The organism is Aquimarina litoralis (genome assembly GCF_039523995.1).
GTDB lineage: Bacteria > Bacteroidota > Bacteroidia > Flavobacteriales > Flavobacteriaceae > Aquimarina > Aquimarina litoralis.
Map to the genome: position 1 here is coordinate 2,002,109 of NZ_BAAAGE010000001.1, position 57,671 is coordinate 2,059,779.

Annotated in this window: 57 protein-coding genes (2 of these 57 running past the window's edge); 13 read left to right on the plus strand and 44 right to left on the minus strand. The window is 32.6% G+C overall.

The genetic code is table 11. From position 1 onward, the window contains the following. From ABD077_RS08110 to ABD077_RS08230, 25 genes are all read right to left on the minus strand, one after another. Positions 1 to 217, minus strand: the beginning of a protein-coding gene (locus ABD077_RS08110) for a DUF6678 family protein (RefSeq protein WP_343911819.1). The gene continues 290 nt to the left of window position 1, outside the view; only the first 217 of its 507 coding nucleotides appear in the window; its start codon is at positions 215 to 217; its stop codon lies off the left edge, out of view. An 11-nt stretch (positions 218 to 228) separates the two neighbouring features. After that, positions 229 to 888: a DUF2947 family protein gene (locus tag ABD077_RS08115; RefSeq protein WP_343911820.1), complete on the minus strand. Its 660-nt coding sequence runs from the start codon at positions 886 to 888 to the stop codon at positions 229 to 231. 15 nt (positions 889 to 903) lie between these two features. Continuing rightward, complete coding sequence (locus ABD077_RS08120; RefSeq protein WP_343911821.1) at positions 904 to 1,173, minus strand: hypothetical protein; 270 nt, start codon at positions 1,171 to 1,173, stop codon at positions 904 to 906. A 33-nt stretch (positions 1,174 to 1,206) separates the two neighbouring features. Then, positions 1,207 to 1,509 (minus strand): hypothetical protein, encoded by a 303-nt coding sequence (locus ABD077_RS08125; RefSeq protein ID WP_343911822.1) that lies wholly within the window; start codon positions 1,507 to 1,509, stop codon positions 1,207 to 1,209. Between the two features lie 2 nt (positions 1,510 to 1,511). Beyond that, entirely contained in the window at positions 1,512 to 1,823 is a 312-nt protein-coding gene (locus ABD077_RS08130; protein WP_343911823.1) for a hypothetical protein, read from the minus strand. After that, positions 1,820 to 2,050 carry a hypothetical protein gene (locus ABD077_RS08135; protein ID WP_343911824.1) on the minus strand — a complete coding sequence of 77 codons (231 nt, stop codon included), beginning with the start codon at positions 2,048 to 2,050 and terminating at the stop codon, positions 1,820 to 1,822. Before ABD077_RS08135 ends, ABD077_RS08130 begins: the two co-directional genes overlap by 4 nt. Further along, entirely contained in the window at positions 2,043 to 3,077 is a 1,035-nt protein-coding gene (locus ABD077_RS08140) for an RHS repeat domain-containing protein (RefSeq protein ID WP_343911825.1), read from the minus strand. Before ABD077_RS08140 ends, ABD077_RS08135 begins: the two co-directional genes overlap by 8 nt. 7 nt (positions 3,078 to 3,084) lie before the next feature. Next, positions 3,085 to 3,465: a hypothetical protein gene (locus ABD077_RS08145; RefSeq protein ID WP_343911826.1), complete on the minus strand. Its 381-nt coding sequence runs from the start codon at positions 3,463 to 3,465 to the stop codon at positions 3,085 to 3,087. Between the two features lie 67 nt (positions 3,466 to 3,532). Then, positions 3,533 to 3,874 carry a hypothetical protein gene (locus ABD077_RS08150; RefSeq protein WP_343911827.1) on the minus strand — a complete coding sequence of 114 codons (342 nt, stop codon included), beginning with the start codon at positions 3,872 to 3,874 and terminating at the stop codon, positions 3,533 to 3,535. 2 nt (positions 3,875 to 3,876) lie between these two features. Then, positions 3,877 to 4,440 (minus strand): hypothetical protein, encoded by a 564-nt coding sequence (locus ABD077_RS08155; protein ID WP_343911828.1) that lies wholly within the window; start codon positions 4,438 to 4,440, stop codon positions 3,877 to 3,879. A gap of 69 nt (positions 4,441 to 4,509) precedes the next feature. After that, on the minus strand, positions 4,510 to 4,938 hold the full coding sequence (locus ABD077_RS08160; protein WP_343911829.1) for a leucine-rich repeat domain-containing protein: 429 nt from the start codon (positions 4,936 to 4,938) through the stop codon (positions 4,510 to 4,512). 19 nt (positions 4,939 to 4,957) lie between these two features. Next, positions 4,958 to 6,574 carry a hypothetical protein gene (locus tag ABD077_RS08165; RefSeq protein WP_343911830.1) on the minus strand — a complete coding sequence of 539 codons (1,617 nt, stop codon included), beginning with the start codon at positions 6,572 to 6,574 and terminating at the stop codon, positions 4,958 to 4,960. A gap of 32 nt (positions 6,575 to 6,606) precedes the next feature. Continuing rightward, positions 6,607 to 7,191: a hypothetical protein gene (locus tag ABD077_RS08170; protein ID WP_343911831.1), complete on the minus strand. Its 585-nt coding sequence runs from the start codon at positions 7,189 to 7,191 to the stop codon at positions 6,607 to 6,609. Positions 7,192 to 7,216: 25 nt separating this feature from the next. Then, complete coding sequence (locus ABD077_RS08175) at positions 7,217 to 7,477, minus strand: hypothetical protein (protein WP_343911832.1); 261 nt, start codon at positions 7,475 to 7,477, stop codon at positions 7,217 to 7,219. 23 nt (positions 7,478 to 7,500) lie between these two features. After that, a complete protein-coding gene (locus ABD077_RS08180) occupies positions 7,501 to 8,568 on the minus strand; it encodes a hypothetical protein (RefSeq protein ID WP_343911833.1) in 1,068 nt (355 codons plus the stop codon). After that, positions 8,565 to 9,845 carry a hypothetical protein gene (locus tag ABD077_RS08185; protein WP_343911834.1) on the minus strand — a complete coding sequence of 427 codons (1,281 nt, stop codon included), beginning with the start codon at positions 9,843 to 9,845 and terminating at the stop codon, positions 8,565 to 8,567. Before ABD077_RS08185 ends, ABD077_RS08180 begins: the two co-directional genes overlap by 4 nt. 6 nt (positions 9,846 to 9,851) lie before the next feature. Further along, the gene (locus tag ABD077_RS08190; protein WP_343911835.1) at positions 9,852 to 10,235 is read right to left on the minus strand and encodes a DUF6678 family protein; all 384 of its coding nucleotides are present in this window, start codon (positions 10,233 to 10,235) and stop codon (positions 9,852 to 9,854) included. 34 nt (positions 10,236 to 10,269) lie between these two features. Then, on the minus strand, positions 10,270 to 11,262 hold the full coding sequence (locus ABD077_RS08195) for an SH3 domain-containing protein (RefSeq protein ID WP_343911836.1): 993 nt from the start codon (positions 11,260 to 11,262) through the stop codon (positions 10,270 to 10,272). Position 11,263: 1 nt separating this feature from the next. Further along, on the minus strand, positions 11,264 to 11,695 hold the full coding sequence (locus ABD077_RS08200) for a hypothetical protein (protein ID WP_343911837.1): 432 nt from the start codon (positions 11,693 to 11,695) through the stop codon (positions 11,264 to 11,266). Positions 11,696 to 11,721: 26 nt separating this feature from the next. After that, positions 11,722 to 12,096, minus strand: a complete 375-nt coding sequence (locus ABD077_RS08205; protein ID WP_343911838.1) for a hypothetical protein — start codon at positions 12,094 to 12,096, stop codon at positions 11,722 to 11,724. Continuing rightward, on the minus strand, positions 12,083 to 12,457 hold the full coding sequence (locus tag ABD077_RS08210; protein ID WP_343911839.1) for a hypothetical protein: 375 nt from the start codon (positions 12,455 to 12,457) through the stop codon (positions 12,083 to 12,085). The genes ABD077_RS08205 and ABD077_RS08210 overlap by 14 nt, the downstream gene beginning before the upstream one ends. Next, positions 12,454 to 12,819 (minus strand): hypothetical protein, encoded by a 366-nt coding sequence (locus tag ABD077_RS08215; protein WP_343911840.1) that lies wholly within the window; start codon positions 12,817 to 12,819, stop codon positions 12,454 to 12,456. The genes ABD077_RS08210 and ABD077_RS08215 overlap by 4 nt, the downstream gene beginning before the upstream one ends. Positions 12,820 to 12,928: 109 nt before the next feature. Further along, complete coding sequence (locus ABD077_RS08220) at positions 12,929 to 13,222, minus strand: DUF7677 family protein (protein WP_343911841.1); 294 nt, start codon at positions 13,220 to 13,222, stop codon at positions 12,929 to 12,931. Further along, positions 13,219 to 14,538, minus strand: coding sequence for a PA3715 family protein (locus ABD077_RS08225; protein WP_343911842.1), 1,320 nt, complete (start codon positions 14,536 to 14,538; stop codon positions 13,219 to 13,221). Before ABD077_RS08225 ends, ABD077_RS08220 begins: the two co-directional genes overlap by 4 nt. Before the next feature lie 61 nt (positions 14,539 to 14,599). After that, positions 14,600 to 15,010 carry a hypothetical protein gene (locus ABD077_RS08230; protein ID WP_343911843.1) on the minus strand — a complete coding sequence of 137 codons (411 nt, stop codon included), beginning with the start codon at positions 15,008 to 15,010 and terminating at the stop codon, positions 14,600 to 14,602. 40 nt (positions 15,011 to 15,050) lie between these two features. On the opposite strand from ABD077_RS08230, the gene ABD077_RS08235 reads away from it, so the two are divergent. Next, complete coding sequence (locus tag ABD077_RS08235; RefSeq protein ID WP_343911844.1) at positions 15,051 to 15,185, plus strand: hypothetical protein; 135 nt, start codon at positions 15,051 to 15,053, stop codon at positions 15,183 to 15,185. Between the two features lie 15 nt (positions 15,186 to 15,200). Here the strand turns inward: ABD077_RS08235 and ABD077_RS08240 are convergent, their stop codons facing one another. The 8 genes from ABD077_RS08240 to ABD077_RS08275 all read right to left on the minus strand — a co-directional run bounded on the left by ABD077_RS08240 (position 15,201) and on the right by ABD077_RS08275 (position 21,390). Then, on the minus strand, positions 15,201 to 15,563 hold the full coding sequence (locus tag ABD077_RS08240; RefSeq protein WP_343911845.1) for a hypothetical protein: 363 nt from the start codon (positions 15,561 to 15,563) through the stop codon (positions 15,201 to 15,203). A gap of 11 nt (positions 15,564 to 15,574) precedes the next feature. After that, the gene (locus ABD077_RS08245; protein WP_343911846.1) at positions 15,575 to 15,835 is read right to left on the minus strand and encodes a hypothetical protein; all 261 of its coding nucleotides are present in this window, start codon (positions 15,833 to 15,835) and stop codon (positions 15,575 to 15,577) included. Further along, positions 15,825 to 16,166, minus strand: coding sequence for a hypothetical protein (locus ABD077_RS08250; protein WP_343911847.1), 342 nt, complete (start codon positions 16,164 to 16,166; stop codon positions 15,825 to 15,827). Before ABD077_RS08250 ends, ABD077_RS08245 begins: the two co-directional genes overlap by 11 nt. Positions 16,167 to 16,238: 72 nt before the next feature. Continuing rightward, complete coding sequence (locus ABD077_RS08255) at positions 16,239 to 16,625, minus strand: hypothetical protein (protein WP_343911848.1); 387 nt, start codon at positions 16,623 to 16,625, stop codon at positions 16,239 to 16,241. Between the two features lie 12 nt (positions 16,626 to 16,637). Further along, the gene (locus tag ABD077_RS08260; RefSeq protein ID WP_343911849.1) at positions 16,638 to 17,204 is read right to left on the minus strand and encodes a hypothetical protein; all 567 of its coding nucleotides are present in this window, start codon (positions 17,202 to 17,204) and stop codon (positions 16,638 to 16,640) included. A gap of 130 nt (positions 17,205 to 17,334) precedes the next feature. Then, positions 17,335 to 18,072: a LytR/AlgR family response regulator transcription factor gene (locus tag ABD077_RS08265; protein ID WP_343911850.1), complete on the minus strand. Its 738-nt coding sequence runs from the start codon at positions 18,070 to 18,072 to the stop codon at positions 17,335 to 17,337. Beyond that, entirely contained in the window at positions 18,069 to 20,261 is a 2,193-nt protein-coding gene (locus ABD077_RS08270) for a tetratricopeptide repeat-containing sensor histidine kinase (protein WP_343911851.1), read from the minus strand. Before ABD077_RS08270 ends, ABD077_RS08265 begins: the two co-directional genes overlap by 4 nt. Positions 20,262 to 20,358: 97 nt before the next feature. Continuing rightward, positions 20,359 to 21,390, minus strand: a complete 1,032-nt coding sequence (locus tag ABD077_RS08275) for a LacI family DNA-binding transcriptional regulator (protein ID WP_343911852.1) — start codon at positions 21,388 to 21,390, stop codon at positions 20,359 to 20,361. Positions 21,391 to 21,521: 131 nt separating this feature from the next. On the opposite strand from ABD077_RS08275, the gene ABD077_RS08280 reads away from it, so the two are divergent. The 5 genes from ABD077_RS08280 (at position 21,522) to ABD077_RS08300 (ending at position 28,947) form a co-directional block, all read left to right on the plus strand. Next, positions 21,522 to 24,185, plus strand: a complete 2,664-nt coding sequence (locus tag ABD077_RS08280; RefSeq protein WP_343911853.1) for a TonB-dependent receptor — start codon at positions 21,522 to 21,524, stop codon at positions 24,183 to 24,185. A gap of 84 nt (positions 24,186 to 24,269) precedes the next feature. Further along, positions 24,270 to 25,574: an MGH1-like glycoside hydrolase domain-containing protein gene (locus tag ABD077_RS08285; RefSeq protein WP_343911854.1), complete on the plus strand. Its 1,305-nt coding sequence runs from the start codon at positions 24,270 to 24,272 to the stop codon at positions 25,572 to 25,574. A gap of 26 nt (positions 25,575 to 25,600) precedes the next feature. Beyond that, complete coding sequence (locus tag ABD077_RS08290) at positions 25,601 to 26,203, plus strand: GNAT family N-acetyltransferase (RefSeq protein WP_343911855.1); 603 nt, start codon at positions 25,601 to 25,603, stop codon at positions 26,201 to 26,203. Positions 26,204 to 26,207: 4 nt separating this feature from the next. Beyond that, complete coding sequence (locus tag ABD077_RS08295; protein ID WP_343911856.1) at positions 26,208 to 27,815, plus strand: sodium:solute symporter family protein; 1,608 nt, start codon at positions 26,208 to 26,210, stop codon at positions 27,813 to 27,815. A 10-nt stretch (positions 27,816 to 27,825) separates the two neighbouring features. Next, entirely contained in the window at positions 27,826 to 28,947 is a 1,122-nt protein-coding gene (locus ABD077_RS08300) for a glycerate kinase (RefSeq protein ID WP_343911857.1), read from the plus strand. A gap of 80 nt (positions 28,948 to 29,027) precedes the next feature. Here ABD077_RS08300 and ABD077_RS08305 read toward each other — a convergent pair whose 3' ends face one another. Next, complete coding sequence (locus ABD077_RS08305; protein WP_343911858.1) at positions 29,028 to 29,369, minus strand: Fur family transcriptional regulator; 342 nt, start codon at positions 29,367 to 29,369, stop codon at positions 29,028 to 29,030. Positions 29,370 to 29,550: 181 nt separating this feature from the next. On the opposite strand from ABD077_RS08305, the gene ABD077_RS08310 reads away from it, so the two are divergent. Beyond that, positions 29,551 to 29,967: a MerC domain-containing protein gene (locus tag ABD077_RS08310; RefSeq protein WP_343911859.1), complete on the plus strand. Its 417-nt coding sequence runs from the start codon at positions 29,551 to 29,553 to the stop codon at positions 29,965 to 29,967. Between the two features lie 182 nt (positions 29,968 to 30,149). On the opposite strand, the gene ABD077_RS08315 is transcribed toward ABD077_RS08310, so the two are convergent. The 5 genes from ABD077_RS08315 to ABD077_RS08335 all read right to left on the minus strand — a co-directional run bounded on the left by ABD077_RS08315 (position 30,150) and on the right by ABD077_RS08335 (position 39,738). After that, positions 30,150 to 32,048: a CBM96 family carbohydrate-binding protein gene (locus tag ABD077_RS08315; protein ID WP_343911860.1), complete on the minus strand. Its 1,899-nt coding sequence runs from the start codon at positions 32,046 to 32,048 to the stop codon at positions 30,150 to 30,152. A 727-nt stretch (positions 32,049 to 32,775) separates the two neighbouring features. Beyond that, positions 32,776 to 33,279 carry a hypothetical protein gene (locus tag ABD077_RS08320; protein WP_343911861.1) on the minus strand — a complete coding sequence of 168 codons (504 nt, stop codon included), beginning with the start codon at positions 33,277 to 33,279 and terminating at the stop codon, positions 32,776 to 32,778. Between the two features lie 316 nt (positions 33,280 to 33,595). After that, entirely contained in the window at positions 33,596 to 34,990 is a 1,395-nt protein-coding gene (locus tag ABD077_RS08325; protein ID WP_343911862.1) for a sulfatase-like hydrolase/transferase, read from the minus strand. Between the two features lie 247 nt (positions 34,991 to 35,237). Then, on the minus strand, positions 35,238 to 38,516 hold the full coding sequence (locus tag ABD077_RS08330) for an Ig-like domain-containing protein (RefSeq protein WP_343911863.1): 3,279 nt from the start codon (positions 38,514 to 38,516) through the stop codon (positions 35,238 to 35,240). A 175-nt stretch (positions 38,517 to 38,691) separates the two neighbouring features. Then, entirely contained in the window at positions 38,692 to 39,738 is a 1,047-nt protein-coding gene (locus ABD077_RS08335) for an aldose epimerase family protein (RefSeq protein WP_343911864.1), read from the minus strand. Between the two features lie 156 nt (positions 39,739 to 39,894). On the opposite strand from ABD077_RS08335, the gene ABD077_RS08340 reads away from it, so the two are divergent. From ABD077_RS08340 to ABD077_RS08350, 3 genes are all read left to right on the plus strand, one after another. Then, positions 39,895 to 41,679 (plus strand): sulfatase, encoded by a 1,785-nt coding sequence (locus ABD077_RS08340; protein ID WP_343911865.1) that lies wholly within the window; start codon positions 39,895 to 39,897, stop codon positions 41,677 to 41,679. Between the two features lie 207 nt (positions 41,680 to 41,886). Continuing rightward, the gene (locus ABD077_RS08345; protein WP_343911866.1) at positions 41,887 to 43,029 is read left to right on the plus strand and encodes a formylglycine-generating enzyme family protein; all 1,143 of its coding nucleotides are present in this window, start codon (positions 41,887 to 41,889) and stop codon (positions 43,027 to 43,029) included. 434 nt (positions 43,030 to 43,463) lie between these two features. After that, the gene (locus ABD077_RS08350) at positions 43,464 to 44,978 is read left to right on the plus strand and encodes a hypothetical protein (protein ID WP_343911867.1); all 1,515 of its coding nucleotides are present in this window, start codon (positions 43,464 to 43,466) and stop codon (positions 44,976 to 44,978) included. Between the two features lie 123 nt (positions 44,979 to 45,101). Here the strand turns inward: ABD077_RS08350 and ABD077_RS08355 are convergent, their stop codons facing one another. The 5 genes from ABD077_RS08355 to ABD077_RS08375 all read right to left on the minus strand — a co-directional run bounded on the left by ABD077_RS08355 (position 45,102) and on the right by ABD077_RS08375 (position 54,927). Beyond that, the gene (locus tag ABD077_RS08355; protein WP_343911868.1) at positions 45,102 to 46,679 is read right to left on the minus strand and encodes an MFS transporter; all 1,578 of its coding nucleotides are present in this window, start codon (positions 46,677 to 46,679) and stop codon (positions 45,102 to 45,104) included. 25 nt (positions 46,680 to 46,704) lie between these two features. Next, positions 46,705 to 47,673, minus strand: coding sequence for a family 16 glycosylhydrolase (locus ABD077_RS08360; protein WP_343911869.1), 969 nt, complete (start codon positions 47,671 to 47,673; stop codon positions 46,705 to 46,707). A 5-nt stretch (positions 47,674 to 47,678) separates the two neighbouring features. Further along, on the minus strand, positions 47,679 to 50,093 hold the full coding sequence (locus tag ABD077_RS08365) for a hypothetical protein (RefSeq protein WP_343911870.1): 2,415 nt from the start codon (positions 50,091 to 50,093) through the stop codon (positions 47,679 to 47,681). Between the two features lie 171 nt (positions 50,094 to 50,264). Next, the gene (locus ABD077_RS08370; RefSeq protein WP_343911871.1) at positions 50,265 to 51,869 is read right to left on the minus strand and encodes a RagB/SusD family nutrient uptake outer membrane protein; all 1,605 of its coding nucleotides are present in this window, start codon (positions 51,867 to 51,869) and stop codon (positions 50,265 to 50,267) included. 16 nt (positions 51,870 to 51,885) lie between these two features. Beyond that, positions 51,886 to 54,927 carry a SusC/RagA family TonB-linked outer membrane protein gene (locus tag ABD077_RS08375; RefSeq protein ID WP_343911872.1) on the minus strand — a complete coding sequence of 1,014 codons (3,042 nt, stop codon included), beginning with the start codon at positions 54,925 to 54,927 and terminating at the stop codon, positions 51,886 to 51,888. 405 nt (positions 54,928 to 55,332) lie between these two features. Here ABD077_RS08375 and ABD077_RS08380 point away from each other — a divergent pair, with 405 nt between their 5' ends. The 3 genes from ABD077_RS08380 to ABD077_RS08390 form a co-directional block, all read left to right on the plus strand. Then, positions 55,333 to 56,205 carry an AraC family transcriptional regulator gene (locus tag ABD077_RS08380; RefSeq protein WP_343911873.1) on the plus strand — a complete coding sequence of 291 codons (873 nt, stop codon included), beginning with the start codon at positions 55,333 to 55,335 and terminating at the stop codon, positions 56,203 to 56,205. A gap of 282 nt (positions 56,206 to 56,487) precedes the next feature. Beyond that, a complete protein-coding gene (locus tag ABD077_RS08385) occupies positions 56,488 to 57,642 on the plus strand; it encodes a mandelate racemase/muconate lactonizing enzyme family protein (protein WP_343911874.1) in 1,155 nt (384 codons plus the stop codon). Continuing rightward, positions 57,626 to 57,671: the start of an aldehyde dehydrogenase family protein gene (locus tag ABD077_RS08390; RefSeq protein WP_343911875.1), read on the plus strand. 1,394 nt of this gene lie beyond the right edge of the window; 46 of the gene's 1,440 nt are visible here — the first part of the coding sequence; it begins with the start codon at positions 57,626 to 57,628; its stop codon lies beyond the right edge, outside the window. The genes ABD077_RS08385 and ABD077_RS08390 overlap by 17 nt, the downstream gene beginning before the upstream one ends.

Below are 57,671 nucleotides of genomic sequence, written 5' to 3' on the forward strand. Positions count from 1 at the left end.
GTGGAAAAGGTAATGTTGATATACCTTCTTGCAGTTCTAACCATTTGGTGTCATTCATTACTGAAGATAGATTTTTACTAGCTACAATTCTTGCTACTTGTTCCTTTAGTTTTATAATATTGGTATCGTTTTCTGTGAGATATTTATACTTTTCAAATAATGTCAAATTTAGATTCTCAACTGATTTATAGAGATTATGTGTTTTTTCTTTTTTCATGTACTGCATTTTCATTTCTTGAAAGATTCTATTCTCTCACCAATACCTATACTACCACTAACACCAATTATTAATACCATGCTACTTTTAGGGTTTATTACAATATTCATTTCATCTTCGTACATAAATGGAATCCAGTATTTATATAAAGTTTCCCAACTTATCTCTGCTGCAGTATATCTTCCCCAAAAAAAGTAAATGATATCATGATCTTCCCAATCAAGTCTATCTTTTACATGTTTTTCAAAAGCTGAATACTCATTTTGGTTCCAACTAGTTCCCCAATTCCATTCTTGCGCAAAAGATTTTACATTTGTAATGTTCCAATCTTCATCAGATTTTACCATCATTAAATGACGATGTTTTTCGGAAACATATGTATTCCAAAGTTGTCTAGCATAGTTTTCAGATAGCGGTTTTATTTTATTTGGAATGGTATCATCTGTATTAAAGAACTGCTGTGAGCATTCTACAAAAAATTCTTTGATATAAAACCAATCATTGAAATTGATATACTTTTTGTTTTTTTCCAGTTCTATTAATTGAGCTTGCTTATCCTTCCACTTTTCTATCGCAGATTCCACAGTTCCATGAGCTATGAGTAATTGTTTTGCCTCGACTAAACCAATATGAAGCACATCTCGAATATGTTTTATCTTTTCTATACTCATACAACCTTTAATTGACTATTCTTGATAATCTAGTATTTCATAACTCACATTTTCAGATTCCATATATGTCTTTACATTTTCCAGGTTTTTCCAGACAAAACCTCCTTCATGCCTACAAATGTAAATTCCATCACTTTCAAAAGCTACACTAATATTAGGCATCTTTCCCTTGTTGCCAGGCTTTCTGAAATCCCAAAATAGTTTATTGTCAAATTCATATTTTTTATCAAATATGTGGTTCTGTTCTAATAGTTGTTGAACTTCAGAAATTTGTTTCTGATGCAACTTTGTTATTATTTTATATTCGAATCCCATGAATTAATCTCCTAAAGCTTTTAGTGTTATTCCTTTATCTGAAAAATGAGCAATCTTTCTTCTAAAGTCCTGAATGACTTTGGTTTTTTCTTTATCCATATTTGATTCAGTAGTAAGGTTAGTAGCTATCATCTGAATAATCTTCTTTAGATGCGTTACTTTTAATTGAGTATCTCCATAAGGATCTATAAAAATTCCTGTTTGCTGGGTAAACTCTATGAATATAGATTCCAAATGTGCATATTCAGTATCATTTATTCCAAATAGATATTCATTCGTATCTAATCTATGAAAATCTAGTGCCATATTTATCGAGTAAAGACATTTCGAATTCCATCAAAAATTTTCCAACAAGTATCTTTGTCCAGACCCTTTGGATGTTCCACTTTCCAATGCCCCATACTTGCTCTTAAGGTATTATACATACTGAATAATTGATATACCAATTCTTTTGAAATGGTTTTTTTATCCGAATAATAGTGTTCTATAGCTTGTAGGGCTTCTATGAATTTTTCAATTCGTTTTTCCTCGACATCAGCACTCATTCTGAATAAGGTGTCTAATCCGTTTTGCGAATTATATTCTTTATGGATTAATTTTTTAGCTTCTTCTGGTGTCATTTTTTGATCAATTTATATACTAGTATGCTCGTTATTAGTAACCCAATAATAGATAGCAACCCGTAAACTTCTTTTGCTTGCTCATGATATACGATACCTTCTTCTGAAAAGTAGGTGCCGTTTACATCGTATGGAAGTTTGGCTTGTTCGATATACATCCATATACAGAACCCTGTAATACTTCCTAGAATGAATGTGAATATGTAACCTATAGTTTTTTTATTCATATTTTACAGCTATCTTATTTTCTCCCCATCTTTTGTTTCGTTCAATAGAAATTAGCTTTCCCTTGCTGTCATACCGATAGCTTTCTAAGATTTTTTCATTCAATGTTTCTTGTATCAAATTACCATGATCATCATAAATAAAACCTAGATCTTGATCAGAGTAACTAGATCGATGATTAATTTCAATCTTTTTAATTCTATTATAGGTATCATAATCATAAGTTAGGTAGGTGTGTTTACGCTCTTTATCACTCCATTTTTTTACTTCACTTACTTTATGGATTTGATTATGTTCGTTGTATTCTAAAATGATTTTACTCCGCTTACTTTGTATGATTTCTGATAGTAATCCTTTGTCGTTGTACTGATATTCTAATACTTTGGTTTTATTATAGACTTGATTGGAATTGATCTTTTGTATAGAGCATCTTACCAACTTATGTTCATCATATTCATATGTAGAAATGCGATACACTTTTTTAGTGCCAAAATTTCGATTCTTTTTTTCAATCAACTGTCCGTTATTATTGTATGTATATAGCGTATCATCGGTTTCTATTAAGAACCCATGTTTGTTGTATTTATAGAGGTCTTTGTCTCCAAAATGATACTCATCTCCATCGGCAATATCATTAGGGCACACTTCTTTATATCCTGTTTTCAATCCTAATTCGTTGTAGTAAACGTTCAACGAACAAAGTACGATTCCGGCATCTACATATCTCTGCGTATATAGGTAAGTGGGGAAGGTCTCTGCTGAAATTTCAATTCTTCCAATAACCTCACCACTATAAATAATTTCTTCTACTTCTTTGGGCAATCCATAAGGTGTAGACTTTTTATTTTGTAGGCTAATGATTTTTCGTAGTTCTCCCTGATGATTGTAAAAGTAAATAGAGTCGTTTTGCTTTTTTATAGCAATGCTATCGTTTTCAAAACTTATGATATCATTTTGCGCTGCACTGTTTGTAATAGAGAACAACAGCACAAAAATCAAGCTTATTTTATATAATATATTTCTTGTCATAATGATATCAGGGTTTATACATCTGTACCGTTTTGAATTCTTTTTGATCATCAAGGATTAATTCTAGGCCCATAAAATCCCATATTCCCGTAGAATTTACTTTGTGATCCTTTGGAAACAAGACGTGATAATATTCTTTGCTAAAATCATTGTATCCGAGTTTATCATCGATCTTAAACTCCAGTTGTAGTTCTTTTTTTAATTGATCAACTGAAATAGTACCGCTTCTTCCCATAGCATTGATTACCTTTTGATAATTAGTAATGGTTAACTCTCTATCTTTAATTTTCTTTTTAAGAAAATTGGAATCCAAATAATTTACATAGACTATCCCCGTTAGTAGTATTGTTGAAATGACAAATAAGATTGTTAGTAATTTAAACTTCATTTTTTTCTTTTTTGCTAGTTAACCAATCTGTTATTTTTTGAAATTCTACGAAGGAAAGTTGCGTACCTTACACTTCTCTTATGGTTTCTCCAGCTTGCACTTTTTGATACTGAATAGCAAATCGATGATCTGTTGAATTATAATTTATATATACCATTGGCAAACGGCATCTTTCGTCATAATTTTTACCTAATGAAAGCCCTAAAGAATTATGCGATTGACTTGGGTAATACATATTCCAAAATTCTATGGTTTTAAACGTATATATTAGATCTAATAAGGGTTGAAATTTTTTATTTTCAACTTCAATCCATAGTGAACACCATTTTACCATGGTTTCCCATTGTACGAGTCGATCTTCGGACTTCATTCCGTTGATGATTTCCGTATAGCGTTCCCTGATATTCATAATTACTTTTGTTTTAGCTTTTTCCAGCGATATGGATTTTCTGTTACCAAGCTAAATGATGTCAAATGAAAATCATTGGTATCTAAGTCTTCTACATCATCTACATTATCAAAAGTTAATTCTATACCACTATTCAATCGCAATAGCACTCCCAGTTCATCTGTTTTCTTTTTAAAGTCAATATGGTGTCGGTTTAGTTCAGTCATCATATACATAAGGTTTAATTTATCGATATCTTCAAAAACCCATTTGTTAAGTTGTATTTGATGACTGCTTTCTAATTTACCTTCATACCAATGATCAGAAAATATGAGATATAATTCTTTATTTTTAAAATGTAGTTCGATACCTCCATAGGTCCAAATGTTTACTTTTTCCGTTAGGAAATCAGCATCATAATCATCTGGATCTGGAAAATTATGGATAATCCATTCTTTGGTTTGTCCTAATTGTAAACAATCGAATTTTCCAGTTTTAAAAAACTCTAACAGATCTATATCTATGGGTGTTGGTAATTGCATGTCACTTAAAACATCAGTATTATTCTTTTGTACTAAGGTACGCATAGCACGTATATAGATGAAATAGTCAATCAATATTCGTTGAGTATGAATTGATATCTGCGGATTGAAATCCTATTCTAATTTATGATGTCGATCTCCCCAAATGTAAAATGGTGATCTGGGAACTCCCATAAAAACAGCTATTTCTGGTTTCTCTAACTGATCTAAAAAGGCTTCGTCTTCAATATTATTACCAGATAGATTTACTTCTTTGATACTCGACAATTTGTTTAAAACATCAACCTTTTTAAGTTCATTGGCATGTAAATTAAGAAGCTCTAAATTTTGTAAATGTTTTAATCCTTCTATATTTTCCAAATAATTTCCGGATAGATCTAATACTCTCAATTTTTGTAATGATTTTAAACTTTTTAGATGATGTAAAGAGGAATCACTAAGGTCTAGCTGTTCTAAATTTGGAGTTCCATCAAATGCATCCTCTGATATAGTGTCACCATTACATTGAATACATAATATTTTTAGTTTCGGTAAATTTTTCAAATGTATTTTAGAAGTATTTTCAATTTTTAAATGTTCTAAATTCGGAAAAATGTGCTAATGAGTAAATTTCATAATCCGGTATTACTTCTAATTTCAATGTTTTTAAAGATGGAATAGAAGGTAAGGTATTTACATCAATACTTTCTCCTACTTCTAAATATTCTAGTTGCTGTAGGGTGCTCATATTGGAAATCTTACAATCTCCTAAAAGAGTTAAACTTGTTAGTTGTTTTAGAAACGCTGTATCAATAAATTTATAGCTATCACTTCCACTAAAACTTAGTTCTTTAATGTTTTGTAACGCTTTTAGCGAAAGAGTAATAGTTTCAGTCAGTTCAGGTTCAATACTCACCCAAACAAAGAGTTTGGATAGGCTTGATAAACTCAAAATGTTTTGCAAAGCTTGTAGAGATGTTACTTCCCAAAGCCTTAAGGATTCTAACGCGGTAAAGTCCTTAATAACTTCAATATTCTCAACATTATCTTCATCAATGTCTAATCTTTTTAATTGATGTTTTAAAGGGCTTAATTTTTTAAAATCTTGTAAACCCTTTTGATGTGGATCTATCGAAAATTCTAATTGCTCTAATGCGCTAAAATGTTTTAGTACTGAACTATCTGTAAATCCAGATTGCTCAAATCGCATGGTTTTTATTTGAGAAGCTATGGGAATGAAATCTTCCAAAAAAACAGAACTATAATGAAATACTAATTTATCGACATTTGAAAAGTAAATTAGAGCATCGTTCATATGACTCACATATTGAGAAAAACTGATGCTCTGAATATAAGGAGCTAAGGATAGGAGATTGTTTAGATCGAATGTTGCTTTTTTATTTACATGACTTTCTCCTACAGTGCATTCTTTAATATGAAATGCGGAAGATATATTCAAAGGAAGTTTTTTATCAATAATTCTGGTTTTAGAATCCATTTCCAACACTTCTAAATAAGGCAATTTTGTAAGACTTGTAATACTTCCTATTTGACAGTTATTTAGGTGGATTCCACTAACTCCTTCAGCTATTGGGATAAAAATATCAATATCCTCGAATTCCATTTTGGTAAGCGACAACCAGGTAAAGTTTCTGTCGGCTTGAGGTGTATAGATGACATCTTTTTCAGACGGTTTGATCTTTACATTGGTTAAGCGCAGATCATATAGTTTAGGAAATAAATTGACCTCATAGAAATTATGAAGTGTGCAATTGGATATAAATACATGATCTAATTGAAGCGCTAATGGAAAAAACATGCTTAAATGTGTCAATTCCATGTTTAGCAGGTTTACTTGTCGTAAACAACCTTCGAAATTTTCATGATGTGTAAGAGGGTATAATTTATCTAGATCATTGATGATAACGTTATCCAATGTAAGGTTGCACAACCCTCTAAAAGAATACATAGCCACTATATTATGAACCGTACAATTGATTAGTTTAATGGTATGTAAATGTTCTGATAATGGATGTAACACATTAATATTTTCAATAACTATGTCTTGTATGACCAGTTCGCGTAGGGTTTGATCTTTTTGCCAAACCCTATAGGTATGCATCTGATCTTCCTTTTTATAATCATATTTTTCTAGAGTAATCCCTAATTGTTCTTCTATATACTGTACTGGGTTGTTCATTTGTTATTTCGAATGTAATATTGGGTTCTCTTTTAGTATCCTAAGTCATCAGACACGAATTCAGCTTTTACATTGCTGCAAATTATGGTACCATGTAATCCTTCCATACTATCAATTTCAACTTCAATCCCATCTTGATGATTCCGAAAATCGAGTTGGAGTATGGTGTTGTTTTCTTTATAATCCGTTAGTTGGTTTTCTTTTATACCACATAATGTTAGTTTCATTTTCTTGTTTACATGAATGAGCTCAATTACTAAGATGATGTCGTTATTTTGTTCTTGAAATGCTATAATCTTATCATAATGACAAGCAGGAAACATTTTTGTGATTTTAATTACTTCTAAAGCTCCTTCAATAGAAGTTAAAGGAGAAAAAAGCAACTGAGCTTTTACATTACCAACTATTGATTTTTCATACTGTACACTCATATAGACTTCTAAGACATTCTTTTCTATAGATTTTAACGTAATGATAAAAGATTGATTTTGAGAATCTCTCGCCATCAATATATCAAAGTTGTTATACGTCAAAACCTTTTCAGATTCATACGTTAAGTGATATGCATCTTGTACTTTGAAACAATCTAAAACTTTTATGTTGCTTTCTTTTGTCAATTGCTTTTTATTTTAAAATAAAGCTTTATTCTTCCTCTTTAAATTCACTTAACATTAATTGGTATGCTGCTTCTATTCGTTCTTTTTCTTCTTCATTATAAGTGTCTAAACTCACGGTTAGTTCTCTAGCTTTATCTAAAGGAATATTTTGATTGGTTTGTACAAAAGCTACACATCCTAAAAAAGAAACTCCTTTGTTTTTCAATTCTGTAACTTTTTCAGAAAGAGATTTTACATCTTTATATCTGTATGCGGCGGCTTCTTTTTTTATGTCTTCTAAATTCATAAATTAATATGTATTGGTAATGGTTAATACAAAAGCATTCCTAAATCAGTCCAATTATCATCTTCCGAAACGGTATACTCGAAATCAAAAATTCGAGAAGTATCATTTTGCATTTGATGTAGTCTTTTGGTTGCTTTTTCTAAATTATCTACATAGATATCAGTTTTAAAGCCTTTGTATTTGGTTTCAAAACCTCTATCTGCTTTTTTTATAATTACTATATGCGCTACGCATACTTCACGAAGTTTTTCTTTAAAATATGCTTCGACATCATTAAAGCGCATTGTTCGTAAATCAACTTCTTCCGACTGAATGACAAAATGATATTTACAGATGCTTCTAAACTTGTAGAAAGCATAACTAATATCTGTCCAGCAAAGTCTGCTTACTTCTGGATTAGACAAGGTATACATAGCAATATCCTTCTCAGGATAAACGATAGTATGATTGTTTTTAATGGTATCCCAATTTACTTTTAAATTGTCGTTGAGAACTTTTGTGATTTTTCCAAAACCTATCCGATGCTTTCCTTCATAAAATATAAAACATACGTTTTTACACAACTTTCCTTTAAATATCTCTTTATTGACAATAGAAATTTTGGTCATCACCCCTTTTTCTCCGGGTTGAACGGTGTCCTGATTTACATAGATTTGCTGCCCAGTAGTTATATGATCTGGATATTCATTAAATTTTATATGAGGTCGATATCCCGATGTTACTGCGGTTTTTCTGCCACCTTCATTAGGATGGAAAAACTTCAATTCTGCAATGAAATCAGTAGTAGAAAAAACAGTCGTATCTTTTATTCTAAAAGAAATGTGCTTGAAATCAAAGATTTGAAAATCATGTATAACCCAATCTTTATCTTCAACTCTCCAATTATATGCATCTAGTTTCTCTGTGATTTCATCTAATACTTCTCCGACAACAAAATTATTGACCAGATCCTCAAATTGGGTTATGATACTGAGTAATTCAGTGTCAAAAGAATGAGAAAGTATGATTCCTTGTACTAGGTTATCCGTACGGCTTTCTACTTTAATTTCTGCCATCTGTTGTTTCGCTATGTCATGAATAATAAGTTTCATTTCTTGCAGAACGTTGATGCATATGATTTTAATTTTTCTTGCATATCTTCGTGTAAGATCTCTATGCTAAAGTTTTTTGTTCCTTCTAATTTAATCATGGTTTTATCTATCGATTCATCACAGGTATAGATATAGGTTTCATAATATTCATCAGACAATTGTTCGTTTACAAACATTTCTACTTTAAAGGTTACCTTACCACTATCTGGGTTGGATACTATTTGGTGTTCAGAATAGGTCATGGCACAACCAGAACCACAAGAAATAACAAAGGAATTGTTGGTTTTTTTAGAAGATATTAAAGTAATATTCTGGTCATTATAAGAAAACATATCGGTATACATATTTTCTTTTACACTTTCTCTTCGTGTATTGATGCCTGTAAATTGATAAGCTATCTTTATGATTTGCTCTGTTCTATCTGTAGTTATATAAATCTCATCAAAAGTTGTTTGTATGGTTGCGGTATTTGGGATTGTCGGGCAGCTTTGCAATTTTTTTAATGCTAAGGTATCTGTTGAAAACCATGTTCTCAAAAATCCAAGATGTTTCTTTGAACATTGATATCCTAGTTTTAACTGAGTTAATAATTTACAGTTAAGATTACTTCTGTCTTCATTTGCTTTTCCATCCCATTCGCATTCATTTCCGATGAAGGTTGTAATATATCCCAAAGCAGCTCTTTCGGGTTCGGTAATCCTCCCAAGATATTCATCGTTTAAAACAATGGTGTTGATGTCCGTTCCTAGCGCTTCATCATACAATGTTTCTCTCCATAAAACTTTTATTTTTTGATTGGTGAATTGTTCAGAGTTGATTTTCTTGAATGAGATCAAAAATGGTTTTGTGTACGTAATTTCCGGATCTCCCGCTTCTTCTAAGATTTTTAATTCCCATTGGATTTCTAATGTATCTCCTTTAGCTAGTTGAGAAATACCATCAATAGTGTAGGATATGTCTATCGTATCCTTATTCTTCTCTGCTAAAAAATACCAGTAATCATAGTTGTCATCAAAGCTTATAAAACGAATTGTATCAGTGTAGGTTTTACCTAATTCAAGATGTTCTTTGGGCCTCAGTTTGTTAGAAAGGAGTGTAAGCTTATCTTCTTTTTTTTCTGGTTGATCATTGGTCAAGCTATCACTTTTTGTTTGTTCTTTTGTTAGCTCTGGATTAGTGATGTTTTTTTCGGAAGTTTCGGAATTGTCTTTGCAGGCATTTAGACAAATACTCAAAGCAACGATAATAGGAAAAAGTATTTGTAATTTTATGTTCATGCTTCTTTATTTATATCCATAGATTTTTAATTCAGCTTTAGATGTTTCATATTCAAATAGCTTCCCTTCTTGAAGCTTTTGTTCTAATTCTTCAATATTTTGAAATTCAGTTTTTAATGAAATTAATATCCATTCAATCTCTCTCAATTCGAAAACACCCCAATATTCTTCTATATATTTTTCTTTAATCAAATTATTAGGGTTAGGTATGGAGAATGTTCTAATTTTAGCATCTAAAAGTAGTTTCACTTTGCACTCAAATTGAAAGTGTATACCCTTCAATATAGCGAATAAAGCTTTCCATTTTGTGGCATTCATAAAGCTTGCTTTTAGAGCAATTTCTCTTCCTAATCTTTGTTGGTGTTTTTCAGCTTTCAATCTTTTCGTCATTTAAAAACTTTTGATGTTTGGAGAGAACTCATTCTTATTTCAACTTTATTTGCCCTTTAAAACAGTTTGTTTCTCCATGAATTTCATCTGTACTGTAATATTTTGTTCTGTATATAAAGGAAGTTTCATTTATCCAATAAAACTCTTTAATAATACAATGATCATCAATCATATCAAATGCAGTGAGGTATTCAAATTCTCCTTTTACTTTTCTTTGAAAAAAGTAGGAGATACATTCTTGTCCACCAAAAATTCCATTTAAACGAATAGTTTTTTGAGGTGAATGCACAAAGTAATCAGGGTTTCCAATGGTTCCTTCTGTTTCGCCAGTTTTAATCGAAAACGTTCTATCACTTGTATGTCCTCCTTCTAATACTAATATATCATATGCTGGATAATATCCAGACCATCCTTTTGAAAAGCCAATTTCCTCAGAGAAGAATTCATTTAGTATAAGCTTTTGTCCGTTACTAATGGTGATACTTTTGATTTGATCCTCTCTTTTGTAGTCCTCATTCTCAAATTGTGTTACCCATTCTACTCGATTCTTTAATATCGTTTTAATCGAATCTAAATCACCAATCTTTTTGGATTTTTCAATTGGTTTTGAAGCCTTTTTAAACAATTCATCATATTCGGTTTTAGGTATTCTTGATGAGGTAATAATGGCATCGTTTTCATTTTTTTTTAGGTATCCATCAAAAACAAATCCTTCTTTTTCATAGGTATCACTTTCATTAGATATGATATACGGATAGTTATTGTACTTTATTTTAACCCATTTCCCAGTTATTTCTATTCCATTATCGATAATAGTCATTTCTCTATCAGTATCAGCTATTTTCTGAACTATAACTCCATAGGGAATCTTAGCCACTTTTTTTGCAGATAAATTATCTTCGGAACGTACATTTAAACCGTTTTTTGCAGTGACGAAAAAATCGTTTTGTGCATTCCCGCTCACATAAGTTAATATGCATATGGTTATCGTAAATACTCTTATAAACATCATTTTATCTAGTAACATATTATTCTTTGTAAAACGAATCGATCAAGTCGAACATTTCTTGTCTGGTTGGATCTTCAGGAAATTTTTTGTCTAAAATTTCATGGAAAAATATTTTGTAATCAATAACTAGTTGGTTAAAATCTTCTTTTGTTAACTGATCAAAATCTTCTGCACTATCAGGAAATGCTCGTGACAAAATTTGATCATAAATATCTTCTTCTGGCATATGTTTTTGCCAATCGTCTCCTGTATTTTCCCAAATACTAATCAATCCTAATAGACGTAATGGATCACCTCCTGCAAATTGCCTTGTACCTTTAATAGCCCAAAAATCAAAATTCTCTTCATTCGCATGTGGAAGCACAAATATTTTATAACCTTTGGATTTTACAATGCTTAGTGCCAAATTATATGTATTCATAGCATCTGCTATTTTGCAACCTTTTTCCATTGCTAGTTATTTAATCTCGTTTACTATTAACACTGTACTTCACCTGTTTTTAGATTAATCGTTCGTGCTTTTGCATAGGATACCTCCATGTTTTCAAGATCCCAAGTTACATCTACACTAAAAAGTAATACAGAACAATTTTCGTTGTCACTACTTTTTCCAATGATAGTACCTTTAGCATCTTTTAAGACAACAGTAACTTCAGAACTTGTGCCTCCATCACCGGGCATGGTAGATGAAAAAATATTCGGTTCTTTAGTAATAACTAATTGATACTTCCCATCAGGACTGTAATACGTTCTAACTTCTTTTAAAGCTCTATATTGGTTATAGATCAGCCAAGACGCAGTAAGCAACAAAAAGATCACTAAGAATGGAAGATTTTTCTTATTTGGTTTCATAATACTCGAAAGACTCTTTAAGGTTATGTTTTTTTATAATGTCCTTTTCCCAAGAAAGGTACTCCTCTTTAAAATCATTGAAATCACTCGGAATTCCTTTTAACCAATACATATGACCATGAAGACAATCCATAGCCCAATGGTATTCTAACTCATGTCCTAAAAGCTCTACTTCGGTGCGAGATTGAGGAGTTTTTTTTAAAAAAGAAGCATCTAATTTTTCCTGAGCTTTGGCATACGTAACTTTTCCATAGTGTACCATGATATGTTTAATCAGTTCGCAGAAAGAATAATGGTTAAAGATTACGATCTCTTCCTCATCTTCAAATCGTATGTTATCTTTTGGATGTTCCGGTTTCATAATGCTGTCGCTTCTTTAAAAATGTACGCTACTACTTTTCCGTTTTGGTGTGTAATGTTTCCTATGATATTTTCATCTTTTAGTTTTAATTGTAATAGGTTTGCATATGTGTTTTCTATTTCCTTTGCAATAAAATCCACATGTATAGTATCATTAGATGCTAGTCTCCAATTATAGGTTCCTATTTTGTGATTAGATTCTTTATTACAAGAGGATATTTCCATTTCGGATATATGTATTTGTGTTTCTTCGAATTGAAGTATTAAATAGATTTCACTTCCAGTGCAAGGGTTATCATCTGGAGTTTCCTCATAGATACCACCAACTTTTGCGATCAATTTTTTATGTAAGTGATTTTTCATTTTCTGGGAAAATCCAAAAGAAAAACATAGGCCTAATAACATAGTTAAAAGGAAGTTTTTATTTTTCGTAATGATATACAATAGATTCATTTTTCTTGTTGATATTGTTTTAATATAATTCGATTTCCCAATCCTCGTATGGAGGTGCTACTTTGAAATTTGGATCACAATAGGATCGAATATAGTCTACGGCCCTTTTTTCAGCATATTTTGCGTTCAGTACATTGCCTTCTGAATCTAATTCAATGACATTAGCAAATATGGCATATGCTTGTTCTATAGCGCTTGGTTCTTCTCCGTATAATTTAAGGTAATCAATATCTTTCAATTGATAATACGTACCGCTTGCCATAAAATAAGCAAAGGTTCGTAAGGCTCCGCTAAAGGATTCACTTAACTTCATTTTTTAATTTCTTTATAGATTTTTCCATCAAATTTTAGAACCACATCTTTCTGAGAAAGAATAGAATCATTTGGATTGCATTCCCCATTTTTATCTTCGGCAAAAATTCGTTGTGTATTCTTAGTTTTAATTACTAAGTCAAAAAGCTCATTAGTTTTAGCGTTGTCAACAACCAATGAATTATCGATTATACTGAATTCAGCATGGCATGCATTAAGATTGACTTCTCCGATACTTTCGTAAATGGTATAATTATCTAATATTTTTTGGATACCAAAATCATCTTTCATGAAAAGAGATAATGTGGAGGTATTATAAGGATTTGGTTGTGATTGTGTTCTGTGTTTTAGTAGAACACCAAAAGCACTTTTTGATTCGGATAATTTATAATGCGTCGTATCTATAGAAATACCATCAATAAATACAGCATCCGAAAACCAGCCATTTGTTTTTGAACTTTCAGAGAATTTTTTAATAACCTTACCATTTTTAGGGTTTACAATAACAATATGACTATTTAATCCATAGACTTCATCACCATCATCGTATCCTTCAGCAAGCTCAGATAACACCATAATAATCTCGTTAATACCAACGGAACTAATTTTCGTTCCTTCTAAATGTACTCTAGGTTTTTCTAATTCTAATTGTTGTACTACTTTTTCAAAAAGTTCAGATTCTTGTGATGTTGTATTAATTGAGTTTGTTACTACTGGTTTAATGTTCCCATTTTTAGTTATTTCAAAAACTTCGATGGTTTCTTTCTTTTCATCCATCCAATCTATATAGGTGATGGTGATGATGTTGTTTTCAATTTTTGACTTTCTTTGAAAAGCTCCTTCAGCAGTTTCATCATAAGCGATTACTTTAGCATCTATGATGTTTCCATCTGTATCATAATTAATAAGCTGCGATTCCATTTCATTTTCTCCCTTAAAAATGACAATCACTGCTGAATAAAATTCTTCTGAAAATTCTAGTTTATAAGAAGGAGTCGCTTTATAATTGTATCCTTCTTTATAAAAATTAGGATATATTTTATCGAGTTGTAAAGCCGCTACTTCTTCTTTAGTGTAAATCTTGAAATCATCCTTATAGCTGTCAAAGGTTGTCCTATCAACAATGGGTGTTTTTCTTATAGATAAATTTTTGATAGTGCTATGGAAAGTGGTATCTGTAAATGATTTTTGTATAGTTGTTATGGGAGCTTTTTCCAGGAGTGTGTCTTTAACTCCACTCTCGGTTTTTGTTTTTTCTTTTGGTTCATCCGTACAACCTAATATTAGAAATATGAATAGTATATAAATAGTTTTCATCGTACATGGTTGTTTATTGAATTGGTTTCTTTTGCTTTTATTAAAATTTTACTCTCAGTCCCTAGAAATTATGTTTTATCATATCAGTTTTCAATACATATCCATTCTCATAATAATCTAGCTTTCCACAAATGCTTGTATTCGTGTTTTTACAATCTGTCATTGTAAATATCGCAAGTTTGTATTGCGGATACATGGATAAGTCTTCAACAACCATACCTCCAAGATCTTCTTCATTATCTATGAAATATGCTGTTCCAGAGTCTCCAAAAGTTAGGGGATTCCAATTTTTATAGTATGTATAAAAACGCAAGGAATACTGAAAACTATCTTTAAAATCTGTTTTTTGGTGATATTCTATTAAATTTTGTCTCACAACCTTTTTAATAGCCTTGTGTAAACTATCTTTTTCTTCAACCGCGTGTTTCACCAAATATAAATCTGGATATACTTTAGATTGAATAAATTCCATGTTTACAAAAAACATTCTATGGATAACAAAACTTAGGCATATGAATACAACTATCGATGATATTATGATTGCTCTTAGTTTTTTGGCAAAACACCATTTGAATAATCGATACACTAAAAACAGAGATGTCATGATTAGTGCGATCACAAATAAAATTAGTATTATTTCCATCTGATGCTTCTTTGTTGTTTTAGCGCTTTTTCGCTTTATTCTGATCTAATACTAAGGTTTCGATTTTATCTACTATTTCTTGTCTGCTTTTACTTTCAAAAGAAAATTCTGGGATTAAATTTTCTGGTACTTTTTCGGTTATTTTCTTTTTAGCATTATATTTTTCGATTAGGTGATAAACTTCTAAAATATAGCAGCCATTAATATCACCTTTTGGATACCATATCAATTCTATGTTTTTATTAGTTTGTGTATTAGAAATCGATAATAAAGTTGAACTCGAAAACTCATACAAACAATTTTCTTCATTAATATCTTGCTCATAAAACAAATTCCAATGTACTTTCCATCCTGCTGGTATTCTTAGAGGTTGTAATTTCATATCACTATTTTTTATTCCCAAACGCGCATGGAAGATCCGCAATAACCAGTGGCTATATCCAAAACATCATCGGCTCCATCCTGGATAGATAGGTTGTCAGGATTTTCTGTTTTTATTTGGTTTAATAATGCTACAACTTTGTTTTGTGTTCCACCATTATCTTTATAATTCATCAAAATATCACGAACTTCTTTCGTAAAACAATTCCCTTGTTTAATGTGTTCCAAGAGTATTTTTTTAAGTTGTTCTGTATTCATTTTTTTAGATGACATCTATTACTTTTTCTAATAAAAAGTGGGTGCCTGCCACAATTGCTGCGATAAAAAAGAGCAATACCACTCGAACTAACATAGCGTTCTTATTATTTTGTAATTTCTTTTTTAGATAAAAAACATCGAATAGGATGAAAAAGAGTGCTATAACGATACCCACAGCAAGTCCCACATAAAATAATTCTAAGTTATAGAAGATGTATAGTATATATCCTATTCCTTCTTTTGTAATTTTAAAGGGGCCGACAAGAATTCTCATATAACAAATACCTAACATTATGGATATAATTGTCCAAAAAATGTATGCTATTATTTGTTTAAATATCTTCATTAATTTATGTATAGGTAATTTTTCAATTTTTTGTAAAAACGATTTAACAATTGCACATTATTATAAGTTAATTTAAGTTATTACTTTACATACAATTGTTTGCAGTTCTTCAAAAACCTTTTTCTGAGAAGGAGCAAGAATGATATCTTTTATTTTTCCAGTTAGTATTTCGATAATATCTCTTCTTACTTTCACACTTTTTCCAAAATATGCGTGCATCATTTTGTTTGGTATAATATAATTAATTTTAACTTCATTAGTGTTTGTTAAGTAGAGTTTAATGGCATGCATTGCACTTTTTTTGACTACAATGCATTGCGCCATTTGTCCATTTGAATCTCTCCGTACTTCCCAAGAGTCGTATTCTTTGGTGATACTAAGTGCAGATATCGTCTTTATAACTTCATACAAAGCATCTAAAGAGTTGTATTCATTTTTAGGTGTAATTATTTTTTCCATTTTGAGTTTATTTTAATAATCCATTTCGATTAGGTTTCCATTTAAATCATAGTTGAATCTAAAGTTGGTATCCCCATCTTTGGGTTTTAGATTCACGTGGTATTCTGTTTTAGAAGCATCTCCATTTTTAGGAAACTTTATAAAAGCTATGTTTAGCAAAGGGTTTTTAATGTCTTTTTCGTTTTGCAATTGGATACTGGATTTTTCAACCAATTCGCCTAGTTTTGGTAGATTGATTTTGTCATCTAATTGAAACATAAAGTCTGCTGCCTTACTTCCTTCTGGTACTTCTAAGGATATTTCAGAGTTTTGTTTCCAATTGGTTTGTAATAAATTCCAATGTCCCATTTTTAAGGATTCTGGTGCTTTAGTAACTGTAACACCTACAATATTTCCAACAGCTGTATTATGGGTGATAGATAGTTCGGTGAAGTAAGCATTGTCTCCAAATTTGTTTTTTAATTCTTTTTCTATGGCAGCAAAACCTTTTTTATCAGTAGTATATTCATCTCCAGATCCACAAGAGATGATTATTGTTAGTATAGAAATGATGATGGCTGCATTGTATATAACTTTCATAGTAGTGTTATTTTAGGTTAACACTGCTAAAAGTATAGTGTAGAGTTGCGTTAAAAAATAGAGAATCTATTTTCGCTGCTTTAGAATCTATAAGTGTGGATTCTTATAAAAAATCTGTAAATGTGAGATGTTAACTTTTATTCCAGCGTAAGAATAGCTCTAGGAACTGTTCTTTTTTTCGAGTGGATACTGGTATCTTTTTTCCGTTTTTCAGATAGATAACACCTGACTTATCGTATTTGTCGATAAAATTTAAATTAACAATGAATGATTGATGTGGTCTGGTAAAATGAGTCTGTAAAAGACGTTCCTCAAACTCTTTTAAAGTTTTAGAAACCACATATTTTTTGTTATTGTCGCAATAGAAAGTGGTATATCCTTTGTCTGATTCACAAAACAAAAGTTCTTCTAGATTTATAACTTGAAAGCTATCGTGTAACGAAAGTATGATTTTGGAGTACTCATTTTTTAAAGCATCTTTGGCAATTTTTAACTGTTCCTTTTGGGTGTTGATTGGCAGTTTAGTAACTTTCTTTAGTGCTATTTCCAATTCTTCGATGTCAACTGGTTTTAAAAGATAATCCACAGCACCAAATTTTAAGGCTTGTAATGCATGTTCTTCAAACGCAGTAATAAAAATAACTCTAAATGATAAGTTTTCGGTTTGTGTTAAGAAATCGAATCCAGTGCCATCTGTAAGATTAATATCTAGAAAAACCAGTTCTGGTTTACATGCATTGGCCACAACTACTGCATCTTTCACAGATCCGCATTCTCCAATGACTTCTACAGGTGTTTCGATAAGTCGTAATAGGTTTAATAAGCCTTTTCTGATAAATTCTTTATCTTCTACTATTAGTGCTTTCATAAGTCTATTACTGTTTTATAAGGTATAACTAAAGTAACTATAGTTCCTTGCTCATTATATTTTTTTCGATCTTCTATCACTACTGAACCTTGTTTTTTGAATTCTTTGGAGAGCATCTTCAATCGTTCAGAGGTTATGGCAGTGGATATTGAATTTTTATGTTGTTTTGTACTTGGTTCTTTTGCATCGATTCCTATCCCATTATCTATAATTTTGCAAATCAGATCTTCATTTTTATATAGTATTTCTACTTCAATGATTCTTTTTTTAGGTTGATTTTCAAAAGCGTGTTCGATCGCATTTTCCACAAATGGTTGGATTAACATTGGTGGAATTTGAAATTCAGAAGGGTCAATAGTTTCTTCGACATCTACACTATATTGGTATAAAAAATTTTGTAGATTTTGAAGTGCCAAATAGTTTTCTACAGCTTTTAATTCTTCTGAAAGGGAGACTGTTTTTTCTCTGGAATTTTCTAAGATGAGTCTCATTAGTTTTGAAAACTTAGATAGATAAGTAATTGATTTTTTTTCTTCTTTATCCAAAATCATCCCCTGTAAAACGGACAATGAATTAAAAATAAAATGAGGAGTCATTTGAGATCTTAATAATTTTTGCTCGATTAAGATATTTTGATTTTTAGCATTTACGTGTCTCAATTTCAAAATGAAGATAATACTTCCCAAAACGATGGATATTAATAGAATGATGATAACTGCTATAAAGGAATTTCGTTGCGATTTCTCTAAATCGTTAGTAGTGGTTTTTACAGTTTGTGTAAGTTTGAGTTCTCTTTTTTCAGCGGATTCTAATTCGTTTTTATATTTGTATTCATACTCTATTTCTGTCATCTTCTGAATGTTTTTCCTGTTGTAAAGACTATCATCGAGTACTTTTAGTTGTTGGTTGCTGATATATGCTTTTTCGTGCTCTTCTAATTCTTTGTTTATTTTGGAAAGTAATTCATAAGCATTTCTTTCATGAATTAAGAATTTATATTTTTTGGATAATTGAGCCCCTTTTTCAGCATTAGTTAAAGCTAACTTGTATTTTTTCATATAGTAATATGTCAGAGACATACCAATGTAAGATTCAGTTAAATCATATTGCTTTTGACTAATCTTAGTTATTTTCTGTGCTTCTTGAAAATTTACTAAAGCCTTTGGATAGTTTTTAATTCCTATATAAGCATGTCCTAACCCATTAAGACTAATTGCTAACTGTTCATTATTTTTAATCGTTCTGCTAAATTCAATAACCTCTGTGAAATAAGGGATTGAGTTCGCAAACTCTTTTTTATCAATAAAGATAGCGGCTATATTATTTTTAATAGCATAAATACTTCTGGTATCACTATTACTATTTTTTATTGCCAGTGCCTGATTGTAAAAATTTAATGCCTTATCATACAATTTCTGTTGCCTATAAATGTTACCAATGTTATTAAAAGACTTGAAAATGCTGCTGTAATCTTTATTTTTTTCGGCAATTTCTAAGGATTTGTTTTGGTATTCTAGGGCAAGAGGGTAATTTCCTTGATTTTGATATACAATAGCAATTGCATTTAAACAAGTGATAATACCATATTGATTCTTGGTATTGGTATATAGCTGTAATGCTTCTTGAAAATTGGTAAGCGCTTCTTCGTTTTTTCCAGTACTGGAAAAAATACTACCAATATTATAAAGATAATTCGCTAGATTTTTTTTCTCACCAAGTTTCTGATCTATTTCTAAAGCTTTTTCAAAATATTCTAAAGCCGGTTGAAGGTTTCCTCTGTAGTTATTTAAAACTCCCATTGCATTATAACAACCTGCTAATCCTCTTAAATCACCTATCGCCTGATATAGTTCTATAGCTTTTTCATAATTTCCAATAGCTATCTCGTAATTACTTCGTTCCATATAGGAGATTCCCTTCATATAAAAACTACGAGCTTTTCCTTTTGTGGATTGTATTTCGTTAGCTAGTTTTCCGGCTAATTCAGCATATTCTAAAGATTTAGTTGGGTTGTTTCGATAGTTGTAATAGGCTAGATTATTTAGTATTCTTACACGAATTGTATCTTTTTGAAGATGAATTTTTAATTCATTTTTCAGACTATCAATAACGTTTTGTTGCGCTTGTATACTTTTCGGAATAGATACAAGCAATAAAAACAAAAAGATAATCTTGTAATAAGAATACATAAATTGTAGATCTTAGTTTTTAAAAATCCTTGAAAATAAAAATACACATAATCTAAATAGTATAGTTGATTTGCGTCTATTCAAATAGAAATGACTTTTAGGATACACTAAAAGTTGATTCCCTAACGATCAATTCTGTTTTGATTTCGATAGTTTTTTTTACAATCACATCGTTATCATTTTCGTTTTCAATTTCCTGGATGAGATATTTCGTAGCCGTTTTTCCGATAGTATTCCCTGGTTGATTTACTGTGGTAAGATTGGGTTTGATTATGGTTGCGTTTCTAGAATTGCTGAAACCAATTACAGCAATATCTTCTGGAATTTTAATATTAAACTTATTTAGAGTTTGTATGACACCGATAGCAGCACTATCCGTTATGGCAAAAATTGCATCGGGCCTTTTTTTAATGCTCAATAAAATATTGGCCATTCTTTTTCCTTGTTGTAAAGAGATGTCATCAACACTAATGATTATTTTTTCATCCACTTCAATATGATGTTCTTTTAAGGCTCTTAAATACCCTGCATATCTTTTTTCTGAAGTATATGAGAATTCTCTTTCTTTAATGATTGCAATTCTTTTCTTGCCAATATTAATGAGATGCTCTACGGCATTAAAAGCAGCTTCTTCATCATTGATGGTTATCTGAGTACAAGGAATTTTATCAGAGACTTTATCGAATAAAATAAGTGGAAGTGTATCTATAATAGGTAAAATATTTTCTATGTTTCTAGTCATCTTAGTTAAAGAAGCTAATATACCATCTACGCCAAACTGTATCATGGTATGAAACATTTCATTTTGTTTATTGACATCATCGTTGGATTCTGATATAATAACACGGTATCCTTGTAATGAAGCTTGTTCTAGAATACCTCTAACGATTGTTGCAGTAAAATAATGAGTAATGTTAGGTACAATTACACCAATGATATTTGATTTATGTTTTCTAAATCCTTTAGCAAAAATGTTAGGGATGTAGTTTTTGGATTGTGCAAGCTGTTTCACTTTGATTTTAGTTTCTTCACTTATATCAGGATGGTCATTTAGCGCTCTAGAAACTGTAGAAATAGAGAGGTTTAAAGCCTGCGCTAACATTTTCATAGTGGTGATTTCTTTTTTCATAATGTGGAATTCATAGAATCAAAATGCAAACGTTTGCGAAAACGTTTGCATACAAAAATGATAATTTTTTAGTCTTTTTTATAAGATTATAGCAATAAATTTAAATCATATTTCACATAAACACATTTATAATGAAAAAAGCTATCACTTTATTACTGTGTACATTTAACACAATAGTAGTATTCTCGCAAACAGAGATTTCAGGAACTGTTACAGATAACGCAGGTGTGCCTCTTTTAGGAGCGAACATCACTATTTTAGATAGTAATTCAGGAGCAGTATCAGATTTTGATGGAAAATTCAGTTTTTCTACAAACCTTACCGGTTCTAAGAAAATACAGGTTTCTTTTTTGGGATTTAAAACCCATACAGAATCTATTGAACTTAATGGAACACCGATAACACTTCAAATTACTTTAGAGGAAGGTAATACCCTAGATGAAGTTGTACTTACTGCCTCTTCTACGTTTAGATCACAAAAGCAGGCACCTTTATCCATTAGCTCTAAAGGAATAGAAGAAATCACAAAGTTATCAGCCAATAGCCAAGCAGATATCTTAAGGGATGTTCCAGGGATTACCGCTGAAGGTGGAGGAGGAGAAACCGCGACGAACTTATTTGTTAGAGGACTTCCCTCTGGAGGCCAATATGTATTTAATCCATTGCAGTATGATGGAATGCCTTTAATCAGCACCTTTGGTCTGAATTCTTCTGCGCATGATGTGTATGCCAGACCAGATATTGGTTTCAAAGGAGTAGAGTTTGTGCGTGGTGGTGCTGCCGTATTATATGGTGCTGGATCGGTTGCTGGTATTATAAACTATACAAGTAAAACAGGTGATACTAATGATGAAACTTTAATTAATGTTGAATATGGAAATAGGGGAAGATTAAAAACAGACTTTTATACTGGAGGAAGATTAGGCGGAGAAGATGCTAACACTTATTACGCCTTTACAGGTTTTGTAAGAAAAGATAATGGTCCTATTGAAACAGGATTAGATACCAGAGGAGTGCAGTTTAGAGCGAATATCAAAAAGAAATTTGAAAATGGTTCTTTTACAGTACATGGACAATTTATCAATGATAGAGCGCAATTCTTTTTACCATTGCCGCTGCAAGGAGGATCTAGAGAGCGTATTAGAGGAAATGACGGAGATGAAGTAGAACAACTTTTATCAGGAGAACTAGCAAATACCTCTTTTCTAACACCAGGAGGCGTTTATCAAAGTCCTATCGATGATGGTGTTTTTACTCGTGGAGGATACCTTTTAGCAGATTTTAATTATAACCTAACCGATAATTTGAAGTTTAAAGCGAAAGCAAAGTATGCTAATTATCAGCACAATTTTGCTTTGTATGTAGGAGGTAATGGTAATTTTGGAAATCCAATCACATTAGATAATTATGTGGCCGAGATCGCTCCTGGAAATACAGCTTTTAATGCTACCTATCAAGGTGGATCCGGAGAGCAGATTAATGGAACCGATTTGGTGGTAGAAAATCTGCATGTAGATCGTTTAAGACCGATGACCGATTATTCTGGAGAAGCAAACCTAATACTGAAATCAGGAGATGGAAATCATACCTTTACATTAGGGACTTTTCTTGGAAGAACTGAAGCCGAAGATGTGAATTTTCAATACAGAGTTCTTTCTGAATTTAATAACAATCCGAGATTGGTAAATTTAAGTTATACGGATGCAGGAGGAGGTAATGTGATTTATTCTGATGGAGGCTTGTATAACAGAATAGGTATGACTGCCAATAACTTTCTAACACAAAGTAGAACTGCTTTTTATTTTACAGACGAAATGGTATTTGATAAATGGCGTTTTGATGTTGGACTTCGTATCGAAAATACAAAAGGTACTTTCAGAAGAGGAGGATTAGAAGAAACACAGGTATACGAGGATCCTGAGTTAACAGCAGATTTACAAAATGTAAGTTTTGCAGATGGAAGTTTTACAACTGGGGAGATTGATGATACGGCCTGGGCAATTTCTTTGGCAGGATTATATGAGTTGACAGAGTCTACTAATCTCTATGCGAATTTTTCTAGAGGGTTTTTCTTTCCACAGCAAAGAGGTTTTGCACCTACACCAGGTATTAGGGATACGAATTATGAAGCAGAAACAATTATCCAGGGAGAGTTAGGAGCTAAATTTGGAACAGGCGCTTTTTCCGGTTCGGTAGCGGGTTACTTTGTAAACCTAAGTGATCGTATCAGAATTGATCAAGCTATATCTGGTGGACAATTAGTAGACCAAGCTAGAAGTGAACAAACAACCAGAACTTTTGGATTAGAAGCTACAGGGCAATACCGATTGATAGATGACCTTACTATTAATGCGACACTTACCTATCAGAATCATGAGATTACTAAAAATGAAACAACAGACTTAGTAAATAATACTACATCTACTATTAATGAAGGAAATGAAATCGGTAGACAACCTAACTTTTTAGGAAGCTTGGGAGTCAATTATGACAATTCAAAGATTGATGCCAATTTTACTCTAAATCATACTGGAGCTAAATTTACAGATGACTCTAATAATGTAGAATTAGATGCTATTTCTATAGTAAGAATTGGAGGAGGGTATACGTTCGAAACACAAAATACGAACTCCATAAGAGTTGGACTTTCTGTATTTAATTTGTTCGATAGCGATGGACTGACCGAAGGTAATCCTAGAGCGGGAATTGCAGGACAATCGGCAGATGGAGAATTTTTCTTTGGAAGGCCAATTCTACCACGTAGATTTTTCCTAACCGCTACCTATAGTTTTTAAACCATTTAAATAATTTATTATAGCTAAGACATCACTTGTAGCTCACTGCAAGTGATGCACTTTTATTAATCCACAAGAATTGTTATGACACCATTAGAGAAAAAAGCAATTGAAGTTTTGAACAAAAACTGGAAAGGTAACTTTAGTATACCATGCGAGAATTTATATCCTTTTCAGTGGTTTTGGGATTCCGGTTTAATTGCAATTGGCTTTGCGCATTTTGATATGTCCAAAGCGGAAAAAGAAATTTTTACATTACTAGACGCGCAGTGGGATAATGGTTTTATTCCGCATATCGTTTTTCATAGTGAAACGGATTCGTATTTTCCTGGAGCTGATTTTCATCACTCAAGTTTGCATCCACAAGCATCCAAAAAATATAAAACCACTGGGATAACACAACCGCCAGTAACAGGATTTGTATTGGAAGAATTATATAGAATTAGTTCTGATAAAGAAGCGACTCTTAATTTTATAAAGACGGTTATTGATAAAGTATATTTTAATCATGAATACTTTTATAACAATAGAGATCCTAAAGATGAAGGATTAATTTATATATACCATAATTGGGAATCGGGAACAGATAATTCTCCGATCTGGGATGATATTTGGGAGACTATGAATCCTCCAGAGTACACTTTTGAAAGAAGAGACACCACACATGTAGATGCATCACAAAGACCTTCGAAGAGAGAATATGATCACTATTTACATATTATAGAAATAGCAAAAGAACATAACTACAATGACCAAAAAATTGCAGAGCTATCACCATTTTTGGTACAAGATCCACTATTTAATGCTTTATTAATAAAATCTAATGAGTCCTTAATTAAGTTATATCATCTTATAGAGAATAATGAGGAAAAAATTAAACAATTACACAACTGGCAAAGCAAGGCGATACATTCATTCAACACAAAATTATTTGATGAAGAAATTGGGGCGTATATACATTATGATTTAAGGAATGAAAAGCCTCTTAAATATTTGTCTTCATCCTCATTCTCACCTCTGTTTGCAGGTATTCCGAATAAGCAAAGAGCTACTTCTATGATCAAATTAATGCTGGACAAATTTGGTGGTGATCATCAATATTTATGTGCTTCTTTTGATCCCACTAGTGATCGGTTTAATCCTAAGAAATATTGGAGAGGACCTGTGTGGATAAATCTAAATTGGATGCTATATCGTGGAGTATCAGAATATGAATATGAAGATGTCGCAGAGCGTATCAAAAAGGATAGTATTGAAATCATAGAAAAGAATGGATTTTATGAATATTTTGATTCTAGAAAAGAAATCCATGAAAAAGAAAATGCAGGATATGGCGGTAACAATTTTTCTTGGAGCGCGGCATTGCTTATTGATTTAATTCGTTCGTAAAGATCATCGAAATTAATAATGAGAAAATGTTAGATTTTTCAAAAGACTATATACTAGAAAATGATACGGTAAGATTGTCTCCGTTACAAAAGGAACATGTAAAGGAGCTTTCAGTGCAATCAAATGATCCTGATATTTGGACCTACTTGTTAGAAAAAGGAAGAAGTTTTAAACAGTTAGAAGTATATATTTCTCAGGCTTTAGAGAATAGAAGAATGTCAAAAGAGTACCCATTTATAGTATATGATAAAATCCAAGGTAGATCGGCAGGAACAACCAGATTATATGATTATTCCGAACAGTTAAAGGTGGTCAAATTAGGACATACATGGTATGGTAAAGATTTTAGAGGGACTATGGTAAATAAGAACTGCAAATACCTGTTATTAGAATTTATTTTTGAAGATTTAGAAGTAGAGCGTGTTGGATTTGGAGTTCATGAAGAAAATCAAGTAAGCCTATCTGCATTAAAAAGTGTAGGTTGCTCAGAGGAAGGGGCTTTACGTAATTTTATTCCTTCGTTAGCTGGCAATGGGAGAGCTAATATTGTTTTGTTGAGTATCTTGAAAAATGAATGGATGAATTCTATAAAACCTGAATTGCATAAAAAGTTAAATATAAAAGCATAAGCTTATGAATTATATAGATTACATCATTATAGTGGTTTATTTACTGGCTTTCTTAGGGATAGGATACTTTTTTAAGGAAAATAAGAATTCTAAGGATTATTTTTTGGGAGGACAATCCATGAGTTGGTTTCCTCTTAGTCTATCTACAATGGCCACACAGTTATCCGCTATTAGTTTTATCTCTGCGCCTGCATTTGTAGGTTTAAAAGAAGGAGGAGGATTACAATGGTTAACATATGAATTTGGAGTTCCGTTAGCAATGGCTTTTCTGTTGATTGCTATCATTCCTTCCTTGTATAATTCAGGTATTGTAAGCGTTTATGAGTTTCTGGAAAAACGTTTTGATGCTTCATCCAGACTGTTGATAAGTTTTGTGTTTCAAATAAGTCGTTCTGTTGCAACTGGTGTTATGGTGTATACCATGGCACTCATATTACAAGCTACCACAGGAATTGAATTTTGGATTTCTGTATTATTGATAGGAATCATTACAATGATTTATTCATTTCAAGGAGGAATGAAAGCTGTAATTTGGGGCGATGTCATACAGATGTGTATTTTGTTTTTCGGGATTATTGTTTGTTTAATTTATGGTATAAGTGAATTAGGAGGTTTCGAAAATTTCTTAACTCATGTCGATAAGGATAGACTAACTGCAGTGGATTTTTCGAAATGGGGATTTAATAATGCAGATAAAAAAGACGAATTTGGTTTTTGGCCTATGGTCATAGGAGGGATCTTTTTATATGCTTCCTATTACGGAACGGACCAAACACAATCTCAGCGATTACTATCCGCTAAAGGGATGCCTACTATAAAAAGATTGTTGCTTGCTAATGGATTGCTTCGGTTTCCAGTTACGCTTACGTATTGTTTAATGGGATTGGTCCTAGGAACTTTATTGATCCAAGATGCAGGTTTTCAAGAACTAATGGATATTGTCTATCAAGATAACATAAGTAGTTTAGAAGGGAAGCGAGCAGATCTAATGGTACCGGTTTTTATTATAAAATATCTTCCAAATGGTATTATAGGAATTTTGATTGTGGCCATCATGTCAGCCGCTATGTCATCTTTGAGTTCCACCGTAAATTCATTATCGGCAGTAACTTTAGAAGATTTTATAAAAAGGTTTAAGCCAGATATGCCAGATAAGAAATATGTTACGTATTCTAGATTACTCTCAGTTTTCTGGGGATTGGTATGTTTATTTTTTGCATTTTTTGCTGGAAACATTGAAGGTACGGTGATCGAAGTGATTAATAAGATTAGTTCCATATTCTATGGACCTATTTTGGCAGCGTTTATATTAGCAATTCTTACCAAAAAGACGCACGCAATTGGAGCTAATATTGGTATTGTGGCGGGGGTGCTTTTTAATATGTTGTTGTGGTTGTATGTGCCTGAAGTATTTTGGTTTTGGTGGAATGCGATAGGTTGTTTAGTTACTATCGTTGTTGGATATACTTTAAGCTTGATGATAAATGGAACCCAAAAAGAAGGTTTAAAGGTCGTATTCTACAAAGAAGGAAAACGTGAAGTTATCATACTTTTAGTGTATTTTGTAATTATATGTCTTGTAGCATTATCTATTGTTAAGATATTAAGCTAATTTGTTTGCTATGAAAATAGTTTTAGCACCAGATAAATTTAAAAATTCGCTAACAGCTATGGAATTTTGCTTGGCTGTGGAAAGAGGCATTAAATCAGTTAGATCGGATGTAGATATTATAAAATTACCTTTAGCTGACGGCGGAGATGGCACAATAGAGGTAGTAAACTATTATTTAAAAGGCGAAACGGTAACTATAGAAGTAAATGATCCATTTTTTAAACCGGTAAAAGCATCCTATTTATATTCAGAAACTAGCCAAACTGCATTTATCGAAATGGCAGAAGCTTCAGGAATGAAGTTATTGAAAGAAGAGCAGTTCGATTGCAAAAATGCAACTACTTATGGCACTGGCGAAATGATTTTGGATGCCATAAATAAAGGAGCGACTAAGGTGATTTTTGGGCTAGGAGGAAGTGCTACAAATGATTGCGGTATTGGTATGGCGGCTGCTCTTGGATATCAATTTTTAGATAAAAAGAATCAACCAGTCAAACCAATTGGAGCGAATCTATCTAAAATAGTATCGATCAATACAGATGAGGTAACTCCTAAATTAGAGAACGTGCAATTCCAGATTGCTTGTGATGTAACGAATCCATTGTATGGAAAAAATGGAGCTGCGTTTACATATGCAAAGCAGAAGGGTGCAAATTCACAGGATATTGAAATGTTGGATAAAGGATTGCAAGACTTTTCGGTAGTGTTACGTGCTGTTTTTAATATAGAACCACAATCTGTACAAGGAGCGGGTGCTGCTGGTGGAATGGGGATAGCGTCCAAAGTATTTTTAAATGGAACTTTAGAACCTGGTATTGAGTTAATCAAAAGACTTGCTGGATTTAATGAAAAGATACAGGATGCAGATTGGATCATTTCTGGAGAAGGGAAGTTGGATGATCAAACACTATTAGGTAAAACAATTCAGGGAGTTATTAGGGCAGCAAAAGATAAGAATATTAAAGTAGCAGTCCTTTGTGGTATAATTGAACTAAATGAATATAATATCGATAATTTCATTATTTCTTACGTAGATGAAGTCATAAAATATGCTAAAGGAATAAAAGATGCAATGAATAACGCAGAGCACTATTTAGAGAAAATTGCTAAAAAGTTTATCAGTGAGTTTTAGGAAATACAAGAAATTATACTTTTTAATATGAAGTTTTTTTTGAATTTGGGATGTGTAATCTACCGATGATTTATTAAGTGCTAAGAAATACAATTTTTACACTTACCTGTTAAGAGTAAGGCTGCAGATTCTACATTGTATTTATAAACTTCTGGAATGGAAATACTAATGGGCAAACATTCGGTTTTACCACATTCACTGCATTGGAAATGAGGGTGAATGTCAGTAGGGTTTGTGTGTGAGCAATGGCTTATAGCATACCACCTTAGTCCATCTTTTCCAATAAAGGAATGCAAAGTACCTTCAGTTTCTAAACGATCTAGAATACGATAAACAGTAGTTTTATTCATATGTCCTTTGAACCGTTCCACTAAGGATACTGTAGAGATAGCTGTATCGCATTGCTCAAAGGCTTGAAGCATTGTGTTGACCGATTTAGTTTTTCTAACTACTCCCATAAGACAAATTTATCGCAACTAAGTTGCACTAGCAAATTTTTTTTAATTACTTTTGCAACTTGGTTGCAATAAAGTGTTTTTAATTTGTTTAAATAAGCAGTTAAAAGGTCAAGTTTTTAAGGTGATTTCTGGATTTATTTAGTATATGTATCGAACTGAAAAAATAAACTATTCTGACTGGCTTGGAGTTACGGCAAGTAGTCTTTGTGCAGTACATTGTTCGTTAACCCCTTTGTTGTTTGCTACGAGACCAATTCTGGAGAGTACACTCGATAAGCATGGTCATGGAGCCGGTTTCTGGACATTACTGGATTATCTTTTTTTAGGTTTAAGTTTAATAGCGGTTTGGTATTCTGCTAGGCATACCACTCATAGAGTAATTAAATGGATTTTTTGGGCAGCATGGAGTGTTTTTACAATTGGACTTCTATCCGAGCTTTTCCATATATCATACGGAAAATGGTTGATGTATGTTGGATCTTTTACATTAATAGGAATGCATTTGTATAATCTTTTTAATGTTAAAAAAGTAAAGTATGAAAGTACTTCCAAAAAGTTGTAGCCCCTCTAGTATTGTCAATAAATACAGACAAGTTACATTTATTATAATTTTTAAATTCCTGAGTATTTAAAATTCTAAACACTCAGGAATTTAGTTTTATGGTATGTCGATTACGTTTACTCTTACCTTGTTTCGTATGATAAATCAAGCTTTGCAGATACCTTTAATTCTTTTAGATCATTTTATTCTTTGATAAATAATGAACTTTTACCTGATATTTTAATTAAATATTGACCTGATGGTAATTCCGAGAGCTCTAATCTTTCTTCTTCATCAGATGCTATTATTGATTTTCTGTTTTTTCCTGAAAGATCATACACGATTATAGATTCTCCAGATTTTACTCCAGAAATAGTTAAAAAGTCACTAGTAGGATTTGGAAAAATCGTTAAGTTTGAACTTTCAGTAAATCTTTTTTCACATTCTAATTCTAGAATTAATTTTGGAGGATTGTTATTTTCCTTTGAAGAAAAAGAAACATCGTTTCCACTTTTTTGTTTTATAACAAACGATATAGTCTTTACTGGGGTGATATTGGATAGTTTCCATTGGTAGGACTTTTTTAATTTGTAAAGCGTATTAAGAGACCCTAGTTTTGCTTTTGCATTCGGTTTATTAGTGTTAGAAAGATTTGTTTCTTTCCAATTGTTTGAATCTCCTTGATAAACTTGGATCAATCCATTTCCACTATCTGAAGATACAGTAAGCTCTAGTGTAGCGCTTTTTACCTTTTGCTTTGTAGAAGAAGGAAACGAAAACTTAAGATAGGAAACTCTTCTGCCATCTTCTACACGAAGTTCACTTTTGTTATATCGAGCAGTGCCTTGGAGATAAGCGTCTTCTGAAGCTTTTAAAACTAAAGCATTATTGCAATCTTCTTCTTCATTCTCATCTCCGTCAGTATTATCTCCGTCAGAACCATCTAATACTACAGGATAGAAAGTATCACCGATGGGAGCTTGGTTTCGTAATAATCGTGGTTCTGAATACTGATCAAAAACGAACACTTTATCATCACCGCTAAAGCGTTCTGAATTTCCTCTTCCACGGGTTACATTATTGAAAACTATATTGTTTGGTCCAGGTTTTTTATGTCCATATTTTGATCCGCCAGAGGCAAAAGCTGCCCATGATCTCCATCTTAAACTGGTAATCGTATTGTTTTCTACCAGATTATAACCCTTGTCACCATTATGAAAATTAACATCCACTTCTATCTTACATTGAGTTACTACATTATACTTAGCATTTTGCTGAATAGTAAAATGTCTAATCCTTCTTACTTTCTCGTAGGCAAAAAGGTTATAATCTCCACGGATATCATAGTATCCATTACCTCCACCACCTTTGTTGTAACAGGCGTCTATAGTATTATTTCTGCAGGTGATGTGATTTCCCCATATTTCTAGAGGATCTGAGCCAGAATTTTTAAACGTACAATTATCGATCCAGCAGTTTTTGGATTTGCGGGTCATTCGAACAAAAGAAACGTACATGTTTTTTTCTCCTGCGGGATCATTACTAAAACAACGACTGCCACAATAACGATTAAGATCTACATTGCGATCATCGAAAAGTGTTATGGATTTAGGAGGTATATATTCGAACGTTAAATCCTCTAAACCAGATTTTTGGATATCATCAAATGTGAAGACTTGCTCATCGTTGTCACGTCTTGATCTAACGGTAACTTTTAGTAATACTTCATTTTTGTTTTCACCTCTTAATATTACATTTGATTTTAGATGTATTGGATGATCTATTGAATAAGTTCCCTTTTTTAATAATATTACACTAGGCGTTCCATTGGTTTCTATGTCATCAATAGCATCTTGGATTCCTTCAGAATCTGTTGGAGTCAATAAAGTTTTTATTGGCAATGTATTTCTTAATGGAATTCCACCGTCAACACCCGCTTTTTGCCATTCTCGCATAAACGGATAATTTGGATCATTCTTAGAGTTATCGAATGTAACCGCTGGATCTCCTATAGATTTTTGGCTATAAATTTTTATAGTTGGTAGGAGTAGTATTAAGATAGCACATACCAACATAGCGTAATGGAGATTAGTTTTTTTCATGAGTTAAGTTTTTAAAAGTTTAGGTGTAGTAATTTTTGTTTCTCTTTCTGCCGTTACTTATGGTATGAGAAGAACAGTAGGATGAAACAATGGTATTCGTAAGCTGTTTTACTACTTTTTAATCAGTGTAAATAGTAGTTAACATCGGTACAGACATATTATTCAAAAACTTTTTTGAATATCAAGATGTAGAAAATAATTAATACCGTTTCTAAGATATAATGTCTGGAAAGAGTAAACTTCGGAAAATTAGAAGTCTGTAAAAATAATTCTTAAAAATAATAAGCAGAAACGAAGATGGTCTGTTAATTGGGCAGTATCGTTTATATTCTTATGATATCAATCAAGTAGAAGATTTATATCATTTTATTGGATTATAAGCATCTTGATGCGAATTACAATAAAAGTACTTTTTGATGTGAAATTTTTTGCGAGTTAAGTTCATTTTTTTTGAATTTAAGAAGGTTAGTGGGTTGGGAGGGAACCAATTTTTGATTGGGTTAAAATTACTGTATTTGCCTTTTTATCAAATACATAAAATTATCCATCACTTGTTCTTTTTTAACCTCTTGTGTTTTGTCTCTTAGAACGTAATGAAGGTATGGTGTTCTAAGTACTTATAATGAACTTATAAAATAATTATAAAGTAAAAGATGTTAATTGATGAATGTAAGACGATTGATTTAAATTCCTGAGCACAAAAGTACTCAGGAATTTATAGGAGTCCTTATAGCGCTTCTTGTATATCTATAAGCAAGGAATAAGAAGGTACATAGTTTTGAACTTTTTCAAAATTTAGAGTGGTTTTTGGTTTCTTTTGTACTAATACATTTTTGAAATAACCTTTACAACTCCCGTTTTCTGAAGTCTCCGTATAATTGGTTCCATAAATAACATCTACTCTGTGATTTCCTTCGGGGATGTTTTTTACTTTATGGAATTGAGAAGGCTTTAAATGAATAGTTCTAATTGTTTCTGATGTTTTAATGTTTACAATGTAAATAATAGCTTCAGTAAGGTCATTGGTTTTGATTTTTAGGTAATTATCTAAACCTTTATCATATTTTGATTGTTTATTAATACAGGTAGGTTCTGGGTCAGATAAAGTGTTGTTGTTTACTATCTCGTTACCAATAGTTACACTATTAAATGCTAGTATCCCACATAAAAATGGTAACAGAAGTAAGGCTTTAATTTTTTTGATGGTTAGTTGATTACTTTTTTTAATCATGATTGCATTTTTTAATTAATAAATGGAGTAAATAATCGGACCAAAGATTTTACTAATGAAAAATAACTCCTCGTTAAACTAAATCTTTAGTTCTAAAAGACAAATATAACTAAATTTTTAGTTTGAACTAATTTTTTAGTTTAAAAAAATAAACGATAATGTATTTCTGTAAATATTTTAATTGCTTATCTGAGGATAGGAGTAGTGTGAGATACAAACCTCTGATAAGCTTACAAATAAAAAATCCATACTAGAATTAGTATGGATTTTATTTGGAGATATAAAGTATTGTTGCGAAAACTCTGTATTTGGTTCTTTAATCATTCGAACTTCCATTTCGATATTTATCCATACGATCGATATCATATTTTTCGAACTTTCTTTTTAGTAACCATAATGGACGTTCTAGTGTTAGTTCCCATTCAAATATTTTTTTGAACATTGTTTTTACTTTTTCAGGGAAAACATTCACGAGATTCTTTTGTTCTGAGATATCATTGGATAGATCGTAGAGTTCTGCCAATCTATCGGGATATCGAATCAGTTTAAAATCACCTTCTCTTAATACAGCTCTCACATCTTTTTTCCAGTATAATTCTTTATGAGGTCTAGCTGTTTCCTTTTCATTTATAACAAAAGGAAGTAGATCAACGCCATCAATATCAGTAAGGTCTTTAATATTTCCTCCACCTGCTTTATAAAAGGTAGGTAGTAAATCCAAAGTACTAACAGGATAATGGTAGTGCTTTCCTTTTTTAATTTTATCTGGCCAGCTTAAAACAAAAGGTACTCTTAAACCTCCTTCTAAGTGATTAGATTTTGTCCCACTTAATGGCCTGTTATCAGAAGCATTTTTGTCGGTAGGTCCACCGTTATCATTAGAAAATACTACAATGGTATTTTGATCTAAACCAAGTTCCTTTAGTTTATCCAAAACTCTACCACAGGCTCTATCCATAGCTAGTGTCATTGCAGCAAGTTCCTTTCTTTTTCCGGTAAGATTAGGAAATTTTGCTAAGTCTTCTTTTGTTGCTTCCATTGGTGTATGTACAGCATTAAAAGATAACATCACGAAAAAGGGCTTATTTTTGTTAGCCTCAATAAAGTTTATAGTTTCATCTGCCAAAGCATCCGTTACATAGGTTTCAGGTTCTTCATAACTTCTAAAACCACGTTCTATTTTTTTGTCGTGATGAATGCCAGCTAAATTATCATATTTGAAATAGCTCCGGTCTCCACCTCTAAAACCATAGAACACATCGAATCCTCTTTTTAATGGATGATATCTATCTGCATCTCCTAGGTGCCATTTTCCAAATAATGCATTGGTATATCCAAGTCTTTTCAAATAATCTGCCATGGTTACTTGATCCAAAGGTAATCCCATGTCGTCACCTAATAAAGCAGAGTTTTCGCTCATATATCCTGGCACGTTGATTTCTTCATATCCAAATCTTTGTTGATATTTCCCAGTGATAAGACCAGCTCTAGAAGGTCCACAAGTAGCGTCGGTTACATATCCTTGAGAAAAAACAACTCCTTTTTTTGCCAGTTTATCTAAGTTTGGTGTTTTCATGACCTTACTCCCTTGAAAACCAAAATCAGCGTACCCAGCGTCATCTGCAAAAAATAATATGATGTTTGGTTTTTTTTGCGCTTCGATCAATTGTATCGATAAAATGGCAATTAAAAAAAAGAACTTGTACTTCATGTAGCAATTATTAAATTTTGAAATTTACAATGTTTTTTGGTTTTGGTGATATGTAAAATGTTAACTTAAAAAAGTTCGACATAGCTTGTGTATAAACTGAAAGCTGTTGATTTTAGTATTTTTACAATTATTGGGAGCAAAATAAAAATAACGATGATTTGTAATGAAAATACTCGCTTCAGGTATGATTTCCTCTTCCAAAGAGAAAATGAACTTAGTTGAGTCACTATGCCGAACTTTTACAGAATTATTTAATTAATAGTCTTTTAGAAATAGTACGAGTACCGTTTTGTATTTTCAAAAAGTAAATACCTTCTTTCAATCTGCTCACATCTAGAATAACTTCATTTTCTGTAATAGATTGAGGTGTTAAAACGACACTACCAATCATACTAATAACGGTTACTTTTGTATTAGTTTCATCAAAATCATCCAATTCTATTGTTACAATATCTTCAGCAGGGTTTGGATATATCTCAATATTTGATTCATTAATTCGCGATGTTGTAGATTTAACAGGAACTAGTTTCCATTGGGTTCGATTATTAATCTCAGTATTAGGTCTTAGTTCTATTACACTATTGTTTTTATTTGTTTTAGGTCTTATGTATTTCCCAGAAGCTCTATTACGTAAAAAAACAAAACTGTTATTGGAAGGTATTTCTTTCCATTGTGTCCATGCACCAGTAAATGTATTGGGTTGTTGCTCTAAAATATTTCCATCCTCTCCATTCGCTCCTTTTGGTCTAAAATATTTTTTTGTTTTAACATTTTGGAAATAGAACCAACCATTATCACCATTTACTTTTTTCCATTTCACCCAGCTACTAATATTACGTGCAGGAGATAACTTTATTTCTGAACCGTTTTGATTATTAACGGCTCTAAGCTTTTTACCTGTTGCTCTATGTACAATGAAAAACTCTCCTGTAGGATTAGGAACGTTATCTGTAGGATTCACTGTTACGCTTACGGATGCTTCAGTTTTTTCTGTTTCATCATCATAAGCGATAACTCTTATGTTTCGATTTCCTTCAGCAGCATTTGTATATGTGAATTGATATGGAGCACTTGTTTTTGTATCTAACAGTTGATTGCCATCATAGAATTCTACTTTAGAAATACTTCCATCAGCATCTGAAGCTTCCGCTCTAATGATAATTTCATCTCCGAAATCAAATTGTTGATTAGCGTTAGGACTTGTAATTGTAAGTTCTGGAGGAGTGTTGTTATCAGCGTTAGTTTTGTTCCAAACTCTAATGTAATCAACATACATAGATTCAGGTAATTCTCCTAATTGCTGTCTTGCTCTCTCTGCTAAAGTCTGTAATCTTTGATTGTTTGGATAATCGCCTTGTGGATCAAATGAGGTAAATGCATTACCACCAAAGTCTACAAATGGTACTCTCATACCTAAAGACATAATTACTCGTAACGGCAATTTACCCCAATGTGTATTTTTCAAAGTTTTTCCAACTTTTTTACCATCTACAAAGAAATGAATTTCATCACGCGTAATTTCACAACCATAGGTATGCCAACCTTTGCGAGGATCAAAACCAAGAGGATATTTGTTTAATTGCTCGTCAGGGTTTTGTTTCGGTCTTACCCATCTTCTTCCGTTACCATTTTTGAAAGCAATGTGTAAGTTAGATTCGGTATCTTCTACACCATCCTGAACTCCATTATAAAAATCGTGTTGTTGTAATTCCTGGATATCAATCTCAGTATAAATTACACCATCTTCTGCAGGGTTGTTATCAAAGAATTTGCTGTACAACCAAAAGGCTGGACATAATCCTCTTGATTTATCAATACCACCATTAAAAGGATGTGGATCTGGATTATCAATATCTGCTCCTCTAATAACGGCTTCAATATATCCTTCGAAATTTGGAGGTAATGATTGTTTAGACTGAAGACATCCTGCATTGTAGAATTTACCATTTACAGCAATGGATGTTCCATTAGGATTTACTCCATTGTATCGTGCTGTGATTTTAGCCGAACCTCTATTAAAATAATCTCCTCTGGATACATTAGAGCTATTGGTTAAATTCCAAGCTGCAATGTTGGGTAAGTTATTATTTTGTTCCCATTTTCCGGACCAATTAATACCACCGCTATTAAACTCATCAGACATGTATTCTATTAAGGTAAATACATCATCAGGATTAGTAGTAATTACTGGTTGCCCGTTTGTTGGCGGATTATTATCTGTAGAATTAATAGTAATAATTACTGATTCTTCAGCTTTTTCTCCTTGATCATCATAAGCGATGACTCTTATATTTCTGTTTCCTTGGGGAGCTCCTGTATACGTAAATTCATAAGGAATAGCCGTTTTGGATCCTAATAATTGATTACCATCATAGAATTCTACTTTGGCGATGCTTCCATCAGCGTCGGAAGCCTCTGCAGTTATGATTATTTCTTCTCCTTGCTCGAATTGCTGATTAGAAGAAGGACTTGTAATTACAAGTTCTGGAGGAGTGTTTGTATTAGAGCTTGTTTTATTCCATACTCTAACATAATCAACATACATGGATTCAGGTAATTCTCCTAATTGTTTTCTAGCTCTCTCTGCTAAGGTTTGTAATCGTTGATTGCTAGGATAATCTCCTTGCGGGTCAAATGAGGTAAATGCATTACCACCAAAATCTACAAATGGGACTCTCATACCAAGAGATAGAATTACTCGCATAGGAAGTTTCCCCCAATGGGTGTTTTTTAATGTTTTTCCTACTTTTTTTCCATCCACAAAGAAATGAATTTCGTCACGTGTAATTTCGCATCCATAGGTATGCCAGTCCTTGCGAGGATCAAAACCAAGAGGATATTTGTTTAATTGCTCATCTGGGTTTTGTTTCGGTCTTACCCATCTTCTTCCGTTACCATTTTTAAAAGCGATATGTAAGTTAGATTCTGTATCTTCTACACCATCCTGAACACCATTATAGAAATCATGTTGCTGTAATTCTTGTATATCAATTTCTGTATAAATTACACCTCCATCAGCAGGGTTGTTATCAAAGAATTTACTGTATAGCCAAAATGCAGGACACAATCCTCTTGATTTATCAACACCACCATTAAAAGGGTGTGGATCGGGATTATCAATATCGGCTCCTTTGATAACAGCTTCAATATACCCCTCGAAATTTGGAGGCAATGATTGTTTAGATTGAAGACATCCGGCATTGTAAAATTTACCATTGACAGCAATGGATGTTCCATCAGGGTTTACTCCATTATATCGTGCTGTGATTTTAGCAGAACCTCTGTTGAAATAGTCTCCTTGTGATACATTGGAGCTGTTGGTTAAATTCCATGCTGCAATGTTAGGTAGGTTATTATTTTGTTCCCATTTTCCGGACCAATTTATACCTCCAGTTTCAAATTCATCAGACATATCATTCACTAAGGTAAATACATCATTGGCATTAGTAGTTATTGCCGGTTGTTGCCCATATAATTGTAATAAAAGCAGGCATAAAAGCATTGTTGTAATAACATTTTTTTTCATATTGTTGGTTGAGTTTGCGTTAAATATTGCCGACAAAATTAACTTGGCTACAACGTTATAGTGAGTTCCCAATTAACTAGTTATTACATTATTTTACCTTTTTATAAGTGGAATGATTATGAATCATTTAAAAGGGGGGGGAAGTGAGTAGGTGTCAAATTATCTTAGAGAAAATTCAATAGGTGTAGAATTTGAAAACAGTCTGACTTCTGTATGGATCTTCTGGATATGTTACACTTTTAGGGGCTTTATCTAGATTTGGAGCATTCGGATATCTATGAGTCTCACAACAGAGCCCCATGAATTTCCCATATTGATCTCCATTTTCACGTTTTAACTTGTCCGAAATATAATATCCTGTATAAAATTGCATTCCTGGTTCTGTAGTAGAAATATCCAAAGCTCTTTTGTTTGATGGGTGAAAAAAAGTAGCCACTTTCTGAAGTAAAAAATTATTACTGAATAGATAGTAATGGTCATATCCCTTTTCTAAAAACTCCATAGCATCTTCTAATAATTTTCCTTTCCTAAAGTCTTCAGATCTTTGGTTTACCAAGATTTTGTTTCCATTAGCTATTCCAAGACTATTTAGTTCCAAAAGATGGTTAGATTGAATCTGCACTTTATGATTTAAAATATTTTCTTTAAAACCAGATAAATTAAAATAGGTATGATTTGTTAGTGATATTGGAGTAGTTTTATCTGTTTCTGCGTAGTAAGAAATACTTAATTCATTTACATTATTTAGCTCAAATTTTACTTCAATATCTAAGTTACCTGGATATCCTTGCTCTAAATGATAACTTTTTAATTTCATTGTTATGCACGAGCTATTTTTGTTACCTTCATAGGTTGATTGCCATATTTTTTTATCAAATCCTTTAAGTCCACCATGTAAATGATTTCCTCTGTCATTTTCTGGTAAGTTGTATATATTTCCTTCTAATTTGAAAGTACCTTTTTCAATTCTAGAAGCGCATCTTCCTATAGTGGCTCCGAAATAGGGGTTGTTGTTTAAATATTCTTCCGAAAAATAGTTTTTTACAGAGTCAAAACCGCAGGTTATTTCTTCTAGATTCCCTTTATGATCCGGAGTGATGATCGAGGTTATGGTTGCGCCATAGTTTGTTATTTTAATAGAAACATTGTTGTCATTTGACATTTCAAATAAATAGATTTCTTTACCTTCTTTGAAACCAATTATGTTTTTTTCGATGCGCATTTTGACTAGTTTAATTGTACTTTAAAAAAAATTGAAGGTTAATCAATCTTATTAAGATGTATGTAGGTGATACTTTTGACCTATAATAGTAGATTAACATTTGCTTTCTCAATTATATTAAGAATATTAAGCAAGTTGAATTAAAGAGTTAACTTAATGCAGTTAAAGGTTAATTTTGGAGCTTTGGAGTCTATCGGCAATAATTATCTTCGTTGGATGCATTATTGTGAATACAAACATTTCAAAAAGAAAGACCTTACAAAATCTTTATTCATGAGATTACTTCATCTTATCATTGTATTAGTATTATTTGTTAGTTGTAAACAACAAGAAGCTGTAGAAAAAGATATTCAGCAAAACACAAGGCCGAATATTTTGTTTATCGCGATAGATGATCTTCGTCCAGAACTTGGGTGTTATGGATCTGATATTGCTATTACACCACATATAGACGCTTTAGCAGCTAACGGATTACGTTTTAATAAAGCATATACCCAACAAGCTATTTGCAGTCCTTCTAGAGCTAGTCTAATGACAGGCGCCAGACCAGAGACAATTGGTGTCATAGAAAATTATGCCTATTTCAGGGATTTAAATCCTAATATCGTTACATTACCTCAGCATTTTAAAAACAACGGGTATGAAACTATTCAAATAGGTAAGATTTATCATAAACCATCATTTAGTGACGCTAAACTTTCTTGGAATAAGGAACCTGCAACGGAAAGAATGAAGTTTAAAAGAGAAATAACACCTGGAGGTTTTGCACTTTTTGAAAACCAAAAAATGTATCAGGAAAACAAAGCTGATATGATTGCAAAATACGGTAAAGATGCTGCTAGTAAAGGTTTAGGAAAAGGACCTGCATATGAAAAAGCTGATGTTCCGGATTATTTTTATGAAGATGGGTATAATGCCTTATTAGCGACAGAAACCCTTGAGGAGTTGAAGGAAAAAAATCCGGATAAGCCTTTCTTTTTGGGAGTTGGTTTTAAAAAGCCTCACTTAGACTGGTTGGCTCCCAAAAAATATTGGGATATGTATGATCCGGAAAAAATTAAACTTTCTACGCAGATCAAAGGACCGGAAAATGGAGCGGAGATGGGATTACATCCATCATTCGAATTACGAGTGAGAAGTGGTATCCCAAAGAAAGGAAAAATTAACGATTCGTTAGCCCGAGTATTAAAACATGCATATCTAAGTTCTGTTACCTATATCGATGCTCAAATAGGTAAAGTAATTCATACCTTAGAAGAACTAGGGTTAAGAGAAAATACAATTATTTTACTATGGAGTGATCATGGATGGCATTTGGGCGAGATGGGGATTTGGGGTAAAGCTACCAATTATGAAATATCCACAAGAGTTCCTATGATTATAAGTACTCCTAATATGCTAGATAGTAGTATTGGGAAATCCACCGAAGCATTGGTAGAGTTAGTAGATATGTATCCTACTCTTGTAGAGTTAGCAGGTTTAAAACCTCCCAAACATCTAGAAGGACAGAGTTTTGCTCCATTAATTGCTAATCCAAATAAAGCATGGAAAAAAGCAGCCTTTAGTCAGTTTCCTTCTCCGGCATTACGGGAATGGGCTGCCAATCCACTTTCGCAAGGTATGAGAGAAACATATTTTGGTCCTTTGATTATTGATGTAGAGGAACGAATCAAAAAACAACAAAAAGAAAAATGGGATAGAACACTTTTTGAGCAGAATCTTATGGGGTATTCGATGAGAACTCAGAAATACCGATTGATCGCCTGGAAAGATTATAAGGACAAGAACAAGGCTCCGATATTTTTAGAATTATACGATCATATAAATGATCCCCATGAAACGAAGAATATTGCTAAAGAGAATCCAGAAATTCTTTCAGTGCTCTTAAAGCAACTGGATGCAGGATGGGAAGGGAACCAAGCTAAAGATGATGAAGGATAAAAACATTGAACAAACATCTCTGATAATTTGAAATAGATCCATACATTTGAGAGTTAAATTGAAGTTTTGAGATAGAAATATTGAACTACAATTGTTTGATATTCAAAAAATCAAATGTGAAATAAACCATGATAATAAGGTAATATCCATCGAAATGATTATTGGTGAATTCCATCTGACAATTGAAGAAAAATAAAATGTAAACAGATGAAATTGAAATTATTTTTTGGTCTAATATGTATGTTTCTTTTGTTTGTATGTCTTCCAACAAGCTGTAAAAGAAAAATAAAAGATTCTGATGTAGAAAGTTCTTTAGATACTCAAAGTCAAACAAATCATCAACATCTTGATTTAATTACCGATCTGCCCGAAAATGTAAATATCCCTAAAGGGATGAAGTGGATTCCTGGGGGAGTTTTTTATCAGGGAGCAGTGGAAAGGGATCTCATAGCAATGAATCATGAAAAACCTAGACATAAAGTTGCTATACACGGTTTTTTTATGGATTCTGTAGAGGTGACTAATGCCCAATTTAAAAAGTTCGTCGAAGAAACCGGATATATAACACTTGCCGAACGACCAGTAGATTGGGAGGAATTGAAATTACAATTGCCTCCAAATACTCCAAAACCTCACGATTCTGTTTTACAACCTGGCTCCTTGGTATTTAAAAAGACAAAATCATCTGTTACAAATTTCAGGAATTATTCTCAATGGTGGTATTGGAAAATCGGAGCGAACTGGAGACATCCGTCTGGTCCCGATAGTTCTATTGATGGTAAAGACAAAAATCCAGTGGTACATATTGCTTTAGAAGATGCACAAGCGTATTGTGAATGGGCTAACAGACGTTTACCTACTGAAGCAGAATGGGAGTATGCTGCACGAGGAGGAAAAAATAACATGGTATTTTTTTGGGGAAATGATAAATCAAAGTTAACAGCGTATGCGAATACTTGGACAGGAGAGTTTCCTGTTTACAATGATCGTGCTGATCGGGCAGAACATCTAATGGAAGTAGGGAAGTATCCTTCTAATGAATATGGTTTATATGATATGGCAGGGAATGTCTGGGAATGGACAGAAGATTGGTATAATACTGAATATTACAAGAGTTTTGGCGATCAAGATCTTTCGATTAACCCAAAAGGAGCTATAAAACCTTTAAATCCTTCGAATCCCTATGCTTCTGAAAAAGTTATAAGAGGTGGATCTTTTCTATGTAGTGATTCCTATTGCGCAAGTTATAGATTATCAGCAAGAATGAATGCTGCTCCAGATTCTTCTACAGATCACATAGGATTTAGAACTGTGGTTAGTATAGATCAACTTTTGTCTGGAACAAATTAGTAAAGTTCTATGTGGATATATCATAAAACACCTTGCTACAGACATTAATAGTTCTAGTTTTATTGATATTTTTATAACGTTTTTAATTGTTTTTTAACGGTTGAATTATCAACTTCTCAAAGAAAGATAAGATAGTGCTTGCTTGAGGTAAATGAATTTCATTAGCTGTAACATTTTTGAAATAATTTTACACAATAATTAATTGCAATGTCGACTTGCTCAAAATCTTATTTAACACAAACTTATATTAACTAAAGTCGTAAGTACAGAAAAACTTTTCATAGCAAAGTGTAGAGAATATACAATTCTTAACACTGATTACTCTCCTTGTTTATAAATAATATTATTTAAAAACTTGATTTTCAAATTAATATAGATTTGAAGTAGACAATCTATGCTTTGTTTGAAGATTTGCGACACAAAATTTTGAAATGATGAATATCAAATCAATTATACAAAAAACTTGCTTTTTAATTATCTTTTTAGGACTCGCTAGCTGTTCATTTGATAATATAGAAGAATACGAATCTCAAGAAACTATTAGTCAAGATTTAGATGGAGATAAAAGTCCGCCAAATTTTAATTCAGGAAATTTTTATACACCTCCACCACCGAATATAAAAAGAGTGCGATTTGATGGTAGTACGAGTGCAGAACTAAATCTTTTTATCAATCGAAATAAAAAAGATGGGGCAATTATAGAAATTCCACAGAACACTTATACTTGGGGTAAAGTTGTACTGAAATCCAATATACATTTAGAAATTGCTGCTGGCACCATTATTAAACCAGATATGAATAGGGGAGCTGTTTTTAATATTGGTACAAGTAAAAATGGCGATCGTCTAGAAAATGTTAGTATTGTTGGTAAAGGAGGTCGATTTACTATAGATATGTGTGATGCTAGATTTACGAACCAATTTATTGCAGCAGCTAGAGTAGGGCGAGTAGACAATTTTAAATTATCTCGTTTTAATATTAAAGATCGTAGAAGTATTTTGAATTCTATTCTCATGATTCATGTTTCTGGTGCATCTGAAAGAAAACCTGGAGCTAAAAATGGTGTCATTGAAAACATAAGTCAAACTGGTTCTCATACGGGTTATGGGTTAGTTCAGACCTATAATTGTAGTAATGTATTATTTAAAAACCTTCGATGTGAAGGAGGAATTACATTACGATTAGAGACTGATGATAGGTCCATGAAAAATGATGTTAAGAACGGAACAAAAGATGGTGGTGTGGAAGATATTTTTGCAGATGGTATCCATAATAGCAGAGGTTTGTCTTCTTTGATGTTGTCTCCTCATTTTGCTCAGAATGGTAAAGTAAAGGCCAGAAGAATTACCAGTACAAGTTCTGGTTTTACTATTAGATATGACGAAGGAACATTAGCTATTTTTGATTCGCAAAGAGCATTTCCTCTTACAGATGCAGGAAGAACTCAGTTTCAAGATTTTGTAAAAGCTCAATTTGCAGGATTTACAGGTAGAGCTTTTAGAGAAAATGCTTTCAAACGTAATAACGGAACACAATGGGCTGTAAACTTATCACCAGAAATTTTAGATCATCCTAATAGATCAGGATATATCACGAGCCAAATAGGAGATTTAAAAGCTGGAAAGTTTGATAATCCAACTGCGAGTAAAGTGGTAGCTAATTATGGAACAAAAGCTAAGCTAAAACAAAAACATTTAAAGTTTATTCCTTGTAATCAGTGGAATAAGATGACAGATCCTGGAGCAAGCTTTGGACTATTTAAAGGATTTGAATACATAGGTCCTTCTGCTGGAATAAGTATAGGTGATGGAGTAAGAATAACTGCACAGAAGTGGAATAATTTTCCAGATGGATTTATTCAGAATGTGAATGATAATACGCAACCTAAATGTGCTGATAGCCCAAGTAGTATTCAGGGAGCTACAGGAAACTATCCAGATTGTAATTAAATAAGAGTTTATGTAAATAACAAAAGAGGCTTTCTAAAAAATTAGACAGCCTCTTTTTTCTTAATGGAATATTCTTAACTATATCAAAAGTACTTTTATGAAACTTTAATAGTAAAAATAAGTTTAAGATGCTGATGACTTTCTTTGCAGTTTACTATGAATTTCTTCTAAGGTCATATTTTTGGTTTCTGGTAAAAATTTATAGAGAATAATTAAACCTACACATACGATAGCGGCATAAAATATGAAGATAGTACTAGCTCCCATATTGCTTAGTTGCCACGGGAAAAAGAATTGTACTAATGCACTTACGGTACTAGATACTAAAGCAAATAATGGTATCGCAATTCCGCGCAAATGTATTGGGAAAATCTCTGAAAACAATACCCACATAATAGGGCCAATCGAAAAATTGAAGGCAGCTACAAAACTTAAAATACCTAATAATATTAACAGTATGTTTAAGTGTGCAGATTCTTTTAATAAACTACCAGAATTATCTCGGGCGGCAGCCACACCTATAATTTCTTTAATAGCTTCTTTGAATTCGATATCACTAGTATATTCTTTCCCAATTAATACTTGTAACTTTTCTGCTTCCGGAATGTTACCCATTTTAGCTACAGACTCTTCTGTAATTGTATATGTTGCCTGATTAAAACCGTAAGCACACATTCCTAAACTTATGATGATCCAGCAGAGACCACCAATAACTAAAGGACGTCTTCCAATTCTATCAATTAACACTAATGAAAAAATGGTAGCTAATAATCCTATAACACCTAGCCATATAGCACTTGCAAATGCTCCGTCGGTTCCTAATCCAAGCTGCTCGAACATCGTAGATGCATAGGTCATAATCGCATTGATACCTGTGGACTGTTGCACTATTGCCAAAGTAAGACCAATGATTAGGATAACCCTCATAGGTTTGCCAAAAATCTCTGATAATTGAGACCCTATAGATCTATTTGTATTAGAGATTGCAACACTTTCTTTCATTTCTATAACATGATTTTCGATTTCTTCTGCATGGTATACTTTCAATAAGGCTTTTTTTGCTTCTTCGATTCTGTTTTTATAGATTAACCAAGCAGGACTTTTAGGAATTTTAAATAATAATATAAACCACAAGATGGCCGGGATAATCTCAATTCCTAACATCCAACGCCATCCGGTTTGGTTCAACTGTATTACCTGTACCCATTCCGCACCTGAAGACATTTGTTGTAAAATCCAATAATTGATAAAATAGGCAGCAGAGAATCCTATTCCAATATTGATTTGTAACATAGAAACCAATTTACCTCTCTGATCTGCTGGTGCAATTTCTCCCATATACATGGATGCCAGTGTTATAGAACTAAAGGCTAAACCTCCTAAAAATCGAGCAGCAAAAAGGGTAGTAAAAGAAGTTGCTAAAGCCGATCCAATAGCTGAGATGATATAAAGCAAGGCGATTATTTGTAAGGTGGTTTTTCTTCCATACCTATTACTACACCATGCTGATAAGGGTAATGCAATTAGGACTCCTAACCCAGGACCAAAACCTATGGCGCCTACTTCCCATTCATTTAAATTAAATTCTGAAGTAATAAACTTAAATCCTCCTGAGATAAGTGCTGCATCCAAACCAAACACAAATCCTCCTAATGCAACGATAGTCGCATAGATATAAGCATTTCTTTTTTGCTTATTCATAATTATCTTTTGTAAAAAGGTTTATTTATTCTCGTTTTTGCCAAACGCGAACGTAATCTATTTTATAATCCACAATTCCATCCTCTTTCTGATCCGCTGGACTGTTTGCTTCTAATTCTTCTTTACTTTTAGGATATCCATGCCAATGAAAAATCTCCATATCTAACCACAAATGTATAGGAACCGTTGCTACATATCCATTGTAGTTTTTATCAACTTCTCTATTGGCTATAGCCCAATCAGTTACTTGTGCTGCACTGACTTTAGAAATTAACTTTCCGTCAACATAATAGGTAATTCCTTTTTCATTCCATTCAAAACCATAGACATGAAAATCTTCAGCCATTCTAAAACCAAGATCTTTACGTTCTGTATAGGTAGGTTTTCCCTTTAGATGTTTCCAATCACGAATAGACCACCATAATTCGCTATCCAGATGTTGTTTTTCTGGTCCAATTCCATCACCAAAGGATTCGAAAAAATCCATTTCTATTTTATTACCTGTAGACCAAAATGCGCTGGTAACCTGAGTATCTGCTGATTTACTCCGAATTTCAATATATCCGTATTTAAATTCTCGTCTACCGATAAAACAAGCGGTGGTAATATTTTCATAAGGCATGGGATCACCAAAAAAAGGAACTCGTATTTCATCACTAAATGGGAAGTTAGGTTCCCATCGTATTTCAAGGTTTAAAATACCATCTTCTAAACGGTAATTTCGACCAGAAAACTGCGAAGGAGCTCTCCCTTTCCAAACCTTTTTGTTGGGTTTGTCGGGGTGTTTGTAAAATGGTTTCCCATCTTTGAATTTACCTACGATATACCATTTTTCTTCGTCAATTTCTGTGTCATTAAATTCATCACTTACCTCAGTATTTAATGACCAATTTCCCTTATTTTCTAGATCAGATAATGGAAATACAGTTTGATTTTGAGCATAAACACCAGAAGTTAGACCTACCCAAAAAGCAATAAATACTATTTGTTTCATAGATCTTATTTGCTTTCTGAGATATGTAAAAGCAACACTCCCTTAGAAGAGAGTTTAAAACTCTTATCTAATTCCTGACCATTAAGCATGTTTTTTATGCTGAAAGAAGTATTGTTGTCATTACTAATTTTTAAATCTGAAGTGGTTTTTCCTAAATTGATAATCGTCATGATATATCCTTCTCCCTTTGGATTTTCTGTAACTCTCCATGTACAGCTTTTGTTAATAGAGCCATTATCTTCGGAAAGTTTGATTTTGGATGTGTTATCTGTAACCGAAATCATGGCTAATTTTTTAAAACTACCAAGATTGTTTTCTTTTGCGTAGATCAGTTTTCCAGAACTAGATGATAATTGCTTATTACGTAACTGCCCATATTCGTTTTTTGATAAACTGTTTGAACTGTCTATAATAATGGTTCCTCCTTTATCTAAATAACTTTGTAGCGCATCAAATTCATTGTCGGTTACAAATTCAGTCTTGTAGACTGCGATAACATCCCAATTAGAGTGATCTTGTTTTGTAATGATCTTTTCTGTAGCAAAACCAATTGCTAATCCTTCAAAGTATAAAGATTCATATAATTCAGAATGTTCCGTCATATGGTGCTTTTTATTGATGGCCGATGTTTCGGAATGGAATAATCGCAAGGGTCTTCTTTGATCTCTTAATGCTAGTATTTCTTCAGAAAAACTATTTAGATCATACATCACCTGAGAAACTTCATTTACCACATGCGGCTGCATATTTGCAGAACCTGCATAGGAACCTGCTAATGCTGGATCAAAAAAGTTTAGTTCACCTTCTAATCGATCTTCTGGAGAACCATCTGCATCTCGTGCCCAAAACCAGGACATACTAGCATCCATTCCATGTAATGTGGCCAACCAAAAACTACTTCGCACATAATCAATTGGTGTATCTAATTCTCTCCATCCCGAGGTGGATAAAAAATGTCCTTCAGAATTGATATGAATTTTGTTTGGAGAAACAGATTCTTGGAAATCATATGAATGTGCTAACTCACTCCAGTAGTAGGCATATTTTTCTTCCCATTTTTCTGGTTTTTTAGATCGGTAATTTCTTCCTCCAGTAATTTTAGCGTCGTCACCGATCATAGAAGTTAATTCTGTTAAGGCCTCGTAATCGATTCCATGAGAACGATAATCATCTACAAACAGTTTTGCCATGATTTTTATATGCGTATCAGCCTCAGGATTTGTAGATCGTAATTCATTTTGTAAAAAAGTAAACCACTCAATTCCTCTATCCATATTATATCTACACCAATCATACCATAATGGAGTACCACGTTTTGCCTTATCCATAGGGATTTCGACTGTAATTTTTTCAAAACTTTTGAAATTACTTTCCCAATTCGTATTTAGTGTTTTGATGTCATTCTTATATTTTTCGGAAAGCCAACTTCTAAATTTATTTAGCGTATAGCTAGAAATAGAATTCATTTCTAGGAATTTGTATGTCCAATGTCCCTTTTCGGAAAACCAATGAGGTTCGTTAGATAAAATATATCCTAGGTCGGTTACTTTTTTACCTTTAGTAACTTCTCCGGTTTTTTTTATGACTTTACTCCAAACTTCTCTTAACAGCGGATTGTCAACATCAAATCCTGTAAATAATGATCTACCTTTTTCAATTTCTGGTTCTTTTTTCTTCATCCAATCAGGAACTCCCATGTTCCAGAGTAGTAGGAAACCAATGTTTGTATCTGGAACTTCAGTGATATAGCTCAATAACTTTTCATCAAAAGTTCCATCTTCATTAAGCATATAGGGGTTACTTGGTCTATCCTTATTTACTTCGTATAAATGACTCCCAGTATGATAAATTGCTCCTAAATGATCATTGTAAATATTGGTATCTGTCAATGGCGCTCCAACAGTTTTAGAAAAGTAATCATGCAAAAAAATGGGTCTACCTTTATTTACTAATCTGTTGTCTTCTACTGTAATATTTTGCCAATCTATTTTTTGAGCTGCCTTTCTTGTTATAGTACCATCTAAAAGGTCATTCAAATTTTTAATTCCAATATCTAATATTTCAATTACCTTTTTTCTTTCAAAATCAGGCAATTCATCGGCTAGTTTTACTTTGTCGGTTTCATATTTTTCATAATACCCAAAAAGTTTTTCTACCGCATCATTATTAGTTTCATCCCAATTAGCAAACTTTAGAAATTCTTTAGCAAACCACAAAGTTGTTTCTTCTCGAGTAACATCTATTGCTTGGCTTTTGGCTTTATCCATTAACTTTTCGAGTATTTCTATTTTACTCAATGCTTCTTTTTCATAAGTGATTTCTTCTTGCTTACAATTGGAAAAAGAGATTAGTAAAATAAAGAGCGCGTATTTTGTTAAGGCTTTAGGTATTGTTGGTATAAGTATTCTGAAATATGGCACTTTATAGTTGTTTGGCTGTTATGGGAAATAATTTTCTATAGGAAAATATAATTTCTAACAAGTTTAATTTATTTTCTATTGTTAAAAATAATGACAGAAACATAAAACGTAACAACCATCCTGTCTCTGCCATTATTACAACTCTAGATTACTAACAAAAACAATAAACTTTTAATTTAAAAGATTTGGGTTTTCGTCTACAATTACCTGTGGTAAAGGAGAAAAGTAATTATCTGTACCTAAGCTTCCGCTAATTGTATTCACTTCTTGAAGCAGTGTTCCATCACTTGTCGTAGAAGTAGATGGAGTTCTGTTGGATAAAGCCTGTTCCACACGTTGCATCCTTACCAAATCATTCCATCTTAGATATTCTCCAGTGAATTCCCATTTTCTTTCGGTAAAGGCTAATTCTGCTAGATCTCCTGTAGTAATATCAACATAGGTTAATCCTAGTATTTCATTTCCTTCTAGATCCAATTGTGGAACAGGACTTGTGACTGGTGTGTTAAATGGTAATCCAGCTGCGCGTCTTCTCACCATATTCAGAGCTTCCCAAGAATCTGTTGTTATATTTCCTGATCTTCCTGAGGCTTCTGCATAGGTTAAAAGGATCTCTGCGTATCGCATATAAAAATCGTTTCGTTCTGTAAAGTGCCAAGCTCCCGTCATTGGCAAATCTCCTGCAGGACCTGTTATTTTTGCCAAAATAGGGCTTTTCTGAAGCGTAAGATTCTTCCAATCTATATCCATTCTATAGGTAGCATCTTTTCTAGCTCCCTCAGGAAAATCTTCGAAAAATTTGATTTCTCCATAAGTTTCATCCCATCCTCTAAAAGGTGCTTCTCCCGGATAACCAACTCGATTAAATTTTAAGTTTCTAATTCTTGCACTGCTATTATAGGCAATGGTAAATAGAGATTCTGTATTAAATCTATTTTCTAATTTCCACAGATCCTGAAAGTTTTCTACTAAATCAAATCCATGCGCACTACTATCGTCAATAACTTTTTTGGCCATTTCTGTAGCTAGCACATATTTTGATGAGTCATTTAATGGAAAACCAGCCCAATCCAAATAGAATCTTGCTAACAATCCTCTTGCAGAGCCTTTGTTTACTCTTGTTGCTCCGCTGATACCTGCAGATGCAAGTGCTGCATTAATCATCGGTAATCTAGATTCAGCTTCTAGTAAATCTTCTTCAATTTGCATGAAAACCTCTAAGCGCGAAGAGGCGCTTACATTTGCTTGTGGAAGTCTTGATAAAGCTAGCGGAAGCTTTTCATGCGTTCTGGCAAGGTGATAATATGCCATCCCCCTTAGAAAATAAACTTCACCTAATAATCGTGAAAGTTCATCTTGATCTACAGTGTCAAAACCTTGTAAAGCGTCTACTCTGGATAAGATAATATTAGTATTATTAATAATATTATACATTCCTCTCCAGTTATTTAATAATCTAGCATTGGTAGCACTTACGTTACGTTGGTCAAACTCTCTAAAGTCTCCTTTATTTAATCCAGAATGTGTCGTAATATCATCACCAGCCCAACTTGGCGAGTAAAAGGTTGTAAAAACTGCTGCTGTTCTTACTAAGCCATATAGGCCAAAAACACTGGTTTCTAATTCACTTAAGTTTGCAAAAGATTCTGGTGGAACATTAAACTCTGTAAGATCAGGATCTAAATCTGCACAAGAATTTGTCATTCCTATAGATATCATTAGTAGCGTTGCTATAAAGAATCTTGTATAGTGATTTGTTCTTTTATCTTTTTTCATTTTCATTTTTTTAAAATTAAAAATCAAATTTTACTCCTAATGTGTATGATCTAGGAGTTGGTATTGCTCCAATGTTAATACCAGATCCAACATCGGTATTTGCTGAAGATGGGTTACCAGGTCTTGATGTTACTTCTGGATCGTAACCACTATAATCTGTTATGATTGCCAGGTTTTGTCCGCCAACATAAAATTTAGTTCTTACTCCAAATAAATCTTGTATCGTATATCCTATGGTAAGATTGCTTAATCTAATATAATCCCCATCTTCTACAAACTGACTGGAATTTAGTAACGGATTACTTCCTAATCTTGGGATATCGGTTTCATTATCAGGTGTCCATGCATTAAGAGCATTAAAAGATAAGTTATCTCTAAAAGCTCCTCGCTGACCATTAATAGCTCCCTCTACTAGATTGAATACTTTAAAACCATGTGCTCCTTGGATAAAGACATTTACATCCCAGTTTTTATATGTAAATGTATTATTAAGACCCCAAGTTGTTTTAGGAATACCACTTCCTAGTGGTTGTAAAACGGGTCTGTTATTTTCATCTAAAACATATCTGGCATCACCAGGACGGAATAGAGGAGTACCATTAGGTCTGGTCGGGATATCATCTGTGCTTTTCCAGGTGCCTAAAAATACAAATCCGTAGAACTGTCCTAAAGGTAATCCTTCTCTTATCACGTTAATAGGGTTAGTAGTACCATCTATAGATTGAATGTTTCCTACAATCTGCTCTTGGCCATCATTTAGGGCAATAACTTCGTTTTCTACGTGAGAAAGTGCTAGGCTAGAGTTCCAGATAAAATCTTTTCGAGCGATGATATCTCCAGATAAGGTAATATCAAATCCTTCGTTTCTTACTTCACCAACATTGCTGGAAAAATTAATATTAGAATTAGGAAGTTGACTTACCAATAGAAGATCTCTAGTATTTTTTATAAAGTAATCAAAGGACAATGAAAATCTATTGGATAAACCTACATCAAGACCTGCATTCCATTGTTCGGTAGTTTCCCAAGTAATATTTGGATTTGCAGCTCTTGAAAATCTATTTCCGATTACCGCAGTAACACCATCGAAGGTCACCGCAGGAAATACATTCACAACACCTGCCTGATTGGCAAGTGGAGAAATAAACTGACTTCCTACTTCACCCCAACTTACTCTAAGTTTTAGATTATTAAACTTACTATCCTCTATCAGTTTGTTAAAACCATAGGCTAAAGATACAGATGGAAAATATCCGGTTCTATTATCTCTTAGAAATCTAGAGGATTGATCTACTCTTAGAGAAGCAGTTAAGTATAAATCATCACTATAACTATAAGTTGCTCTACCCAAAAAGGATTGGATAGCCGTCTGTCCCCCTCCGTTACTAAATCGTTGATCATCTGGATTCCCTTCATCTCCACCTACAAAGAAACCAGGTATCGTTACATCAACTGTGCTGTAAGAGTTGCTTTCAGAACGAGATCCTTGGAATTCATATACAGCAGTAGCATCTATAGCATGATTTCCAAAATCATTTTTGTAATTAAGGATGTTGCTAACTTGGTGATTAGTGATTCTTGTGTTATTGAAGTTTACTGTAGTGTGTCCAACGGCATCCGTTGTAGAATTATCTCCATCAACGATAAAAGATTGTAAGGTATTGGTAATAGTTGCTAATCCCACTACCATATTGTAGGTGAAATGATCAGAGATTTTGTATTTGAAATCAATATTAGCGTTTAGTCGGTCAGAAATAAATTCTCGATTGCTTCTATTTAGAGCAGCAATCGGATTTGGTCTGTTGTTCGCAAAAGAATTTAGAGATTCTATATTGTACCCTCCATTAATACCATCATTACCGCTAAAAATAGGAGTCGTAGGATCATAAGTGATTGCTCTGGTTAATAAACTACCAGTAACTCTGTCAAAAGAATTCGGATTGTTTATGTCTGTTTCCCTGCTACCAAAAAGATTTACTCCTAGGGATACTCTATCAGAAATATTAGTTTTAATATTAGATCTTAATGAATATCTTTCATAGTCATTAGTGATCACAACTCCATCTTGATCTACATAATTACCAGACAAAAAATAATTGAATTTATCAGATCCACCGCTAACAGATAGTTGTGTATTTGTTCCAAAAGCTTCTCTTAGAATTGCATCTTCGTAATCAATTGGATTTGCAGCAAAATTAGCTACTTCTGCATCTGTAAAAATTGGATCATTTCCATTAAGTGCACGCTGCTCATTTTTGAAACGTGCAAATTGTTCAGAATTCAGTCTGTCTATGGATCTCGAAACTTTGGATAATGTCGTAAATGTTTCTAGACTTATTTTAGTTTTACCTTTCCCTTTTTTGGTCGTTACTAAAATTACCCCGTTAGATCCACGAGAACCATAAATTGCTAGCGCAGAAGCATCTTTTAAAACATTAATGGAGGCAATATCTGCAGGATTAATACTTTGTAAATTTCCTCCAAAAACACCATCAATTACTACTAGGGGAGCATTGTTTCCAGTCACGGAATTTACTCCTCGTACCCTAACTTTTATTTGAGAGCCTGGAATCCCACTAGATTTTTGAATCGATACTCCAGAAACTCTACCTTGTAGTGCTTCTTCTGGACGAGAAAGCGGTTGATTTTCAAAAGATTCTGATTTTAAAGTAGAAAATGATCCTGATAAATCCTTTCTTCTGGCAGAACCATAACCTACCACAACTACATCATCTAATACTTCAGAATCCGATTTTAGTTTTATCGAGATGATTTTTTGTTCTCCAACAAGAATTCTCTGAGTTTCATATCCTAAATAAGAAATAATTAAGACATCACTAATAGATGCCGAAATACTAAATTTACCATCAAAATCAGATACCACTCCTTTATCTGTACCTTCAATCAAAATATTCACTCCTGGCACAGGAATATCTCCTTCATCTACTATCGACCCCTCAATTAATTCTTGAGAATACGTTGTTAACATCCCCAAAAAAAGTATAAAAAATAAACTAGCAAAAGCATTTTTAGCTGATGCGTTAGATGTAATGTTCATAATATATGTATTACTTTATCAAAATGAGTTATTGTGTTTTTATATTATTTTCCCTAAAAAAGTAAAGAATACGGATAAAGATATATTTGGCCTGATATGATCTTTATTTTACTATAATTTTACTTTTTCTAAACACAAGACAAGATTAAATCATTAATCGAACATATGATTAGCATTTTTTAACCCACATATACATTATTTTAACCTTGTTCATATTTTTGCAATTTTAGATAGTGATTTGTGAGTTATTTGTATGATTTTTAACAAAAAAATATTGATATAATTAAACTTTTAATTTTAATCAGTTCGTAACTTTGTAGCTTACTTATTATTTGAAAAAGTCATATTTCTTTCTCTTTACGTGTAACCCCCAAACAATCAACGTATTCATAATTTATTTTAGTCATGAAACTTACTTATAAAGAAAATGATCTTATGCCAGATAAATCTTTTCTAATCAGAAGAGATACGATTCCTTGTTTAGAGCCAGATTGGCATTTTCATAAAGAGTTAGAACTTATTTATTTTCTTAAGAGTTCTGGAACAAGGTATGTTGGCAACTCAATACATCATTTTAACCCAGGAGATTTATACTTAATAGGAAGTAATCTTCCTCATCTATTTAAGAATGGAAGCGAATATTATTCTGAAGAATTAGAAACCGACAGTGTAGATGTAATTGTAGTAAAATTCGAAGCTGACTTTTTGGGAAGTGATTTTATGGAATTAACTGAAATGAAAAAGATTAAATCTCTTTTATATCAGTCTAATAGAGGACTTAAATTTTCAGTAGAGGAAAACAGTAAAGTTCAAAATCTTTTTTTGGATTTGGTAGCGAGTGATGGTGTATTTCGAATAACTAAGATTCTAGAAATATTAAATGTTTTGTCGGAAAAAGAAAATCATCAGTTTTTATGCGGAGAAACACAGGCGGCCTTTTTCCGAAGAGAAGAAAAACAAAAAATTGCTAAAATCATTTCTTATCTGACGACAAACTATCATAAAAAGATTGAATTACAGGAAATAGCTTCCATTGCGCATATGGCTCCTAATTCATTTTGTAGATATTTTAAAAAACAAACGCATAAATCGTTTTCCCAATATCTAAATGAAATAAGAATTATCAATGCCTGTAAATTATTAATAGAAGGAAAACTTCAAATTACTACCATTTGTTACCAATCAGGATTTAATACAATTACAAATTTTAATAGACAGTTTAAAAATATCATGGGAGTAACTCCCTCAGAATACCAAAAGCAGTATCATACTTTTTAATATTCTTGAAACAGTATTGATATTTAGTTTGATTGCTTATAATCAGCAGGTTATAGTTGTTTGGTGTGGATTAGGTTTTTGAAATTGAATTTTACCAAAAGTTGAAATGTTCAACAGGGTAAAATAATGTATGTGAAGGATAAGATCAACCTGTTCGGATTGTTTGATATCCATTTAATTTGTTAAAATTTAAAACAATACTCAAAATATCACAATGGGATTTCGGGTATCCTAATTTTTAAGCACTAAATTCAAATTAAACAATCTACAACAATTAGTATAGTGAAGATTAAATCAATAGAAAGTTTTGTTCTCGTTGATACTCTAAAAGAAAGCTTTTCTTTTTCGCAATGGGAGTATTCAGAAAGGCGTATATGCATAGTAAAAATTACCTCTGATTCCGGTCATGTAGGTTGGGGAGAAGGGTATGGACCAGCAAATGTTCTGAAAGCAGGTATCGATTATCTAGCCCCTTATCTAATAGGAAAAAATCCTTTAGAAACGGAAACCTTATGGGATCTAATGTATCGAAGAACTTTAGATTACGCCAGAAAAGGAATTTTTGTTGCTGCAATTAGTGCTATTGATGTTGCTTTGTGGGATCTTAAAGGTAAAATTTTAGAACTACCAGTATATACGTTGTTAGGTGGAAAGAAGAGAGATTTTATTACGCCATATGCAACAGGCTTGTATTTTACAAATAACAATAATCTAACGGAGTCACTTTCAATAGAAGCAAAGCAATACGCAGATCTTGGGTATAAAGCGATTAAAATGAAAGTAGGATTTACTATTGAAAAAGATATAGAACATGTTAAGGCAATCAGAGAAGCCATTGGCCCAGATATAGCTTTAATGATGGATGCTAATCATGCTTATAATCTAAAGGAAGCAATACAGTTGGCACTGGCGGTGGAGCAATATAATATAAGTTGGTTTGAAGAACCACTTTCTCCAGAATATTATGGGCAGTTTGAGGAATTAAGAAGAAGAACTTCAATCCCCATAGCTGCAGGAGAATGTGAATATTTACGTTATGGTTTTCAAACGCTTTTAGACGCTAAAGCAATTGATGTCTTACAACCAGATATTTGTGCAGCGGGAGGACTTACCGAAGCGAAGAGAATTGCCACATTAGCATCTGTTTATGGAATTGAAATCGTTCCACATACATGGGGAAGTGGAATTGCTTTTGCAGCAGCCTTGCATTTTATAATGAATTTAGATATTATCCCTGGTCGTTTACGAGAACCAAGATTTTATATAGAGCATGATCGAACAGAAAACTTATTAAGAGAAGAATTAACGAATAATTCTATAATTTTCGATGATGGAATCATAAAACAAGATGAGAATATTGTTGGTTTAGGCTTTACAATTAATGAAGAAGTAATTGAAAAATATACAATAGAAAAGACACATGGACTTTGGACATAAAAAATTATATATCAACGGAGAACTGATTA

Excerpts from the sequence above, each read along its gene's own strand:
- ABD077_RS08285 (WP_343911854.1), top strand. The coding sequence starts at position 24,270 with ATGACACCATTAGAGAAAAAAGCAATTGAAGTTTTGAACAAAAACTGG.
- ABD077_RS08335 (WP_343911864.1), bottom strand. The coding sequence starts at position 39,738 with ATGCGCATCGAAAAAAACATAATTGGTTTCAAAGAAGGTAAAGAAATC.
- ABD077_RS08145 (WP_343911826.1), bottom strand. The coding sequence starts at position 3,465 with ATGAAGTTTAAATTACTAACAATCTTATTTGTCATTTCAACAATACTA.
- ABD077_RS08280 (WP_343911853.1), top strand. The coding sequence starts at position 21,522 with ATGAAAAAAGCTATCACTTTATTACTGTGTACATTTAACACAATAGTA.
- ABD077_RS08180 (WP_343911833.1), bottom strand. The coding sequence starts at position 8,568 with ATGAAACTTATTATTCATGACATAGCGAAACAACAGATGGCAGAAATT.
- ABD077_RS08250 (WP_343911847.1), bottom strand. The coding sequence starts at position 16,166 with ATGAAGATATTTAAACAAATAATAGCATACATTTTTTGGACAATTATA.
- ABD077_RS08255 (WP_343911848.1), bottom strand. The coding sequence starts at position 16,625 with ATGGAAAAAATAATTACACCTAAAAATGAATACAACTCTTTAGATGCT.
- ABD077_RS08185 (WP_343911834.1), bottom strand. The coding sequence starts at position 9,845 with ATGAACATAAAATTACAAATACTTTTTCCTATTATCGTTGCTTTGAGT.
- ABD077_RS08350 (WP_343911867.1), top strand. The coding sequence starts at position 43,464 with ATGAATATCAAATCAATTATACAAAAAACTTGCTTTTTAATTATCTTT.
- ABD077_RS08375 (WP_343911872.1), bottom strand. The coding sequence starts at position 54,927 with ATGAACATTACATCTAACGCATCAGCTAAAAATGCTTTTGCTAGTTTA.
- ABD077_RS08315 (WP_343911860.1), bottom strand. The coding sequence starts at position 32,048 with ATGAAAAAAACTAATCTCCATTACGCTATGTTGGTATGTGCTATCTTA.
- ABD077_RS08360 (WP_343911869.1), bottom strand. The coding sequence starts at position 47,673 with ATGAAACAAATAGTATTTATTGCTTTTTGGGTAGGTCTAACTTCTGGT.
- ABD077_RS08195 (WP_343911836.1), bottom strand. The coding sequence starts at position 11,262 with ATGTTACTAGATAAAATGATGTTTATAAGAGTATTTACGATAACCATA.
- ABD077_RS08370 (WP_343911871.1), bottom strand. The coding sequence starts at position 51,869 with ATGAAAAAAGATAAAAGAACAAATCACTATACAAGATTCTTTATAGCA.
- ABD077_RS08125 (WP_343911822.1), bottom strand. The coding sequence starts at position 1,509 with ATGGCACTAGATTTTCATAGATTAGATACGAATGAATATCTATTTGGA.
- ABD077_RS08150 (WP_343911827.1), bottom strand. The coding sequence starts at position 3,874 with ATGAATATCAGGGAACGCTATACGGAAATCATCAACGGAATGAAGTCC.
- ABD077_RS08230 (WP_343911843.1), bottom strand. The coding sequence starts at position 15,010 with ATGGAATTTATTCAATCTAAAGTATATCCAGATTTATATTTGGTGAAA.
- ABD077_RS08155 (WP_343911828.1), bottom strand. The coding sequence starts at position 4,440 with ATGCGTACCTTAGTACAAAAGAATAATACTGATGTTTTAAGTGACATG.
- ABD077_RS08215 (WP_343911840.1), bottom strand. The coding sequence starts at position 12,819 with ATGAAAAATCACTTACATAAAAAATTGATCGCAAAAGTTGGTGGTATC.
- ABD077_RS08275 (WP_343911852.1), bottom strand. The coding sequence starts at position 21,390 with ATGAAAAAAGAAATCACCACTATGAAAATGTTAGCGCAGGCTTTAAAC.
- ABD077_RS08345 (WP_343911866.1), top strand. The coding sequence starts at position 41,887 with ATGAAATTGAAATTATTTTTTGGTCTAATATGTATGTTTCTTTTGTTT.
- ABD077_RS08165 (WP_343911830.1), bottom strand. The coding sequence starts at position 6,574 with ATGAACAACCCAGTACAGTATATAGAAGAACAATTAGGGATTACTCTA.
- ABD077_RS08140 (WP_343911825.1), bottom strand. The coding sequence starts at position 3,077 with ATGACAAGAAATATATTATATAAAATAAGCTTGATTTTTGTGCTGTTG.
- ABD077_RS08270 (WP_343911851.1), bottom strand. The coding sequence starts at position 20,261 with ATGTATTCTTATTACAAGATTATCTTTTTGTTTTTATTGCTTGTATCT.
- ABD077_RS08115 (WP_343911820.1), bottom strand. The coding sequence starts at position 888 with ATGAGTATAGAAAAGATAAAACATATTCGAGATGTGCTTCATATTGGT.
- ABD077_RS08200 (WP_343911837.1), bottom strand. The coding sequence starts at position 11,695 with ATGGAAAAAGGTTGCAAAATAGCAGATGCTATGAATACATATAATTTG.
- ABD077_RS08380 (WP_343911873.1), top strand. The coding sequence starts at position 55,333 with ATGAAACTTACTTATAAAGAAAATGATCTTATGCCAGATAAATCTTTT.
- ABD077_RS08260 (WP_343911849.1), bottom strand. The coding sequence starts at position 17,204 with ATGAAAGTTATATACAATGCAGCCATCATCATTTCTATACTAACAATA.
- ABD077_RS08300 (WP_343911857.1), top strand. The coding sequence starts at position 27,826 with ATGAAAATAGTTTTAGCACCAGATAAATTTAAAAATTCGCTAACAGCT.
- ABD077_RS08135 (WP_343911824.1), bottom strand. The coding sequence starts at position 2,050 with ATGAATAAAAAAACTATAGGTTACATATTCACATTCATTCTAGGAAGT.
- ABD077_RS08310 (WP_343911859.1), top strand. The coding sequence starts at position 29,551 with ATGTATCGAACTGAAAAAATAAACTATTCTGACTGGCTTGGAGTTACG.
- ABD077_RS08320 (WP_343911861.1), bottom strand. The coding sequence starts at position 33,279 with ATGATTAAAAAAAGTAATCAACTAACCATCAAAAAAATTAAAGCCTTA.
- ABD077_RS08205 (WP_343911838.1), bottom strand. The coding sequence starts at position 12,096 with ATGAAACCAAATAAGAAAAATCTTCCATTCTTAGTGATCTTTTTGTTG.
- ABD077_RS08265 (WP_343911850.1), bottom strand. The coding sequence starts at position 18,072 with ATGAAAGCACTAATAGTAGAAGATAAAGAATTTATCAGAAAAGGCTTA.
- ABD077_RS08130 (WP_343911823.1), bottom strand. The coding sequence starts at position 1,823 with ATGACACCAGAAGAAGCTAAAAAATTAATCCATAAAGAATATAATTCG.
- ABD077_RS08220 (WP_343911841.1), bottom strand. The coding sequence starts at position 13,222 with ATGAAGTTAAGTGAATCCTTTAGCGGAGCCTTACGAACCTTTGCTTAT.
- ABD077_RS08175 (WP_343911832.1), bottom strand. The coding sequence starts at position 7,477 with ATGAATTTAGAAGACATAAAAAAAGAAGCCGCCGCATACAGATATAAA.
- ABD077_RS08295 (WP_343911856.1), top strand. The coding sequence starts at position 26,208 with ATGAATTATATAGATTACATCATTATAGTGGTTTATTTACTGGCTTTC.
- ABD077_RS08325 (WP_343911862.1), bottom strand. The coding sequence starts at position 34,990 with ATGAAGTACAAGTTCTTTTTTTTAATTGCCATTTTATCGATACAATTG.
- ABD077_RS08355 (WP_343911868.1), bottom strand. The coding sequence starts at position 46,679 with ATGAATAAGCAAAAAAGAAATGCTTATATCTATGCGACTATCGTTGCA.
- ABD077_RS08330 (WP_343911863.1), bottom strand. The coding sequence starts at position 38,516 with ATGAAAAAAAATGTTATTACAACAATGCTTTTATGCCTGCTTTTATTA.
- ABD077_RS08190 (WP_343911835.1), bottom strand. The coding sequence starts at position 10,235 with ATGACGAAAAGATTGAAAGCTGAAAAACACCAACAAAGATTAGGAAGA.
- ABD077_RS08235 (WP_343911844.1), top strand. The coding sequence starts at position 15,051 with ATGAATACAACTATCGATGATATTATGATTGCTCTTAGTTTTTTGGCA.
- ABD077_RS08245 (WP_343911846.1), bottom strand. The coding sequence starts at position 15,835 with ATGTCATCTAAAAAAATGAATACAGAACAACTTAAAAAAATACTCTTG.
- ABD077_RS08290 (WP_343911855.1), top strand. The coding sequence starts at position 25,601 with ATGTTAGATTTTTCAAAAGACTATATACTAGAAAATGATACGGTAAGA.
- ABD077_RS08340 (WP_343911865.1), top strand. The coding sequence starts at position 39,895 with ATGCAGTTAAAGGTTAATTTTGGAGCTTTGGAGTCTATCGGCAATAAT.
- ABD077_RS08240 (WP_343911845.1), bottom strand. The coding sequence starts at position 15,563 with ATGAAATTACAACCTCTAAGAATACCAGCAGGATGGAAAGTACATTGG.
- ABD077_RS08225 (WP_343911842.1), bottom strand. The coding sequence starts at position 14,538 with ATGAAAACTATTTATATACTATTCATATTTCTAATATTAGGTTGTACG.
- ABD077_RS08210 (WP_343911839.1), bottom strand. The coding sequence starts at position 12,457 with ATGAAACCGGAACATCCAAAAGATAACATACGATTTGAAGATGAGGAA.
- ABD077_RS08305 (WP_343911858.1), bottom strand. The coding sequence starts at position 29,369 with ATGCTTCAAGCCTTTGAGCAATGCGATACAGCTATCTCTACAGTATCC.